At 62.9% G+C, this 50,253-nt stretch carries 48 protein-coding genes and 4 tRNA genes; 25 read left to right on the top strand and 27 right to left on the bottom strand.

The window, feature by feature from the left end; translation table 11 throughout:
- Positions 1–252: 252 nt before the first annotated feature.
- Positions 253–1,065 carry a DNA-formamidopyrimidine glycosylase family protein gene (locus tag VFZ66_14280; protein ID HEX6290353.1) on the top strand — a complete coding sequence of 271 codons (813 nt, stop codon included), beginning with the start codon at positions 253–255 and terminating at the stop codon, positions 1,063–1,065.
- Positions 1,066–1,090: 25 nt separating this feature from the next.
- Here VFZ66_14280 and VFZ66_14275 read toward each other — a convergent pair whose 3' ends face one another.
- Positions 1,091–2,164, bottom strand: a complete 1,074-nt coding sequence (locus VFZ66_14275) for an alpha/beta fold hydrolase (GenBank protein HEX6290352.1) — start codon at positions 2,162–2,164, stop codon at positions 1,091–1,093.
- A 208-nt stretch (positions 2,165–2,372) separates the two neighbouring features.
- Positions 2,373–3,239, bottom strand: a complete 867-nt coding sequence (locus tag VFZ66_14270; GenBank protein HEX6290351.1) for an SDR family oxidoreductase — start codon at positions 3,237–3,239, stop codon at positions 2,373–2,375.
- 250 nt (positions 3,240–3,489) lie between these two features.
- On the opposite strand from VFZ66_14270, the gene VFZ66_14265 reads away from it, so the two are divergent.
- A tRNA-Lys gene (locus tag VFZ66_14265) sits at positions 3,490–3,565 on the top strand.
- A gap of 37 nt (positions 3,566–3,602) precedes the next feature.
- A complete protein-coding gene (locus VFZ66_14260) occupies positions 3,603–4,049 on the top strand; it encodes a hypothetical protein (protein ID HEX6290350.1) in 447 nt (148 codons plus the stop codon).
- Positions 4,050–4,135: 86 nt separating this feature from the next.
- Here the strand turns inward: VFZ66_14260 and VFZ66_14255 are convergent, their stop codons facing one another.
- The gene (locus VFZ66_14255) at positions 4,136–4,798 is read right to left on the bottom strand and encodes a hypothetical protein (GenBank protein HEX6290349.1); all 663 of its coding nucleotides are present in this window, start codon (positions 4,796–4,798) and stop codon (positions 4,136–4,138) included.
- Positions 4,799–5,035: 237 nt separating this feature from the next.
- On the opposite strand from VFZ66_14255, the gene VFZ66_14250 reads away from it, so the two are divergent.
- The 4 genes from VFZ66_14250 (at position 5,036) to VFZ66_14235 (ending at position 6,573) form a co-directional block, all read left to right on the top strand.
- A tRNA-Glu gene (locus tag VFZ66_14250) sits at positions 5,036–5,112 on the top strand.
- A gap of 39 nt (positions 5,113–5,151) precedes the next feature.
- Positions 5,152–5,227 (top strand) — tRNA-Gly (locus VFZ66_14245).
- Positions 5,228–5,708: 481 nt separating this feature from the next.
- Positions 5,709–5,782, top strand: a tRNA-Gln gene (locus VFZ66_14240).
- A gap of 107 nt (positions 5,783–5,889) precedes the next feature.
- Positions 5,890–6,573, top strand: a complete 684-nt coding sequence (locus tag VFZ66_14235) for a hypothetical protein (GenBank protein ID HEX6290348.1) — start codon at positions 5,890–5,892, stop codon at positions 6,571–6,573.
- Positions 6,574–6,737: 164 nt separating this feature from the next.
- Here the strand turns inward: VFZ66_14235 and VFZ66_14230 are convergent, their stop codons facing one another.
- Positions 6,738–7,451: a pyrimidine 5'-nucleotidase gene (locus tag VFZ66_14230; protein ID HEX6290347.1), complete on the bottom strand. Its 714-nt coding sequence runs from the start codon at positions 7,449–7,451 to the stop codon at positions 6,738–6,740.
- Positions 7,452–7,727: 276 nt separating this feature from the next.
- On the opposite strand from VFZ66_14230, the gene VFZ66_14225 reads away from it, so the two are divergent.
- The 9 genes from VFZ66_14225 (at position 7,728) to VFZ66_14185 (ending at position 15,317) form a co-directional block, all read left to right on the top strand.
- Positions 7,728–8,309, top strand: a complete 582-nt coding sequence (locus VFZ66_14225; protein ID HEX6290346.1) for a sigma-70 family RNA polymerase sigma factor — start codon at positions 7,728–7,730, stop codon at positions 8,307–8,309.
- On the top strand, positions 8,282–9,634 hold the full coding sequence (locus VFZ66_14220; protein ID HEX6290345.1) for a hypothetical protein: 1,353 nt from the start codon (positions 8,282–8,284) through the stop codon (positions 9,632–9,634). The genes VFZ66_14225 and VFZ66_14220 overlap by 28 nt, the downstream gene beginning before the upstream one ends.
- A gap of 55 nt (positions 9,635–9,689) precedes the next feature.
- Positions 9,690–10,781: a DHH family phosphoesterase gene (locus VFZ66_14215; GenBank protein ID HEX6290344.1), complete on the top strand. Its 1,092-nt coding sequence runs from the start codon at positions 9,690–9,692 to the stop codon at positions 10,779–10,781.
- Positions 10,778–11,821, top strand: a complete 1,044-nt coding sequence (gene uvsE, locus VFZ66_14210) for a UV DNA damage repair endonuclease UvsE (protein HEX6290343.1) — start codon at positions 10,778–10,780, stop codon at positions 11,819–11,821. Before VFZ66_14215 ends, uvsE begins: the two co-directional genes overlap by 4 nt.
- A 19-nt stretch (positions 11,822–11,840) precedes the next feature.
- Positions 11,841–12,473: a UdgX family uracil-DNA binding protein gene (locus VFZ66_14205; GenBank protein ID HEX6290342.1), complete on the top strand. Its 633-nt coding sequence runs from the start codon at positions 11,841–11,843 to the stop codon at positions 12,471–12,473.
- A gap of 96 nt (positions 12,474–12,569) precedes the next feature.
- The gene (locus tag VFZ66_14200; protein HEX6290341.1) at positions 12,570–12,704 is read left to right on the top strand and encodes a hypothetical protein; all 135 of its coding nucleotides are present in this window, start codon (positions 12,570–12,572) and stop codon (positions 12,702–12,704) included.
- Positions 12,705–12,715: 11 nt separating this feature from the next.
- Positions 12,716–14,101 (top strand): PRC-barrel domain-containing protein, encoded by a 1,386-nt coding sequence (locus VFZ66_14195; protein HEX6290340.1) that lies wholly within the window; start codon positions 12,716–12,718, stop codon positions 14,099–14,101.
- 181 nt (positions 14,102–14,282) lie between these two features.
- A complete protein-coding gene (locus VFZ66_14190; GenBank protein HEX6290339.1) occupies positions 14,283–14,717 on the top strand; it encodes a response regulator in 435 nt (144 codons plus the stop codon).
- Between the two features lie 180 nt (positions 14,718–14,897).
- Complete coding sequence (locus VFZ66_14185) at positions 14,898–15,317, top strand: response regulator (protein HEX6290338.1); 420 nt, start codon at positions 14,898–14,900, stop codon at positions 15,315–15,317.
- Between the two features lie 199 nt (positions 15,318–15,516).
- Here VFZ66_14185 and VFZ66_14180 read toward each other — a convergent pair whose 3' ends face one another.
- Both VFZ66_14180 and mtnP read right to left on the bottom strand, forming a co-directional pair.
- Positions 15,517–17,109: a flippase gene (locus tag VFZ66_14180; protein ID HEX6290337.1), complete on the bottom strand. Its 1,593-nt coding sequence runs from the start codon at positions 17,107–17,109 to the stop codon at positions 15,517–15,519.
- A gap of 3 nt (positions 17,110–17,112) precedes the next feature.
- Positions 17,113–17,982, bottom strand: coding sequence for an S-methyl-5'-thioadenosine phosphorylase (gene mtnP, locus VFZ66_14175; GenBank protein HEX6290336.1), 870 nt, complete (start codon positions 17,980–17,982; stop codon positions 17,113–17,115).
- Positions 17,983–18,181: 199 nt separating this feature from the next.
- Here mtnP and VFZ66_14170 point away from each other — a divergent pair, with 199 nt between their 5' ends.
- From VFZ66_14170 to VFZ66_14160, 3 genes are all read left to right on the top strand, one after another.
- Positions 18,182–18,451, top strand: a complete 270-nt coding sequence (locus VFZ66_14170) for a GlsB/YeaQ/YmgE family stress response membrane protein (GenBank protein ID HEX6290335.1) — start codon at positions 18,182–18,184, stop codon at positions 18,449–18,451.
- 108 nt (positions 18,452–18,559) lie between these two features.
- Positions 18,560–18,829 (top strand): GlsB/YeaQ/YmgE family stress response membrane protein, encoded by a 270-nt coding sequence (locus VFZ66_14165; GenBank protein HEX6290334.1) that lies wholly within the window; start codon positions 18,560–18,562, stop codon positions 18,827–18,829.
- Positions 18,830–18,997: 168 nt separating this feature from the next.
- On the top strand, positions 18,998–21,025 hold the full coding sequence (locus VFZ66_14160; GenBank protein ID HEX6290333.1) for an ATP-binding protein: 2,028 nt from the start codon (positions 18,998–19,000) through the stop codon (positions 21,023–21,025).
- A 208-nt stretch (positions 21,026–21,233) separates the two neighbouring features.
- Here VFZ66_14160 and VFZ66_14155 read toward each other — a convergent pair whose 3' ends face one another.
- On the bottom strand, positions 21,234–22,022 hold the full coding sequence (locus VFZ66_14155; GenBank protein HEX6290332.1) for an alpha/beta fold hydrolase: 789 nt from the start codon (positions 22,020–22,022) through the stop codon (positions 21,234–21,236).
- Positions 22,023–22,212: 190 nt separating this feature from the next.
- Here VFZ66_14155 and VFZ66_14150 point away from each other — a divergent pair, with 190 nt between their 5' ends.
- Complete coding sequence (locus VFZ66_14150) at positions 22,213–24,222, top strand: ABC-F family ATP-binding cassette domain-containing protein (GenBank protein HEX6290331.1); 2,010 nt, start codon at positions 22,213–22,215, stop codon at positions 24,220–24,222.
- Positions 24,223–24,266: 44 nt separating this feature from the next.
- A complete protein-coding gene (gene coaE / locus VFZ66_14145; GenBank protein HEX6290330.1) occupies positions 24,267–24,935 on the top strand; it encodes a dephospho-CoA kinase in 669 nt (222 codons plus the stop codon).
- On the opposite strand, the gene VFZ66_14140 is transcribed toward coaE, so the two are convergent.
- The 17 genes from VFZ66_14140 to tsaE form a co-directional block, all read right to left on the bottom strand.
- Positions 24,932–25,444, bottom strand: coding sequence for a hypothetical protein (locus VFZ66_14140; GenBank protein HEX6290329.1), 513 nt, complete (start codon positions 25,442–25,444; stop codon positions 24,932–24,934). The two genes, coaE and VFZ66_14140, sit on opposite strands and share 4 nt — an antisense overlap.
- Positions 25,445–25,552: 108 nt before the next feature.
- Positions 25,553–27,208, bottom strand: coding sequence for an NADH-quinone oxidoreductase subunit N (locus VFZ66_14135; protein HEX6290328.1), 1,656 nt, complete (start codon positions 27,206–27,208; stop codon positions 25,553–25,555).
- Positions 27,208–28,791, bottom strand: coding sequence for an NADH-quinone oxidoreductase subunit M (locus tag VFZ66_14130; GenBank protein HEX6290327.1), 1,584 nt, complete (start codon positions 28,789–28,791; stop codon positions 27,208–27,210). The genes VFZ66_14135 and VFZ66_14130 overlap by 1 nt, the downstream gene beginning before the upstream one ends.
- A gap of 3 nt (positions 28,792–28,794) precedes the next feature.
- Positions 28,795–30,480 carry an NADH-quinone oxidoreductase subunit M gene (locus VFZ66_14125; protein HEX6290326.1) on the bottom strand — a complete coding sequence of 562 codons (1,686 nt, stop codon included), beginning with the start codon at positions 30,478–30,480 and terminating at the stop codon, positions 28,795–28,797.
- A 74-nt stretch (positions 30,481–30,554) separates the two neighbouring features.
- The gene (nuoL, locus tag VFZ66_14120; GenBank protein ID HEX6290325.1) at positions 30,555–32,873 is read right to left on the bottom strand and encodes an NADH-quinone oxidoreductase subunit L; all 2,319 of its coding nucleotides are present in this window, start codon (positions 32,871–32,873) and stop codon (positions 30,555–30,557) included.
- Between the two features lie 126 nt (positions 32,874–32,999).
- The gene (gene nuoK, locus VFZ66_14115; GenBank protein HEX6290324.1) at positions 33,000–33,329 is read right to left on the bottom strand and encodes an NADH-quinone oxidoreductase subunit NuoK; all 330 of its coding nucleotides are present in this window, start codon (positions 33,327–33,329) and stop codon (positions 33,000–33,002) included.
- Between the two features lie 12 nt (positions 33,330–33,341).
- Positions 33,342–34,070: an NADH-quinone oxidoreductase subunit J gene (locus tag VFZ66_14110; protein HEX6290323.1), complete on the bottom strand. Its 729-nt coding sequence runs from the start codon at positions 34,068–34,070 to the stop codon at positions 33,342–33,344.
- Between the two features lie 155 nt (positions 34,071–34,225).
- A complete protein-coding gene (gene nuoH / locus VFZ66_14105; GenBank protein HEX6290322.1) occupies positions 34,226–35,428 on the bottom strand; it encodes an NADH-quinone oxidoreductase subunit NuoH in 1,203 nt (400 codons plus the stop codon).
- Between the two features lie 7 nt (positions 35,429–35,435).
- Entirely contained in the window at positions 35,436–36,479 is a 1,044-nt protein-coding gene (locus VFZ66_14100; GenBank protein ID HEX6290321.1) for a 4Fe-4S binding protein, read from the bottom strand.
- Entirely contained in the window at positions 36,476–37,600 is a 1,125-nt protein-coding gene (locus VFZ66_14095) for an NADH-quinone oxidoreductase subunit D (protein HEX6290320.1), read from the bottom strand. The genes VFZ66_14100 and VFZ66_14095 overlap by 4 nt, the downstream gene beginning before the upstream one ends.
- A 45-nt stretch (positions 37,601–37,645) precedes the next feature.
- Positions 37,646–38,296 carry an NADH-quinone oxidoreductase subunit C gene (locus VFZ66_14090; GenBank protein HEX6290319.1) on the bottom strand — a complete coding sequence of 217 codons (651 nt, stop codon included), beginning with the start codon at positions 38,294–38,296 and terminating at the stop codon, positions 37,646–37,648.
- Positions 38,283–39,050, bottom strand: a complete 768-nt coding sequence (locus tag VFZ66_14085; GenBank protein ID HEX6290318.1) for an NADH-quinone oxidoreductase subunit B — start codon at positions 39,048–39,050, stop codon at positions 38,283–38,285. Before VFZ66_14085 ends, VFZ66_14090 begins: the two co-directional genes overlap by 14 nt.
- A 124-nt stretch (positions 39,051–39,174) precedes the next feature.
- Positions 39,175–39,531 carry an NADH-quinone oxidoreductase subunit A gene (gene ndhC, locus VFZ66_14080; protein HEX6290317.1) on the bottom strand — a complete coding sequence of 119 codons (357 nt, stop codon included), beginning with the start codon at positions 39,529–39,531 and terminating at the stop codon, positions 39,175–39,177.
- Between the two features lie 269 nt (positions 39,532–39,800).
- The gene (locus VFZ66_14075) at positions 39,801–40,247 is read right to left on the bottom strand and encodes an FHA domain-containing protein (protein HEX6290316.1); all 447 of its coding nucleotides are present in this window, start codon (positions 40,245–40,247) and stop codon (positions 39,801–39,803) included.
- A 72-nt stretch (positions 40,248–40,319) separates the two neighbouring features.
- Positions 40,320–41,066: a DUF3662 and FHA domain-containing protein gene (locus VFZ66_14070; GenBank protein ID HEX6290315.1), complete on the bottom strand. Its 747-nt coding sequence runs from the start codon at positions 41,064–41,066 to the stop codon at positions 40,320–40,322.
- Between the two features lie 125 nt (positions 41,067–41,191).
- Positions 41,192–41,899, bottom strand: coding sequence for a tRNA (adenosine(37)-N6)-threonylcarbamoyltransferase complex dimerization subunit type 1 TsaB (gene tsaB, locus VFZ66_14065; GenBank protein ID HEX6290314.1), 708 nt, complete (start codon positions 41,897–41,899; stop codon positions 41,192–41,194).
- Positions 41,890–42,411, bottom strand: coding sequence for a tRNA (adenosine(37)-N6)-threonylcarbamoyltransferase complex ATPase subunit type 1 TsaE (tsaE, locus tag VFZ66_14060; GenBank protein HEX6290313.1), 522 nt, complete (start codon positions 42,409–42,411; stop codon positions 41,890–41,892). Before tsaE ends, tsaB begins: the two co-directional genes overlap by 10 nt.
- A gap of 76 nt (positions 42,412–42,487) precedes the next feature.
- Between tsaE and VFZ66_14055 the strand changes: the two genes are divergently transcribed.
- The 4 genes from VFZ66_14055 to VFZ66_14040 all read left to right on the top strand — a co-directional run bounded on the left by VFZ66_14055 (position 42,488) and on the right by VFZ66_14040 (position 45,913).
- Positions 42,488–42,970, top strand: a complete 483-nt coding sequence (locus VFZ66_14055) for a CinA family protein (protein ID HEX6290312.1) — start codon at positions 42,488–42,490, stop codon at positions 42,968–42,970.
- 66 nt (positions 42,971–43,036) lie between these two features.
- Positions 43,037–44,305: a pitrilysin family protein gene (locus VFZ66_14050; GenBank protein HEX6290311.1), complete on the top strand. Its 1,269-nt coding sequence runs from the start codon at positions 43,037–43,039 to the stop codon at positions 44,303–44,305.
- A gap of 99 nt (positions 44,306–44,404) precedes the next feature.
- A complete protein-coding gene (locus tag VFZ66_14045; GenBank protein HEX6290310.1) occupies positions 44,405–44,881 on the top strand; it encodes a GNAT family N-acetyltransferase in 477 nt (158 codons plus the stop codon).
- 6 nt (positions 44,882–44,887) lie between these two features.
- The gene (locus VFZ66_14040) at positions 44,888–45,913 is read left to right on the top strand and encodes an FAD-dependent oxidoreductase (protein HEX6290309.1); all 1,026 of its coding nucleotides are present in this window, start codon (positions 44,888–44,890) and stop codon (positions 45,911–45,913) included.
- 86 nt (positions 45,914–45,999) lie between these two features.
- On the opposite strand, the gene VFZ66_14035 is transcribed toward VFZ66_14040, so the two are convergent.
- From VFZ66_14035 to VFZ66_14025, 3 genes are all read right to left on the bottom strand, one after another.
- Positions 46,000–47,679, bottom strand: a complete 1,680-nt coding sequence (locus VFZ66_14035) for a sigma-70 family RNA polymerase sigma factor (protein HEX6290308.1) — start codon at positions 47,677–47,679, stop codon at positions 46,000–46,002.
- A gap of 75 nt (positions 47,680–47,754) precedes the next feature.
- Positions 47,755–49,695 (bottom strand): DNA primase, encoded by a 1,941-nt coding sequence (dnaG, locus tag VFZ66_14030; protein ID HEX6290307.1) that lies wholly within the window; start codon positions 49,693–49,695, stop codon positions 47,755–47,757.
- A 102-nt stretch (positions 49,696–49,797) separates the two neighbouring features.
- Positions 49,798–50,253 (bottom strand): deoxyguanosinetriphosphate triphosphohydrolase (locus tag VFZ66_14025; GenBank protein ID HEX6290306.1); only part of this gene is annotated, 456 nt, incomplete at its 5' end.

The following is a 50,253-nucleotide window of genomic DNA, read 5'->3' as shown; positions in this document are numbered from 1 at the left end:
CGTTCCCGAAAGCTTCATTGCGTTCTCCGGCTGTATCTAAACGGGGAGTGATCGTCATTGCGGCGTGCGATCTACGCTCCAACCACCATGTATATCGTACTGCACATGCTCGTGCAACGTCAAATGGTCCTGATGGTCAGGAGGTGATCTAGTAGTACGGAGTAATCGTAGCTACAGTACGAGCGCGATTCAACCAAAAGCTGGCACGTCCCGTGCAAGATGGCGATCGCGGAGCACAACAGGAGGAGCAGTATGGCCGAAGTGCCGGAAGTGGAAACGATCGTGCGCGATCTGCGCCTGGCGGTGATCGGGCGTAGGATCATGGGGGCGGAGGTGATTCGGGCGGAGGCGGTGCGCTTCCCAGCGCCCGATGAGTTCGTCGCGCTGCTGGCCGGGCGGCATGTGCTGGCTGCGGAGCGCCGCGCGAAGTATATCCTGCTGCCGCTCTCCGGCGATCTGCTGCTGGCGATCCACTTTATGCTCTGGGGTACGCTGACGCTCACGCCCGCCGACGCGCCGCGTCCCGCCGATACGCTGATTGTCTGGACGCTGGATCGCGATGAGGAGCTGCGTCTGCTCGACACGCTGGGCTATGCTCGCGCGGCCCTGGCAGCGCCCGCAACGCTGGCCGAGCGACTCGATCTCCATGCGCTCGGCCCCGAAGCGCTCGATCCCGGCTTTAGCGTCGCGGTGCTGGCGCGCCAGCTTGCCGGGCGGCGCGGCGCGCTCAAGACGGTGCTGCTCAACCAGCGCGTGCTGGCCGGGCTGGGCAACCGCGATGCCGACGAGAGTATGTGGCTGGCGGGCATCGATCCCCGGCGTGTACCGGCCTCGCTGACGACGGATGAGCTACAGCGGCTCCACGGTGCGATCTGCGCGGTGCTCGAAGAAGGCATAGCTCTGCGCGGCACGCAGCGCGATCTGTTTGGACGCAAAGGCCGCGCCAAACATCGCCGCAACATCTTCGAGCGCACGGCAGAGCCTTGCCCGCGCTGCCAAACGCCGATCGAGCGCGTGCGGCTTGGCGGACGCAATACCCACTACTGCCCCGGATGCCAGCGCTAGAGCGCCGCGCTCGGATCGCGCCGATCTACCGTTCCACCTGCCGCGCCGCCTCGTCGGTTGTCGCCTCCGGCTCCTGCCACAAGCGCCAGAAACGATCGAGCGCGTGCGCCACGTCGGGCAGCTTCTCGAAGTGCGGCAGGCCCAGCGTCGGCGTGATGCGCGCGCCGTGCCAGTTCGGCAGCTCAAGCGCTCTGGGCAGCAGCTCGAAGCTGACATAGGAATCGTGATCGTAGATCACCAGCACCGGCAGCTCAAGCCGCTGGTACACGCTCTGCCAGATGTCGGGCGTGAACAGCTTGCCGCTCACAAAGTACAGCGGCGCGTAGCGCGCGCCCGGCTGGTGGGTCGTCGGGTAGGCGTACTCAAGCAAGCCCTGATCGACCGGCCCGACGAAGCTCCGGCTAAGAAAGTACCTGAGGCTCGGCGGCGAAACCAGCAGATCGTAGAATGCCTGGCTCCACAGCGGAAACGAGAAGATCCGCAGCAGCCGATCGCCGCTGCCCTGCCGCCCCGCGCTCTGTACCCGGTTCTCGGCGTTGCGCTCGCTCAGGCCCGACGGCGAGATCAGCGCCAGCGAGTGGAAGAGATCGGGCCGCTCGTAGGCCGCCCGCGCCACGAACTCGCTTCCTAGCGAGAGCGCGATCACATCGGCTTTGTCGCTCACCTGCGTCTCGATGAACTCATGGATCGCGCTGGCGTACAGCGCGGGCGAGTACACCCGATCCGAGCGCTCGGAGAAGCCAAAGCCCGGCAGATCGAGCGCGTAGACCGGACGCTGACCACGGTAGTGCTCGAAGATCGGACGCATCTCGTAGGCCGAAGCGCCCGCGTTGATGCTGTGGATCAGCACCAGCGATCGGCCCGCTCCACCTCGATCGGCGTAGTAGCTCAGCCCGCCTGCACTTGCACTCTCGAACGTCTGCCGCTCGGCATCCAGCGCCGGGGCCAGATCCATGTCATGGTTGATCGCCAGCGCGCTATAGCCGATCCAGCCCCCTATCGCGGTCGCCAGTGCTGCCAGCAGCCCGCCGATGCCTTTCGCCGTCGACAAGAGCGGATTCGCCCGTCGTCTGGCGCGCTTGTTTTTGATCATCGTCATCACCTCTTTTGCTAGTCTATTGTGGATGGGGAACACAGGCAGGATGCTCTGCTTTCAGTATAATCCGATTCGATCAGCCGGATCGAACACACGGCGGCGACTGATCGATGACAGATCAGCCGCCGCCGAAACCTGCCGGGCCTTTCCAAACTCCCGGCGCGCTACTCTTTGTTCGTTTGTTCCCCTGTTCCTTTGTCCCTTTGACGCCCTAGCCGTTCACAATCTCGCCGCCGTTCGGGTGCAAAATCTGCCCGCTGATGTACGACGAGTCATCGGAGGCCAGGAAGACGTAGCATTTCGCCACCTCTTCGGGCTGGCCCGCTCGCTTCATCGGCACGTCCGCGCCGAACTTGGCGACCTTGTCGGGCGGGAAGGTCGCCGGGATCAGCGGCGTCCAGATCGGGCCGGGCGCGACGCCGTTGACCCGAATGCCCTGCTCGACCAGCGACATCGACAGCGAGCGCGTAAACGCCACGATCGCGCCCTTGGTCGATGAGTAGTCGAGCAACTGCGGGCTGCCCTTGTAGGCCGTCACCGACGTGGTGTTGATGATCGCGCTGCCTTGGCCCAGATGCGGCAGCGCCGCCGTGGTCAGGTAGAACATGGCGAAAATATTAGTGCGGAACGTGCGCTCCAGCTGCTCGGCGCTGATCTTGTCGATGCTCTCCTGCGGATGCTGCTCGGCGGCGTTGTTGACCAGAATATCGAGGCGGCCAAGCTGATCGACGGTCTGCCGCACCGACTGACGGCAAAACTGCTCGTCTCCGACATCACCCGCGATCGTCAGGCAGCGACGGCCCTCCTGCTCGACCTGCCGCCGGGTTTCCTCGGCGTCTTGATGCTCGTCAAGATAGACGATCGCTACGTCCGCTCCTTCCTTGGCAAACACGATCGCCACCGCCCGCCCGATGCCGCTGTCGCCGCCCGTAATTAACGCCACTTTACCGCTCAGCTTGCCGCTGCCCCGGTACGACGCATCCTCTGCCTCCGGGCGCGGCGTCATCTCCGACTCAATGCCGGGCTGACGCTCCTGATGCTGCGGCGGCTGAAGCTGCTGATTCTCGTCTTCGGACATCGCTGCCTGCTCCTTTCTTCCTCTTAATGGGTCTGGTTTCGCGCTTGCAGCACCAAACCAGACCCCAAAAAGACGGTGTACCGCTCTGCCGCAGGTCCGGAATGCTCACCGCGTAACGCCTGTCAGTTATGGCTCGCGCGCTACGCGGTCCGGCTGGGCAAGGCATGTGCCAGCAACCACCGCCCAATCGCCGCGATGATTGTTTGCATCTTTCACAAGCCTCTGGTATAATCCTCGACGCAAACGGCGTGGGCCTCTAGCTCAATTGGCAGAGCATCTGACTCTTAATCAGCCGGTTCTGGGTTCGAGTCCCAGGGGGCCCACCACGCACCTCTCCACCAATAAAGGCATTAAAGCTACCCTATGGAAATTGAATTCGCTTTCCTCGCCGATGCAGCACAGGTTCCGCCCGATGGGAAGCTTTATGTGCTTGGCGGCAGCGTCGACCGTATTCACGCCCAGCAGTTTCCGACAACCCATCCCTCGATGACGCTGGTGATCAAGGTGCAATTACTCGCCAGCGAGTGCAACCGGCCTCATCAGATCCAGATCGATCTTTGGGACGAGCGCGGTAATCCGGTGCTCGATCCGGCGATCAGCGCGGAGTTCGGCGTCGGCCCCGACCCCGACGATCCGGGCGGCCCCAGCTCGGTGCTGATCCCCGTCAACATGATGGGCCTTCAGTTCCAGCGTCCTGGCGCGTACGAGTTCCATATCGTGATCGATGGGCGACACCTGAAGACCGTGCCGCTGCGCATGTTGCAGGTCGCCGGTGGCAACGGTCAGGCAATGCAGCCGCCCACCGCCTGACAACAAAGCTGAGAGCATAGCAGACGGGACTGGATACGCTCCAGTCCCGTTGTCGTATTGCGGCCCTTGAGGCCCGGCCAGCCGAATCAGGCGGAGGCTCTGCGGCCCCAGCCCAGGTACAGCCCCGCGCCGATCAAGATCAGCGGCAGCCAGATCAGGCTATTGGCGACGGCAAAGAGACGCGCCCCCTGCACGATCGCCACGATCAGCCCCGCGCCAAAGAGCGGCACCGCCGGGAAGATCGGCCAGGGACTACGGACGTTAAAGAGCCGCTGCCCAACCACGAAGATCCCGACAAAGCCCACCGCAAGGCCCCAGAGGATCGCCGTAGCGCCCGCAAGCGGCACGAACGTTAAGCCCATGCCCAGCCCAACCAGAAGCGCGCCGGGGATCAGCAGCCCGTACAGCCGCCGCCAGAACGCGAAGAACAGAATGCAACTCGCGATCGTCAGCAGCACCATACTCGCCGTGAAGGTCCCCGCTACGGCGCTGCCCGGCATCGGCGGCATCGGCGGCATCGGCGGCATCGGCGGCATTGGCGGACTAGCGATCCCTGAGGCGATGCGGCCCAGCAGCATCAGCAGACCGACAAACAGCAATATCAGCGCAACAGCGTTATTGCGTCGCTGCGTCGCCAGCGCCGCCTGCTCCTGCCCTGCCGTCGAGAAACGCTGCGTGGTCATGCCCGCCGACGAAAATCCTGAACGCTGCTCCTGCGCGGTATGCGATTCGACGAACTCGGTCCCCATAGCTGCTCCTTGTACGAATAGCGGCACGTCATGCCTGTCACGATCGCGGTATGATTTCGCTTAGACGAGCCAGCCGACGCGAGAGTTGCAGCCACAGGCCTGCGGAAATTCACGGCAAAAAGATTTGCATTCTTGACGGACTTAAGGTACACTACGTGAGCGCTAAGCAAACCCCTGACAACGTCGGGGGCGTTGTTTGCGGACCGGGCACATCGCTGTGAGCGGACATCAACATACGGCCCCATCGTCTAGCGGCCTAGGACGTCACCCTCTCAAGGTGAAGATCGCGGGTTCGAATCCCGCTGGGGTCACCAAACGAAGGTATTAGCGCTTGCTCTAATACCTTTTCGTTTGCGGGAGTGGCTCAGTTGGTAGAGCATCTCCTTGCCAAGGAGAAGGTCGCGGGTTCGAATCCCGTCTCCCGCTCCATTAACAAATCAAAAAGGCGTTCCGTCGCTGGCATATATTGCTAGAGGAACTTCCCGACTCTCCGCTCTTGATTCAAGAGCAAGCCACCCTGCGAAACAGCAAGCAGGGGCAGCCGCCGAGTAACTGGCGGCTGACGCAAGGCGGCAACAGCAAACACACCCGCCGATGGCTCCGGGCATCGCTCCGGAGCACAGGTGAGGGCTGAAACCGGTGGCTTAAGCGACCACCAGCGTCGTCGGCAACGGCGGCGGCTAGGCGACAGCGCTGGCCCAGGGAGAGCAAGGTGTGTGGGGCCGGCTTATTGGTGGCAGCGGTCATGCCCAGCGCATGATCGCGCGACGACCACCTCGCAGGCTCACATCGCCGCGGCGCGGGCGAGGTTGAGTAACGCTCAACAGACCACAAGCCGCCTCCTGCACCGCAGGAGAGAGAGATGACGGACACGAACAGAATCGGGGGTACGGCCTTTTTGATCATCTATTGGGGTATCGTCTAATGGTAGGACGCCTGACTCTGGATCAGGTAGTTGGGGTTCGAATCCCTGTACCCCAGCCACGCACACAGCGTCGCTCTTGATTGGAGCGGCGCTGTGACGTTTAAGCAGCCGTCGACGTCCGTGGACAGCAGAACAGGTGGCCCGCAGGTTGCAGTAGCCTGGCAGCATGAACACACAACGGCTTAGGAGATATGCAAGCGCTGGCCTCGTGCTGCTTGGCCTCGTCGCGTGCTCGCTGGCGGATGAGCGCGTGGCGGTGCCGACCGCTGAGCGACGACCGACGAGCGCTCCCAGCGCCGTCGCGGCAGCGCCGACGCCCAAGGTGCCGACGCCAACCTTTGTTCCGGTCGGCGGCGACGTGCCTCCGGCAAGTCCACCCGCATCCAGCCCACCCGCAGCAGGCGGAGACGCGGCCGCGCCGCTGCTGCTCGAAGATACCGCCTGGCAGGGCGGCTATCGACGTGCCAGCGGCAACAGCGTGTACGGGGGCCGAACGGCGACGTGGATCTATGGCAGCAGCACGCAGTACAACACTATGCAAGCCATCTTCGAGCTGACCGTGCAGCCGGGTGGCATGGCCGAGCTCAGTATCGAGGGTATGGACTCCGAGGGCGCGGCCAAAACGCCGATTCGCATAAGCGTCAACAACACAGAGATTTTTAACGGTCCCAACCCGCTGCCCGACGACGATTTGCCGCTCGACACAGGAACCTGGGCAACCTACACCTGGCGCTTCGACGCGGTGCTTTTGCGTCCTGGGCGCAACGTGATCGGCATCAGCAATCTCGCGCCAGGCGCGTTTAGCCGCCCGCCGTTCTTTATGCTCGATTATGCGCACCTACGATTTTAACAGGACACGATCTTCGGGCTGCATGGCTCAGGACGAAAGAACAAAGACCAAAGGGGCGAAGAACCAGGAGCCAGGAACCAAGCGAACGAACGAAGCATAAAGCAAAATCTTCAACCTGGAACTCGAAACTCGGCGTGGAATGAAGCGACCGAGATTGGAAGCGATCAGGCGGAACGTCGCAGCCGCACCCGCTGCTTCGGCGCTGGTACGGCCTGGGGCAGCAGCGACAGGCGTGGCTCGGCCAGGGATTGAGCGATCGAGAGCGCAGCCATCACATTTTGGACCTGATAATCGGCGGCATCACACGGGCACGGCGCATCGACGATCAGGATTGTAGTCATGCCCAGCGCTTTGGCCGGAGCCAGATTATGCGGCGTATCTTCGAGCAGCACCGCCTCATGACCCGCAAGACCCATCTCATCCAAAACATGCTGGTAGCACGCCGGATCGGGCTTGGCGACGAAATTGAAGTAGCGCAGATCGAAGATGCGCTCGAAATGATGTGCCAGGCGCATCGCGCCAAGCACACGCTCGGCATGTTCGCGCGGCGAGTTGGTAAAGATCACCTTGGGCAGCGGCAGCCGCGCCAGTGCCAGATCTAGCTCGGCATCGAACCGCAGCAACCTGTCGACTTCGATGTCGTGGACAAATCTGAGGTACTCCTCCGTCTCCACGTCGGCATAGTACTGCTGCAAGCCGCGCAGCGTCGTGCCGTAGGTGGTATAAAAGTGATGGCGCAGCCTCGACGCTTCATCTTCAGGCAGGCCAAGCCGCTGCTGCACATACTCGCCGATGCGGCGGTCAATGCTCTGCATCACCCCTGAGGATGCTGGATACAGCGTATTGTCAAGATCGAATAAAATCGCGCGGATGGTCATAGGTAGCTCCTTTGCGCGCGTGGCGTCGATTCCAGAAGAGACAGAAACGGCCCTCCACACTGCGAAGGGCCTGTGGCAGACGACGCCGAGAAAAACAGTGTTGGTAGTATAGCAATTGGTATTCCACAATGTCAATACATAATGTGTTAAAAATGATTTAAAGATCGCTTAACTCCTGGGACCACGCAGCCGCAGAACAGGCACAAACAGAGCCGTGGTAAAATCGGCTGAAACTTCTCGCAGCCAACAACGTACACTACAGAATAAGGAGCACCGATGGAGCCGCAGACCGACGAATTGCGCTGGATCGACGCGGCATTGCTGGGCAGCCACGAGGCGTTTGCACATCTGGTAGATGCATACAAAGCGCCGGTGTACAACATTGCGTATCGGATGCTACGCAACGGGCCGGAGGCCGAGGATGCCGCCCAGGAGATCTTTCTGCGGGCCTACATCAAGCTGGCAACCTACGATCGTAAGCGTAAGTTTTCAACCTGGCTGCTCTCCATCGCCTCCAATTATTGTATCGATGTACTGCGCCGACGGCGTGCCACGCTGGTGGATCTCGATGAAGTTGCGTTCGCGCTGCCGAGTGAAGCCCCCGGCCCGGAGCGCAGTGTAATCAATCGTGAGCAGCGCGAAGCCGTTGCCCGCGCGATCAACCAGCTTCCCGATACCTACCGGTCGATCACGGTGCTGCGCTACTACCACGATCTTTCCTACGAGGAGATCGAGCAGATCACGGGATTGACCGAAGCGACGGTGAAAACACGGTTGTTCCGTGCGCGGCGCCAGCTTGAAGAGCTGCTCGACGCAGAAGGAGCTTTGCCGTGGACTGTCGAAACGCGCACGCGCTGATCGCCCGTGAGCCGCAGCTTCAGCCAGAGGAGCAGCGCGCGCTCACCGAGCATCTGGCGCATTGTCCAGCCTGCCGCGACGACATGGCCGATCCGATGGGGCGTGCCCTGTCCCAAACCACGATCGAGCTAGCGCTGCCGCCGCCCGATTTCACCGCCAAACTGCTCCAGCGCCTACCGCAGGAGTCGCCGCTAGAGATAGCTCGCCGTGAGGCACGCCAGCGTCAGCGCCGCCAGTACATCGCCGGTAGCAGCCTTGCCGCGCTGATCGTCGCCAGCCTGCTGCTTGGCGTCAGCACACAATCGGCATGGGTCGGAACCTCGCTCGGCCTTGCCGCTCAGAGCATCCTCGACATCACCGCCGCGTTCGTGTGGCCGATGATCGTCATCCTCGCCGGTGCCGCGATCGTCGCGTTTTTACTCCAGCGCTCGTTACGTCAACCCAACACCGGCTTCACTCTTGGCGCGGCAGCGCTCGCCTGCGTGCTGGTGCTCGGCACGGGGGCACTGCTCGGCTGGACCGAACAAGCCGATTCCTCATCCGCGCCACAAGCGGCTACCATCGCGACGATCGCGCAGCCGATCCGCGCGACCGGCTCGATCGGCGGCGATGTCGTCTCGCTGTGGGGCGACATCGTCGTCGATGGGCAGGTCGGCGGCAACGTCGTCAGCCTGCTGGGCGATGTCACGCTCACGAGCGGCGCGCGGGTCCAGGGCGATGTCCTGGCCGGCAGCGGGTGGATCATGTCCCAATCAGACCAGATTGCTGGGGTAGAGCGACGTGGCGTGCTTGGGACGAGCATTGCGCTCAGCGGCGCGATCGGCAGCGGCGCCGATCGGCTATCGCCGGGTGTTGTCCGAGGGCTGACCGGGCTGCTGGGTGCGCTGATCACCCTGGCGCTCGCGGGAATCGTCGTGCTGCTGTGGCCGCAGCGCACCCTTCAGACCAGCCGCGTGCTGCCCGATCGGCCCTGGCTGGCGCTTGGGACGGGCCTGCTGATCACCGTGCTGCTGGCGCTGCTGACACTGCCGCTGCTGGCGCTGCTGGCGGTGACAGTTGTTGGCCTCCTGCTGGTGCCGCTGATCTTGCTACTGCTGCATCTGCCCTACATCCAGGGACTGGCAGCGGTCGGGCAGGCGCTCGGCCAGCGGCTAACCGGCGCTGTCACAATCGGCAGCGCGCTGTGGGGCGTCGCGGCGCAGCTTGTAGTCGTGATCGGCATTGGGCTGATCGCGCCCACGGCGGGGCTGATCGTCTTCTACCTGCTGGCGAGCCTGGGCCTCGGCGCGCAGTTGATCGAGCGACGCGGCGGGCTGGCGCTGTAGCGCAGGGGCCTCGCGGCACGCAGGCTGCCGGGCACAGATCGATCAGGAGCATCCGATGCGGGCAGCCGATATAGACGATCTACAACAGCAATTTCGGGCATTCGTCGGTCGGCTCGTCCACGGGCCGACCATCGCCGTGTTATGTCATAGCGACGCGGATGGGATCGCGGCAGGGGCGATCCTCGTCCGCGCGCTGCGCCAGCTTGGGCATACGGTCGCGGTGGAAGTGACGCGCAAGGGTGAGCATGGCTGGTCGGCAAGCGTCCGCGACCGCCTTGACCGCGTGAAGCCGCAGGCGCTGATCGTCGCCGACCTGGGCAGCCGCGACCAGCCGATCCTTGCGGACGTACCCACGCTGCTGATCGACCACCACCGTCCGGCGGGCGTCGCGCCGAACGCAGCGCTGCTGACGGGTTACGGCCACGATCCGACGCCGACAGCGGGCCTGCTGGCCTACTGGTGCGCCTCGGCGGTGACGGACACTGACGCCTGGTGCTGGATCGCCGCGATCAGCATCCTGAGCGACATCGGCGAGCGCGCGCCGTTCGCGCTGCTGGACGATGCCAGGCGGCGCTACAAGGCCACACCGCTGCGCGAGGCAACTACCCTGCTGAACGCGCCCCGCCGCTCCGCCAGCGGCGACACAACTCCGGCGCTCCACCTGCTGCTGACTAGCGACGAGCCGCGCGCGATCATCAGCGGAGCCGCTCCCGAAGTCGAGCGGCTCAAACAGGCTAAGACCGAGGTCAATCGCGCCTTTGCCGAGGCGAAAAAGGCCGCGCCCAGATTCAGCGGCAACGTCGCGGCGATCCGCATCCACACACCATGCCAGGTCCATCCGCTGATCGCGCAGATCTGGCGCACGCGGCTGCCGACGTATATCGTCCTGGGCGTTAATACCGGCTACCTGCCGGGCTACGTCAACTTTAGCGCCCGCGCTCCCAGGGAACTAAACCTGCTAGATTTTCTGCGGCAGCACGCGCCAGCCGATGCGGGCGCTGCCTATGGGCACGGCCACGATCAGGCCAGCGGCGGCATGCTGCGCTACAGCGCGTGGAATGAGTTTATCGACGGCCTGGGGTTCGGGCCGGAAATGCACGTACAATCGCAGGAGAACGGTAGAGATCGAAGGAGCGTCCAAGATTGAACACACAGGCGCGACGCTTTGGATTTGCGGTCAAAGTGCTGGGACAGCCCGGACTTAAAAGCAACGACGCGCGCCGCTGGCAAAACGAGCCGCATCTCAGCGTATCGCTGGACTATCTGCGGCAGATCTTCGCGTATCTCGACAGTCGTAGCATCACGATGTACCGGATGTCGTCGGATATTGCGCCATACGTGACGCATCCCGACATGCCGCAGTTTCACGGCCAGATCAAGCAATGCCGCCGTGAGCTGCGCGAGCTTGGAGCGCTGGCGCGGGCGCAAGGGCTGCGGCTATCGTTTCATCCGTCGCAGTTTGTGGTGCTCAACAGCCCCGACCGGGCGCTGGTGGACAAAAGCATCTGGGATCTGGAAGCGCAGGCCGAAATGCTGGATTGTATGGAACTGGGGCCGGAGGCCGTGCTGGTGATCCATGTCGGCGGCACCTACGGCGATCGTGGGAGCGGCTGCCAGCGGTGGATCGAAACCTACCAGCGCTTGCCGGAGCCGGTGCGTCGACGGCTGGTGCTCGAAAACGACGATATTCGCTACAGCGCCGCCGACGTGCTCTCGATCCACGAGCAGACCGGCGTGCGTCTGGTCTTCGACTACCAGCACCACTGGTGCAACAATCCTGAGAGCCTGGAGCTGCGCCCGACGCTGGAGCGGTTTATCCGATCGTGGCCGGAGGGCGTGCGGCCTAAAATCCACTACTCGTCGCCGCGCACCGAGATGCGCGAGATCAAGCGCAAGAATCGCAAGACCGGCAAAACGGAAACCGTGCTGCAAGAGCCGATCTGGACCGGCCATGCCGATTTTTTGAATCCGTTCGAGCTGATCTCCTTCATGCGCATGGCGGACGATCTGGAGTTCGACGTGATGCTTGAGGCAAAGTCCAAAGATCTGGCGCTGCTGCGGATTCGCCGCGATCTACCGCGCTACGCGCCCGATGTCGCGGCCCGATTCGGACTGGAAGCGCGGCCCAGCGCCGAAGACGAAGAGCGGACAGAGGAGCTGTTGGAGGCGGAGGCGGGCGACGACTAATCGACAAAGGAACAGCAGCATGGCGGACGAACGTACGACGACGATGGCGCAGCTACGCGCTCAGGGCATGGCCTGCACCCGCTGTGACCTGCATCTGACCGGCACGCAGGTGGTGTGGGGCGAGGGCGATCCCTACGCGCAGGTGATGCTGATCGGCCAGGGGCCTGGCGAGCAGGAGGCCAAAGCGGGACGGCCTTTCGTCGGGCCTTCGGGCGAGGTGCTCAACGAGGCGCTGGCGGCGGCGGGCATCGACCGGGCGAAGCTGTGGATTACCAACACGATCAAACACTGGGCTACCTCGCTCAACGAGCGGGGGCGCAAAGTGAACCGCGCGCCCAAAGCGGGCGAAGTCCAGGCATGCCGCATCTGGCTGGACGGCGAGCTGACGATCGTGCAGCCCAAGATCTTAGTCTGCATCGGCGCTCCCTCGGCGCAGGCGGTCATTGACAAAAAATTCAAAATCACCGAGTCGCGGGGCCAATGGTTCACAGGGCCGAACGGCGAAGACGTGATCGCCACGTTCCATCCCTCGTACCTGATTCGGCTGCGGGCCGCCGATCCCGCCGCCTACGATGCCGCCTGGGCGCTGGTGCTGAGCGATTTTCGGGCCGTCGCCGCGCGGGCCAACGAGCACAATATGACGCTGGATTGAGCGCGCTCGATCCTCTCGAATCCGGCGGATATTGGCACACAAATTGCGTGCGAACCACAGATATATCCATTGCTGGGCGCGTAGGAGGAGAGGGAAATGCCGAGGCTAGAGGGACAGCGCTCCAATACGGGTCTGTATGTTGTGTTGCTGCTTGTATTACTACTGGTTGTCTTCGTGCTGATCGAGTACGCCGGTCTGATCAACCTGATCCCGAATTTCGGTGCAGCGTAAGGAGAGCCGGGATGCGCAAAGGAACAGAGCTAGTGGGCAAGCCAGTTGTTGCGTTCGACAGCGGCGAGCAATGTGAAAGCATCAAGGATCTGCTCTTCGATCAAAACAATAATCAACTGCTTGGCTTCCTGGTCGATGAGGGCGGCTGGTTCAGCAGCGCTCGCGTGCTACCGCTGCAAAGTATCCAATCGATCGGGCCGGACGCGGTGATCGTACCCGCGAAGAACGCGGTGGTGAATGCGGTGCAGGTGCCGGAGATTCACCGGATTCTTGAGCGCAACAACGTGCTGCGAGGCACGAGAATCATGACGACCGACGGACGCGATCTCGGCACGATGGTCGATCTCTACTTCGACGAGCAGACCGGCGCGGTCGAGGGCTACGAGGTATCGGGCGGACTCTTCGCCGATGCGTACTCCGGGCGGTCGTTCGTGCCCGCGCCACAGACGCTCAAGATCGGCGAGGATGTGGCGTTCGTGCCGCCTGAAACCGCCGACCTGATGGAGGAGCAGGTGGGAGGCATTCGCGCCGCCGCGCAGAGCGCGGGCGAAACCCTGGAAGACACAACAGCACGTGCCTCAGCCTCGCTGACGAACACCGTGGTCGATCCGGCGGAGCAAAAAGCGTTCGTCGTCGGCAAGAGCGTCGCTCAGGATGTGGCGACACCCGACGGCACACTGCTCGTCGCGCAGGGTCAGTCCGTCACGCCGCTGGCGGCAGAAGAGGCTGAGCGCCAGGGCGTGCTGGATCGGCTGTACCGGGCGGCGGGCGGTCGCCTTACCGCTGGAATCAGCCAGATCGTCCAAGGAGCGGTCGCGAGCACCACGATCGAGCAGGCGCGGGGGCGGCGCGCCCAGCGCGCGGTGCGCACGAATGAGGGGGTGATTATCGCCGCGCCGAGCCAGATCGTCACCGAGGTCGTGATCGATCGGGCGCGCACGTATCACAAAGAGCAGGAGCTATTGGACGCGGTCGGACTCTCCACAGGCGATGCCGCGCAAGCCAGCGCCAGCACCACCGCCACATCAGTCGGCGAGCGCGTCCAGGCGACAGCCCAGCAGACCAGGGCCGAGGCCGGGAATCTGTGGGATCGCGTCAAAGCCTCGGTCAACGACTTCCAGACGCGCACCGAGCAGCAGACGCTCGACCACCGCATCAAAGACGCGCTTGGCCGTCCGGTATCGCGGGTGATCCTCGACCCGCAGGACCGGGTCATCCTCAACGTCGGCGAGCTGATCACGCACCAGGCCATCGACACGGCCCGCCAGGCAGGAGTACTCGACATCTTGCTAAGCTCGGTGTATGATAAAGATCCCGACATCTCGACGGACGAACTGCGAGCGTCAGAGCGGGGTAGCGCCTCGCTGGAAGAACGCGAGCACAACGCTGGGTTGTAACAACACCATCGTATGGTCGACCCTTCCTCTAGGGTCGACCAGATTTCTAACGCAGTAGCCCAAGGATCAAAGGGTGTACCGGCACATCGACGATGCTGTGCCTGTATTCGATCACAGTATTGCTGTCCAACCGGTGGCGTAGCCTACGTCGCGGTCGGCAGCTCTTCGGAGACAACCAACCATGCCCATTCGCAAAGTCCAATCGGAGCAGGTCCAACCACCACGCACGCGCATCTTGATCGTCGACGATCAGCGCGAACTCGCCGATATGTTGTCGAACGTATTGATTGATGAGGGCTACGATGTAACGGTGTGCAGCGATGGCCGCGAGGCGATCCGCTGCATCAAGGATGTGCAGCCCGCAGCGCTGATCCTCGATATTATGATGCCGGAGACGGACGGCTTTGAAGTTTTACGCCAGTTGAGGAGCGATCCCTCAGGACGCCGCCTGCCGGTGGTGCTGATGAGTGCCGCCTGGCGATCCAACGAGAAGCAGCGGCAGATTGGCACGACGATGGACATCGCGCCGACCGTTGTGCTCCCCAAGCCTTTCGAGCTTGCCGAGCTTGACCGTTGCCTGCGTCAGCTTGGCGTCTCGGCGCAACAAGCTGTCTAAGCAAACTTGGCATTCTCCCCCACTCTGAGATATACAGCCCCAGTATCCGCTGCTGTAAAGGGCGCGGGTTGGCGTACCGCTTTACATGCAGCATACATTCTGTTATAGTTGGTCGCAACGACCCCTACATTCTCCCCACGTCCCACCCGACTATCTGGAGCCTGGCGAAGGAGAACGGCCATGAGTATCACAATTCTAGTCTTAGATGATGATGAGGTTATCCGTGGCTTGCTATGCGAAGTGTTGCAAGATGAAGGCTTCCGGGTCGTCGCGGCAGAAACCCTGCCTGAGCTTTTGAAGATTGCGCCCAAGCACGCCGATGCGCTGATCACCGACCTACTCCTGGATTTCGAGGCGGTTGGCATCATCGCCATTGAGCAGGTCCGTAAGATCACGAGGCCCGATCTACCGGCGATTATCTGCACCGCCGCGCTCAAGCAGAGCGAAGATCACAGGGCCGACATTCTGCGGCTGGGCGCTCAACTGCTGCTGAAGCCGTTTACCATCGACGAACTGCTCGATATGGTGGGCCGCGCGATCAAGCCAGCGGTTTCCAAGCAGCCGCTATTGCCACTGCACCTGCAAACGGTCTGTGCCTAGGCCGAGGGAGCACCAAGAACCAAAAACAAGGGAGCCGGGTGCCAGGCGGGTGCCATGCCCAGAGGGCACCCGTCTGGCACCCGCCTGGCACCTGGCATGGGCGCCCAGCGCACAACGGAACCAAGAGCAGAGAACAACAGACGTGTTGAACTTGAAACTCCTGATTCCTGACCCTGATCCCTGGTCTTGGAACTCGCAACTAGGCCCGGCGCAGCACCCGTCTTGCCAAACGCCGATCTTCTTCTTGCACCGCACCGACGATCAGCAGTAGGCCCCACAAGATCAGCGGGCCAAGCAGGATGCTCAGCAGAACATGCATCTGCCCCGCCACCAGCATACCGACCGCCATCCCAACGGCGGCTAGCGCGGGACGCCAGGCCAGACGCCAGACCGCTGGCGGCTCGATCTCGGTGCGGAGCACCCACCACAGCGGAACAAACAGCACAATCTCCGAGAGCATCGTCGCGAGCGCTGCCGCCTGCACCCCGTAGCCTGGAACAAAGGCCAGATTGAAGCCGAGGTTGAACACGGCGGCAGCGCCGAACGACACGGTGATGGTGCGGGGACGATCCAGCGCGATCAGCACGTACTGCGTCACGCCGTTGACATAGCTCAGGGGCAGATACCAGATCAAGATCGCCAGCGCTGGCGCGCCCAGCGCCACGTACTCCGCGCCATAGATCGCGATCAGCCAGGGCGCCAGCACCGTCACGCCAGTCGCGATCGGCAGCGCCAGCAGCAGCAGCAGGCGCACCAGATAGGTGTAGGCGCGCTGGAGCGCCGCCCGATCGGTGGCGGCCTGCCGCGCAAACAGCGGAAAGACCGCGTTGATCACGATCGGCGGCAAGATCTGCGTCAGCGTGATGTACTTGTAGGCGGCATCGTAGGCCGCCAGCTCCACCGCCCGCGACGCCTTGATGATCGCCACGTCGAAGCGGAAGAAGACCGCCAGCAGCAGGCTATTCAGCATCAGCGGCCAGCCAGCGCGCAGCATCGTGCCAGCCAGCGCGCGGTCGAAGCGCACCCGGGGCACGCCCCAGTTGCGCAGCAGCAGCACCCCGAACAGCACAGCGCTGGCAATCGTCGCCGCGAGCGCCGCCCAGGCCACACCAAGCACGCCCCAGCCCAGCACCAGCGCCCCGATCTTGAGCAGCGTGCTCACGATATTGGTCAGCAGATTCACTACGGCGGACACGATCGGTCGCTCCGTCGCCATGAACAGCGCCGAAACCGCCGCGCTGAACGCGCCCGGCAGCACGGTGCAGGCCAGGATCAGCATCAGCAACAGGCCCTCGCGATCGAAGCCGTACTCGATCAGCCCCGCCGCCTGCAAGCCGTTGTAGCTCAGCACGATCAGCACGCTGGCGGGAATGACCACCGCCGCCAGCACGAATCGGATCAGCAGCGCCGTGCCAAAGGTCTGCTCGATCGCCGTGGAGCTGCGCGCCACCTCGCGGGTCAGGTAGATATTTAGGCCCCACTCAGCGATCGTCGCCAGCAGCATCGTCGTCACGAAGGCGGCAAACACAAAATCGGCGATTGCCGTCGGCAGCAGCATACGGTAGAGCACCAGGCCAAAGCCAAAGTTGATCGCCTGGTTGATCAACTGGATCGCAAACGGCACGGCGCTATTGCGCAGCAGCCGCACGGCATAATCCTGGCTTGGCGTCTGCCGCCTTCGCCTCGAAAGCAGCACAGCCAGCGGCACGGCCAGCGCCAGCAGCACCAGCCCGGCGACAAAAACTGCGATTGCCACGGCCAGCTTCGGCGAGATCGGGCCGGTCGCGGTCACAGGCTACGCTCCAAGGTATTGTCCAATCAACAATTGCAGGCGCTCGCGAGTCTCCGCCGGGATCAGATGCGCGGGAGTCATGATCGCGTTTTGCAGCGCGCTGCCGCACTTGCAGCCGGGCGCGTCGGCCAGCAGCGGAATCAGCGCGGCAACTACTGCCTGAGCGTTTCTGACATTCTGCTGCAACACCTGCACGACCGCATCGACGGTGACGCTGTCGTGGTGCGGATGCCAGCAATCATAGTCGGTGACGAGCGCCAGCGTGGCGTAGCACAGCTCGGCCTCGCGGGCCAGCTTGGCCTCCGGCAGCGCCGTCATGCCGATCAGATCGAAGCCGTTGCGCCGGTGCAGCTCTGACTCTGCCAGCGTCGAGAACTGCGGACCCTCCATCACACACAGCGTGGCGCGCTCCTCGACCGCCTGCTGCGTCTCGCGGATCGCCTCACACAGCGCCTCGCGCAGCTCAGGACAGAACGGCTGGTCGAAGGTGACATGCGCGACGACGCCCGCGCCAAAAAAGGTGAATGGGCGCACGCCTTTGGTGCGATCGACGAGCTGATCGGGGACGACCATGCGGCCCGGCGGCAGCTTTTCGCGCAGGCTGCCTACGGCGCTGACCGAGATCAGCCGCTGCACGCCCAGCTCCTTGAAGGCATAGATATTCGCACGGCTCGGCACCTCGGTGGGCAGCAGGCGATGGCCGCGCCCATGCCGGGGCAAGAACGCCAGGCGCTGACCGGCCAGCGTGCCCAGCACAAACCGGTCGCTGGGCGAGCCGAAGGGCGTCGTCAGCTCAAGCTCTTCGCGGTCGGTCAGGCCCGGCATATCGTACAGCCCGCTCCCGCCGATCACGCCAATCGTCGCGTGTGCCATGTACTCCTCCTGTAACATCTGCCTGCTCTGGTAGGCGATCAGAGCGCAGTATAGCATGGCTCAGGGAGTACTCACACGCCCACAAAAAAAGATACTCATAGCATCGTACTGCGGTCCTGGCACGCTTTATGCCATATATCCTGGCAGCGATACGTCGCAACAACGATGTCAGTCAATCTCACACTAAGGGAGGCGTTACATGGGCGGGATTATCTTCTGGCTGATCTTCGGTGGTCTGGTTGGATGGATTGCCAGCAAGATCATGGGCACCGATGCACAACAGGGCGTCTTACTGAACATCATCGTCGGCATCGTCGGCGCGTTTATCGGCGGCTTCCTCTGGGGAATGATTTCAGGCGATCCCGAACCCTATGGCTTCTGGGACATCGGTAGCTGGATCACGGCGATCATCGGCGCATGTATCCTGCTCTTCCTGGTTGGCATGGTGACAGGTCGACGGCGAGTCTAGTTTCGCACCCCCTTGGCAGAAAGCGTGGCACGCTCTCTGCTTTAGACGATAGCAACCTGTGAGTGGGATGTTCCCACTCCTAGCGCAGAACCTAAGGGAGGAATTATCATGGGACTCATTATTTGGCTTATCATCGGCGGTATCGTCGGCTGGCTGGCTAGCATCATTATGCGCACGGACGCCCAGCAGGGCATTATCCTGAACATCATCGTCGGCATCATCGGCGCGCTCCTGGGCGGGTGGCTGTTTAGCGCACTGCTCGGTCAGCCATCCATTAACCAGGACCCGCTCGATCTCGGCGCAATCCTGGTTTCGCTGCTCGGCGCGATCGTGCTACTCGGCATCGTCAACCTGTTCCGACGCGGCACCGTGCGCTAAGAACGACACACATCGATTACGCTTCAAGGCAGCGCTCCTCATCTGAGGGGCGCTGCTTTGTTTTGTCTGCGCGCAGTATGCTACAATTTCCAGTTGCAACAGGGGCCTGCGATCGTTGATCAGCGCCAAGCTGGAAGCAGCGCCCGACGTGATCGCGACTGAGCGCCGATGGACAACAAACGCCAACTCGATCTTCTGCAATCTCTGGGGCAATCGCTCTTAGCGCCGCTGCCCCTGCCGCAACGGCTGACACAGGTGTTGGAGCAGCTTCAGGCGGCGCTGCCCTTCGAGGTGGCGCGCGTGATCGTGCTGGACGCTGCCACGCCCTGGAGCCTGGTGTTTCCGCCTCATGTTCAGGCCGCGGCGCAGAGCGGCGCTGATCGCTGGTCGAAGGCGCTTACCGCCGAGCTGATCCATACGCGCCAGCCGCTCCAGCGGCAGATCGATCGGCAGCGGCACTACCTGGGCTGGCCGATCGAGTGGCAGGGCTGCCTGTATGGCGCGCTGGAACTACACCTGACGCCACAGTACACGCTCTCGCTGGACGTGCTGCATATCGTCCAGGCGCTGCTGCCGCTGTTTGCCGTGGCGCTGAGCCAGTCGCAGGCGGCGAACGGTCAGGCTGTGCTCTCAACCGCCGACCAGCAGCGGCTCGACGGCATCGCAGCGCAGATCCAGGCTCCGATTCTGCTCCAGCCGCTGCTGGCGGAGCTGCTGCAATGGGCGGTCGAGCAGACGACCGCGACGAACGGCTCGATCCATCTGGCCGAGGCCAACGGTCATGGGCTGCATCTGCTGACCTTCGAGCTACCCCAGGCGGGTGCGTCCCTCTCGACGGCGCTGGTGCCGAGCACACGCGCGCACGATCTGGCAAAAATCGCGCTGGCGAATGGTCGCGCGATGATCCGGCAGATCGATGGGCTGACCCATTTTGCCGCGCCGATCGTCTATGACGGGCAACTGCTGGGAGCGATCACGCTTGAGGGAGCGCTGCTGCAACCGCAAGCGCTGCTGTTCGTGCAGCGTCTAGCGGAGCTGGCCGCTCCTGCGGTGCTCCGCGCGCAGGTTTATCAGCAGCTCGCCGACGCCCGCACGCATCTGCAACAGGTCTTCGACGAGCTGCCGACCGGCCTCGCACTGACCGACGGCAGCGGCACACTGCTGCGCGCCAATCCATCCTGGTGGCGCTTGTGGGCGATCGACGCGGCGATCGTCGACGAGATCAAGCTGATCCCGTGGGATATTCTGCCGCGAATCCTGGCGCGGCTGCCCGATCCGCTGGCGTTTTCCGATCTGTTCACCAAGCCGATCACGACGCCCAGCGAGGCGTTTGTGGTGCTGCAAAATCCCTGGCAAGAGCTGCGGCTGCTGCTGATGCCCGTGCGCGACACGATGGGCGTGCAGGCCGGGTTCCTGCTGGCGGTCAACGATGTCACCCGCGAGCGCGAGGTCGATCGGCTGAAATCGGAGTTTGTCTCGGTGGTGTCGCACGAGCTGCGCACGCCGCTGACCTCGATCCTGGGCTATACCGAGCTGCTGCTGGCGCGGGAGTTTGGGGCCGCCGAGCGCCGCGAGTTTATTCAGACCGTCCATAAAGAGGCCGATCATCTGGCGAATCTGGTCGAGGATCTGCTCAACGTGTCGCGGCTGGACGCGGGCAAGATCAAGCTTGAGCGCTGGGTGATGGCGCTGCCGAAGCTGGTGCGCGAGCTGGTGGCGCAGCTCAACGCCGAGCTGGATGTCGAGCGGCATCGCCTGCTGCTGGACGTGCCGGAGAGTCTGCCGCCGATCTACGCCGACCGCGACCGGGTGCGTCAGATTCTCAGCAACCTGCTGTCGAACGCGATCAAGTACTCGCCTGAGGGCGGCGAGGTCGTGCTGCACGCCGAGGTATTGCACCGGCCACCGGCCTCAGCGCCGCCGCTGTCGCCTGAGCCGGCCATGCTGATCAGTGTGCGCGACCAGGGCATCGGTATTCCTGAGCACGAGCTGTCGCGGATCTTCGAGCGCTTCTACCGTGTGGATAACTCGAACACGCGGCGGATCGGCGGCACCGGTCTTGGCCTCGCCATTACCCGCGCGCTGGTCGAGCTTCACGGCGGGCGGATCTGGGTCGAGAGCACGCCCGGCCAGGGCAGCACGTTTTATGTCACGCTGCCGCTGGCGACCGAGATGCTCCGCACGCGCCAGCGATAGCGGAGCTAGGGGAACAAGGGAACAAGAGAGCAAGGGAGCAAGGGAACAGCGGGGCGGGGGCGATGCCCGGAGGACACCCGGCGCGGGTATTCCCCACGCTTTCCTTCCCCTCTCCGATCGGAATGGGAGCGGGGTGCTGAGCGCAGCGAAGCGGGGTGAGGGCCTTGGAACGTGAAACTTGAAACTTGGAACCTGAAACTCCCCGCCCCTAAAGACCCTGCCCGTCGAGCCATGCCAGAATCGTATCGGCGACCGGCTGCCAGCCGGGATCGAGCATCATGTCGTGGGCCGTGTTGGGAAAGATCGTAGCGCTCGTGCCATACGCTCGCGCCGTCGCCTCTACCTCGTAGGGATAGAAGATCGTGTCTTCAGCGCCGCCCAGCACCAGCATCGGGACCGGCACCCGATCGGGCTTCGGCAGATTGAACACGACCATATCCAGAAACGCGCGATACGACTCGTCTTGCAAACGCTGCCAGTACCACGTGACCTGATCTCTGGGCATCGTCGCAGAGAAAAAGTGCTCGTGCGCCAGCTCCGGCGTCTCGACCAGCGGGTACAGTCTGAGCGTCAGGTTGGCTTTGAGAAACTGCCTTGGATGCCGCCGCGCGATCCGCAGCGTCGTCGCGAGCGCACCTGAGGCCGGGACCGAGGCGAGCAGGACGCCTGCCGCCGCCGGGTAGCGCTCCAGATACTTCTGGACCACCAGCCCGCCCATCGAGTGGCCGATCAGTACCGGCGCGGGCGTGAGCGCGGCTGCCACGCTGACAACATCCTCCACGTAATCATCGATTCGCGTCCAGCGCAGCCGCTCGCGGCCATCGCTAGGCCCGTGCCCGCGCAGACTCAGGGCGTACACCGGAAAGCCCGCGCGCGTGAAGTAGGGGATGAAATGCTCCTGCCAGCACCAGGCGGCATGCCACGCGCCATGCACGAAGACGAGCGGCGTCGAGCGGGTGATAGCGGATAGCTCCGGGTTGATCACTTCAAGCTGCATATGTGTGCCTGTCGTTTATGTATCGACGTTTGTTTGACCATGATCTCGCTCCGCTCGTAGTGCTGCTAGTATAACCCAGGCGGTACGATACTGTACAACCCCACACCCGCGCAACTCGTCTTAAGCCGCGTGCGCTGCCCCGACCTTTTTGTTATCATTAGGCATCTTTGCACATCCTATGGAGCCGGATATGGCAGTTGTTTCGGGGAGCCAGCTTAGCAAATACTACGGCGCTGATCAGATCTTCAGCGGCGTTAACTTTTCGGTCAATCGCGGCGATAAGATCGCGCTCGTCGGCACCAACGGCGCGGGCAAGACCACGCTGCTCAAAATCATCGCCGGGATCGAAGAATCGACCGCCGGATCGATCAGCCTGGCGCGCGGCACGCTCGTAAGCTACCTGGCGCAGGAGGCGCACTTCAGCGGCGATCGGACGCTGATGCAGGAGGCGCACCAGGCGTTCGCGCATCTGCACCAGATGGAGGCCGAGATCCGCCAGCTTGAGACGCTGATCGCCGATACCGAGCATCCCGAATGGGAGTCGCGCATGGAGCGCTACGGCGACCTGATGGCACGCTTCGAGCATGGCGGCGGCTACGATACCGAGCGGATGATCGAGCGCACGCTGGAGGGCCTGAGCTTCACCAGAGCGCAGTACGATCAGCCGATCCGCGAGTTCAGCGGCGGTCAGAAAACCCGCGCGGCGCTGGCGATCACGCTGCTGCAAGACCCGGACCTGCTGCTGCTCGACGAGCCGACCAACCATCTCGATCTGCACGCCCTGCAATGGCTGGAAGAGTTTTTGCGCACCTGGCCGGGCACACTGATCGTGATCTCGCACGATCGCTACTTCCTCGACAAAGTGACCACGCGCACCTTCGAGATGGCCTGGCGCAAGCTCACCGACTGGCCCGGCAACTACAGCAAGTACCTGCTGCTCAAAGCCGAGCGCGACGAGCGCATGCAGAAAGAGTACGATGCGCAGCAGGCGTTCATCGCCAAGGAAGAGGAGTTTATCCGTCGCCATATCGCCGGGCAGCGCACCAAAGAGGCGCAGGGCCGTCGCAAGCGGCTTGAGCGCTTCAAGCACGGCTACCAGGGCGCGGGCGGCCAATGGATCGACGAGCGCATCGACGCGCCCAAGAGCCAGAAGCAGCTCAAGCTGAACCTGAGCACCGACATGCGCTCAGGTCTGATCGTGCTCAACACCAGCGACGGCCTGACCGTGGGCTACAAAACGCCGCAGGGCGACAAGCCGCTGGTACGCACGCCCGCACTTGAGCTGTATCGCGGCCAGTGCGTCGCGCTGATGGGCGCGAACGGATCGGGCAAGACCACGCTGCTGCGGACGATCGTCGGGGAGCTGCCGCCGCTGAGCGGGCGCGTCTCGTCTGGCGTGGGCGTGTCGGTGGGCTACTACGCGCAGACGCACGACGAGCTTAACCTAGACAACACCGTGCTCGAAGAAGTGCATCGGGTCAAGCCGCTGGAAAAAACCGAGCGCATTCGGACGCTGCTTGGACGCTTCTTGTTCTCCGCCGACGATGTCTTCAAGCGCGTCGGCGATCTGTCGGGCGGCGAGCGCAGCCGTGTGGCGCTGGCGCAACTGACGCTCAAAGAGCCGAACCTGCTGATCCTCGACGAGCCGACCAACCACCTCGACATCGCAGCGCGCGAGGCGCTGGAAGGCGTGCTGCTGGATTTTCCAGGCACGATCCTGTTCGTCTCCCACGATCGCTACTTCATCGACGCCCTGGCGGACACGATCTGGATGGTCGAGAGCGGCACGGTCACGACGTTCGAGGGCGACTACACCGACTACGCCGCGCACGTGACGCAGCTAGAGCTAGAGCGCAAGAAGGCGATCGATCCGAAGGCCGATAGCGTCCCTGCCAGCGCGCCGCCCGCGCGCAGCGCCGCCTCGGATGGGCAGAGCGGCAAGGACAAGCCGACGACGGGCCTCTCAGGCCGCGATCATCGCGAGCAGGAGCGGCAGCAGCGCGAGCGCCAGAAGCGGATCAACGCGGTCGAGCGGCATGTCGCCGATCTCGAACGCAAGCTGCATGTGCTGCAATCGGCGATCGAGAGCGCCACCGCCGAGCGCAAGCTCGACGACATCGCCCGCCTGGGCGAGGAGTACGTCGCGCTTGAGCAGGAGCTACAGGCGCAGTACGATCTGTGGGCGGAGCTGGCGGGGTGAGGCCTGAACTCGAAACTCGAAACCTTGAACTCGAACCTACGATTATGACTCGACAATTCCTACATCTCTACCTGATCGGCCTGACCGGCAACATCGGCTGCGGGAAAAGCACAGTCGTCGGGATGCTCGCGGCGCGCGGCGCGCAGATCATCGACGCGGATGCCGTCACGCGACAGGTGATGGAGGTCGGGCAGCCAGCCTACCGGCAGATCGTCGAGGTCTTCGGGCCGGGTATCCTCCAGATGCCGGGCGGCCCGATCGACCGGCCTGCGCTGGGCCGCGTGGTCTTCGGCGATCCGGCGGCGCTCACCACCCTTGAGCGCATCGTCCATCCCGCCACGCGCGCGGCAATTCTGGCCTGGCTCCACCAGCGCGATGCCGCCGCGCAGCAGCGCCAGCGCCGCGAGATCGCGGTCGTGGATGCGATCAAGCTGATCGAGGCGGGCTATCCCGCGTTCTGCGATGCCGTGTGGGTGGTCATCTGCGACGAGCAGGAGCAGATCCGGCGGCTGGTAGCACTGCGCGGCATGAGCGAGGCCGACGCGCGACAGCGGATCGCGGCGCAGCCGCCGCAGCATGAGAAAGTTGCCGTCGCCGATGTCGTGATTGACAACAGCGGCGCGCTTGCGCAGACCGAGCGGCAGGTCGATGCGGCCTTGAGCGCAATTCAAGGGGCGGGCTTCGGGGGTGAAGATCGGCCGTTTACCGGCTAGCTCGTCAGCGCGTGCTGCCACAGATCGTTGAGCTGGCGCAGCACATCATCGAGCAGCGGCGGATTTTGCGCGCCGTCATACGTCGTGATCGTCTTGGAGTTCGCGCTGATCGTGTAGGCATAGGCATCGGGCGTCTGCGCGCCGTACGTCTCCTGCAACTGCTGCCAGCCCTCGGCCTGCACCGCCGCTTTCAGCGTATCGATCTGCGCCGCTGTCGCCCGCGCCTCTTTGAGCGGCTGTCCGCCGATGTCGCCGTCGATCAGCCGCAGCAGGCCATCGCTCTGCACCACCAGCGTCTCGGTGCTGCCCTGGATGCCACCTGAGCGGGTCAGCACCGCGAGCGGCAAGGCCCCTTCGTCGGCAGTGCCCGGCGTAGCGGGAGCGCCTGGCTGACTCCCACCCTGCGCCTGCTGATCGGCTGGGGCCGGGGTAGCGGACTGGCCGCCATTGGACGCCGCGCCGCTGCCGCAGGCCGCCAGCAGCAGGAGCAGCCCCGCCAGCATACTCATCCTTAATCCTCGAACCATCGTTAGCCATTCCACGATCCGTAGGGGCGTATTGCAACACGCCCCTACGGAATCAATACATCGACAAATTGCCGTGCGAGCAGCGACAGCCTATCCGCCAGCCACCTGCGTCACGCTGTTGATCGCGGGCAGGAAGAAGTTGGGGATCAGGCCCATCACAAAGACGATGATCGCCGAAAGCACCAGCGAGAAGTTGATCCCAGCCGGAACACTGATCCGCCGGTCGTCGGTCGGCTCGTTGATGAAGATCGCCTTGAGCATGCGCAGGTAGTAGTACAGGCTGATAATCGTGTTGAGCACCGCGACCACTACCAGCCAGATCGCGCCGCTTTCCCAGCCCGCCTGGAAGACCAGGAACTTGGCCCAGAAGCCGCTCAGCGGCGGAATACCGGCCAGCGACAGCACAAAGATCACCAGCAGCACCGCCAGGCCCAGATTGCGCTTGTACAGCCCGTTCAGATCGCTCATCTGATCGCCGCCGACCACGCGGCTGACCGCCGCCAGCGCGCCGAACGCGCCCAGGTTGGTGAAGGTGTAGGCCACCAGATAGAAGATCAGCGACGGCACGCCAAACTGCGAGAACTGGCCCGTGGTGCCACCGGGCGCATACGCCGCGATCAGGCCGAGCAGCAGGAAGCCCGCGTGTGCGATCGACGAGTAGGCCAGCAGGCGCTTTGCATTGGTCTGCGTGATCGCCGCCAGATTGCCGTAGGTCATCGTCAGGAAGGCGATGAACGCCAGGATGCTGGCCCAGCCGCCAAAGCCGCTTGTCACCGCCGCCGTGCCCGCCAGCGGACCAAAGCCGTTGACCAGCACGCGATACAGCAGCACAAAGCCCGCCGCCTTCGATGCCGTCGACAGGAAGGCCGTGACCGGCGTCGGCGCGCCCTGGTACACGTCGGGCGACCACGAGTGGAACGGCACCACCGCGACCTTATAGCCCAGGCCGGCGATGATAAAGATCAGCGCCAGATAGAGCAGATTCGAGTTGCTGCCCGCCTGCGCGATCACCTGCGTGATCGCGCTGAAGGTCGTCGGACTCTCGATCTTATTGTAGGCCGCGTAGCCGTACCACAGCGACAGGCCGTACAGCAGAATACCCGACGATAGCGCGCCGAAGATGTAATACTTGATCCCGGCCTCTGACGAGCGCAGATCGCCTTTGAAGTAGCCCGCCATGATATACAGCGACACCGAGGCCAGCTCCAGCGCCAGATACGCGCTGATCATCTCGCCCGCGCCCGCCATCAGGTTCATGCCGATCGTCGAGAAGAGCAGCAGGCCATAGAACTCTGCGGGATTGGCGCTTGAGGCATAATCCCTGGTCAGCAGCGCCGTGATCAGCGCCGCCGAGATAAAGAGCAGCCGCGACAGCATCGTCAGGTTATCGACCACGAACGCGCCGTTGAGCAGCACATTGCCCGGCTGACCGCCGGGACCCGCCGTGGACTCGGTGACGCTCTGCAAGTTGCGGAAGACATTGGCGAAGAAACCGGCGATACCGCCCGCTCCTGTATCGACCGCCGACGGATCGATGAAGCGGTTGACGATATAGCCACCCTGCAACACCACTAGCACCAGCACCAGGCCCAGGCCCATCGCCGTCGTCGAGGCGGCATCGGCAAAGCGCTGCTCCTCGGAAGCATCGCCGCTGAAGAGATCGCCGACGACGACCATGATCGCCAGCAGCGCCAGCATCAGCTCCGGCAGGATCTTCAGCACATCTGGAAAAAAGCTAAACTGCATTATCGTTGACCTTCCTGTGCTTCCAAGCTAGGATTATCGCCCAGGAGCGGATTACCGACGACGCTCAGCGTTTGGCGCGCTGTTTCCAGCCGCTGCACCACCGGCGTCACGCTGCTGTTGACGATCGGATGCATCAGATCCGGGAACAGGCCCAGCACGAGCACCAGCGTCGCCAGGATCGCCCCGCTGGTATACTCCTGCCAGGTCAGCTTGGGCAGGCGGCGGAATTCGGGATTGCGGATCTCGCCGAAGAAGACCTGACGCACGACGCGCAGGATATACGCCGCCGTGATCGGGATCGCGATCCCGGCCAGCACCGCCACCAGCGGGAAGCGCGCCCACACGCCCAGGAAGATATTGAACTCGGCGAAGAAGCCCGCCGTGCCCGGCATGCCCATCGAGCTAAAGCCGCCGATGATGAACATCAGCGCGGCGAACGGGAAGACCTGCGCCAGGCCGCCCAGCTCCGGCAACTGCCGCGTGTGCGTGCGGTCGTAGACCATCCGCCCCACAACCGCGAAGAAAAGCGCGGTCATCACGCCGTGCGCGAACATCTGCAAGACCGCGCCGTTGATGCTGATCTGGTTCAGCGCCGCGAGGCCCATCACCACCAGGCCCATGTGCGACACCGACGAGTAGCCGATCACATACTTGAAGTCGCGCTGCGCCATCGCGATATACGCGCCATAGACCACGTTCAGCAGCGTCAGCGTGATGATCACCGGCGCCCAGATCTGCGCGCCTTCGGGCATCAGCCAGATCGCCGCGCGCAGACAGCCGTACGCGCCCAGCTTCATCAGCACGCCCGCGTGCAGCATCGACACGGCGGTCGGGGCGGCAACGTGGCCTGTGGGCGACCACGTGTGGAACGGGAACATACCCGCCAGCACCGCGAAGCCCACGAACATCGGCATAAAGAACGCGAACTGGAAGCCCGTCGAGAAGCCCGGACGGATATTCGCCAGCTCGACCATATTGAACGTGCGCAGCCCTGAGCCGAAGTAGATCGCCAGCATGCCGATGATACAAAACGCCGATCCGATCATCAGATAGAGCGTCAGCTTCATCGCGCCGTACTCTTTGCGCGTCGAGCCCCACACGCCGATCAGCAGGTACATCGGCAGCACGGCCAGCTCGTAGAACACAAAGAACAGGAACAGATCGAGCGACATGAAGACGCCATAGACACCGACGACCAGCAGCAGCAGCAGGACGAAATATTCTTTGACCCGGTTCTCGATATTCCACGAGATCAGCGAGCCGGTGAAGATCACAAAGCCGTTGAGGATCAGCATCGCCAGGCTGATGCCGTCCGCACCGACGAAGTAGGCTATGCCCAGGCTCGGCACCCAGTTCAGATACTCAACGAACTGGAACGTCGGACCGGCAGGATCGTAGGCGAAATAGACCAGCAGCGAAACGACCAGCGAGAGAAACGAGCAGATTGCCGCAGTCCAGCGGATCGCGTTCTTGGCGCTACCCGGCAGCACCGCGATAATCACCGCGCCGACCAGCATCACCAGCCAGATGAAGCTGAGGTACGGCACTCCTTGCGGCAGCGGAAACAAGGGAAAGATATTCATGCGTTAGGCTCCAGCAAAGAAGCGCACGACAGCCAGCGCCGTCTGATTGGCGATGCTCATCAGCGGCAGCGGGTACACGCCAAAGACGATCAGCAGGGCCAGCAGCGGCAGCAGGACGCTCCACTCACGCAGATTGATGTCGGGCAGCGCGCGCAGCCGCTCGTTGACCGGCCCCGAAAAGATACGCTGGTACATCAGCAGCAGCGCCAGCGCCGAGATCACCAGGCCGATCATCGAGACGATCGTCAGCGCGGGCAGCGTCGGCCACGTGCCACGGAAGATAAAGAACTCGCCCACAAAACCGGCCATACCGGGCAGCCCCAGGTTGGCGAACATCGCGATGCCCATCAGACCCGCGAAGAGCGGCACGACCATCCGCAGGCCGCCGAACGCGGTCAGCTCATACGTGCCGGTGCGCTCGGCCAGGATGCCCGCCAGGAAGAATAGCGCGCCCGTCGAGAGGCCATGCGCGAACATCTGCATCACCGCGCCGTTGAGCGCAATCGCGCGGCTATTGAGATCGCCGGCAGCGCCCGCAGCGCCCGCAGCGGCAATCGCCAGCATGACGTAGCCCATGTGGTTGATCGACAGATACGAGATCACGCGCTTCAGATCGTTGAGCTTGCGCTCGCGGCGCTCTGGATTGCGCGCGATGTTGTAGGCGACCCACGCGCCGACGATAATGCTCATGAAGGCGAAGAAGCCCAGCACCGGCGCGGCCTGCTGCATCTGCGTCGGGAAGATCGGCAGCATCAGCCGCAGCATCGCGAACGCGCCCATCTTGGTCAGCACGCCCGCGATCAGCATCGACGCGGAGGTCGGAGCCTCGCTATAGGCGTCGGGCAGCCACGTATGGAACGGCCAGACCGCCAGCTTGACCGCCAGCGCGACGAAGACGCCCAGGAAGAGCGCGCCCATGTAGAAGCCGGGCGAGCCACCCAGGATATTGACCACGCCCAGGCGCTGCATGAAGCCGAAGACCAGATCCGAGAGGTTGCCCTGCACGCCCTGCACCGGCAAGCCCTGCGACAGGCGCGTCAACTGCACGATGTCGAACGTTCCGGCGGCCAGATAGAAGAACTCGAAGGCCAGCAGCATCGTCACCGAGCCCGCCATCGTATAGACAAAGAACTTGAACGCGGCATAGCGCCGGTTCTCGCGGCCCCACGTGCTGATCAAGAAGAAGCCGGGGATCAGCGAGACTTCCCAGAAGATGAAGAACAGGAAGAAGTTGAGCGACAGAAAAACGCCCAGCATCGCCGTCTCCATCAGCAGGATCAGCGCGAAGAAATAGGCCGGACGCTCCCGCAGATTGAACGAGGCCAGAATACCCAGCGGCGTCATCAGCGTTGTCAGCAGCACCAGCGGCAGCGAAATACCGTCGAGGCCGAGCGTGTAGGTCACGCCGAGCACGCTGATCCACGGCAGGCTTTCGGCATAGTCGTAGACCTGCTGGAGTCCGTTATCCACGGTGCGGCCCTGGTAGGTCGCCGCCAGATAGATCGCGATGCCGAGCGGAGCCAGGCTAAGCAAGAAGGTGCCCCACTTCGCCCAGGGGGCACCCGCCCGCCCATCGCGTCCCTCAGGCGTGATCGCCGCCAGCACCGCGCCGAGCAGCGGCAGGAAGATCAGCAGGCTCAGCCAGGGAACGCCACCGCGAAAATTGAGATAGTTAATGGACTGTTCCATGTTGCTCCATTAGCGAGAACCGAGAACTGAGAACCAGCGTAGCAAACAACTTTTTGGTTCTGGGTTCTTGGTTCTTAGAATGCATACAAATAGATCACCGCCAGCATCACCACGCCGGCGAAGATCAGCACGCCGTAATCCTGAATCTTGCCGGTGATCGTCTGGCGCAGCCCATCGCCGGTGTACGTCGTCGCGTCCGCCAGCGTATCAGCGCCCTGGTTCAGCACAAAGTCATCGAGGATGAAGTTGATCTTCGCCAGCAGCAGCGAGCCGAAGCCAACGCCGTTGACCGTGCCGTCGACCACGTTCTGGTCGAAGAAGCCGAGGCCGCGACCGAGCCAGTTGGTAAAGCGGCCAATCGTCGCTCCATACAGCTCGTCGAAGTAGAACTTGCGGTTGAGCAGACGGAACAGGCCCGGCGCTCGCGCCTCAAGCGGATCGAGATCGGTCGAGCGGGCGAACGCGCCCCGGTAGAGCGCCCAGCCCAGGAAGATCCCAAGGAACGCAAGGCCAGTCGCAATGGCGGCAGTGGTGATGTTGAACGCGGCAGCCTCCTGCCCCAGGTAGTGCGAGAGCCAGTGCCCACCGCCGGTAACTTCGGCAAACGGCCAGTTGGCGTAGCCCGCGCCAAAGGCGAAGATCGCCAGGATCAGCAGCGGCAGCGTCATCGACCAGGGCGACTCGTGTGGCTCGTGTGCCTCGTGGTGTCCGTGCGCGCCGTGCTCGTGCGTGTCGTAGGTCTTGGCGGTGACGCCATGCGCCGCGCCTGCCACCTCCGGCGACCGCGACGGATGATGCGCCGGACTCTCGACCGGCACCGGCTCGCTGTGCTCCTGCGCATCGACGGGACGCGGCTGGAAGCCACGGAACGGGCCATAGAAGACCACCATGATCTGCCGCGTCATGTAGAACGCCGTCAGGAACGCCGCTACCGTCAGCAGCGCGTACACTGTTGTGCCGACCGTGCCGCCAGCATTGAACGCATCCGCCAGGATCTCATCCTTCGAGAAGAAGCCGGAGAAGAGCGGCACGCCCGACAGTGCCAGATAGCCGATCATGTACGTAATCCAGGTGACACGCATAAAGCGCGACAGGCCGCCCATGTTGCGAATGTCCTGCGCCTTGTCGGGATCATGCCCGACCGCCGCCTCCATGCCGTGAATCACCGAGCCGGAGCCGAGAAAGAGCAGCGCCTTGAAGAAGGCGTGCGTCAGCAGGTGGAACAGGCCCGCCACCCAGCCGCCGACGCCGAGCGCCGCGACCATGAAGCCAAGCTGCGAGAGCGTCGAGTACGCCAGAATACGCTTGATGTCGAACTGGCCGACCGCGATCAGCGCCGCGAAGATCGCGGTAAACGCGCCGACCAGCGCGACCACCGCCAGCGCTGTCTCGCTCGCAAGAAAGATTGGATAGGTGCGCGCAACCAGGAACACGCCCGCCGCCACCATCGTCGCCGCGTGAATCAGCGCCGATACCGGCGTCGGACCTTCCATCGCGTCGGGCAGCCAGACGTGCAGCGGGAACTGCGCCGACTTGCCGATCGTGCCCATGAACAGCAGCAGCGCAATCGCCGTCGCCACGCTCATCCCCAGGAACGTCGTCTGCCCGTGGATGCGCTCAAGAAACTCAGGGTTGAAGACCTGCCCCTCGCCCGTGCCGAAGGTCAGCGATCCCGACTGGGTGTAGAGGTAGAACAGGCCGAGCATCATGCCGACATCGCCGATGCGCGTGGTGATAAACGCCTTGCGCGCGGCGCGATAGGCCGACGGCTTGAAGTACCAGAAGCCGATCAGCAGATACGAGCACAGTCCCATCAGCTCCCAGCAGATGAAGAAGAGCAACAGATTATCGGCAAGCACCATTCCGAGCATCGACGCCGTAAAGAGCGCGATGAACGAGAAGAAGCGTGACTGTCGCTCGTGACCCGCCGGATACTCGTCGTGAGCCATGTAGCCCAGCGAGAAGAGATGAATACAGAACGATGCCAGCGTCACCATCGCCAGCATCAGCGCCACGGGCGCATCGATGTAATAGCCGACGTTGAAAGTCGTCTCGCCGGTCGCGGCCCACGGCATACTGCGGGTGTACGCGCCGCCAAAGCCCGCGAAGTGATGGCCCTCGCCCTCTTCTTCAGCCGCCAGCGCGCCGGGCGCGGCGCTCGCCAGATAGCCCGCCGCTTTAGAGTGCGGCGCGGCCTCGCCGCCACCGGGAAAGCCCGCAGCCGCGCTCTGGAACAGAATGCCCCAGGCCAGGCCAGTTGCCGCCAGCATCGCCAGGATCGCCACCCAGCCGCTGATCACACGGCTGCGGTAGAACGGCGAGAGCAGCGTGATAAACACAAACGCCGCCAGCGGCAGAAGAGGAATTAACCAGGCTAGCTCAAAAAAATTCATGTTGCTTCCTTAGATTTAAGAACCGAGAACAAGCGAGGCGGGTGCCATGCCCAAAGGGCGCCGGGCGCACAAGCGAACAATGCTTGGATCTTTTGTTCCGTTGTTCCGCTGCGCCGTTGTTCTCATCTAGCCTTTCATCGTATCTACTTCATCCGCATTGATCGTCATGCGCGTGCGGTACATCGCGATCACCATCGCCAGGCCGACCGCCGCCTCCGCCGCCGCGACCGTGATCGCGATGATCGCGAAGATCAGGCCGCTGGTGTTGGCAGGCTCCAGGTAGCGCCAGAACGCGATCAGGTTGATATTGACGGCGTTCAGCATCAGCTCGACGCCCATCAAAATCCCAACAGTGTTGCGGCGAGAGAGCGCTCCAAACAAGCCGATACAGAAGAGGCCACCCGCGACGGTCAGGATCGCTTCGAGCGGCATTGCTGTCACAATCGAATGATTCATCAGTATAGGCTCCTATCTTCGCTCCGCCGTCCCCGCGTCGGACGTACCCTGCGGCACGTTGCCGGTCGCCTGGACGGGACGCTCCAGGCCCAGGCCGGTGAGCGAGCGCCGCAGCTCGGCCTCTTCGGCCAGTGTCAGGATGCGGCGGCGGCGCGTACGCTCCTCATAGGCGATCACGATCGCGCCGATCAGCGCGACCAGCAGCAGGATCGACGAAACCTCGAACGGGATCAGGTACTCGGCCATGAACGACCGCCCGATCTCGAACGCTCCCGCGATCGATGGGGGGCTTGCGAGCGGCTGCGCGTCCGGCGCGGGGCTGGCGGCTGGCTGCTGCGCGATCAGATCCGTCTGCGGCCAGTACGTCGGCTGGTTGGGCTGCTGCACCGGCAGCTCCGGCGACCAAAGCCCCGGCACGATCACCGCGCCGAAGAGCGCAACGGCGACCAGCGCGGCGACCCACCAGCGCTCGAAGAGCTGGCGCGTTCCCTCGCCGGTGACTTGCCGCGTCAACATGATGGCGAACAAAACCAGGATCGAGATCGCCCCGGTGTAGACCAAGATCTGCACCACCCCGATGAACGGCGCTTCCAGCAAGAAATAGAACGCTGCGACGCCGGCAAACGAGGCGATCAGCCACAGGGCTGCGTGGATGATGTTTTTAACCGTGACCACCATCAGGCCGGAGAATAAGATCAGCCCCGCCAGAATCCAGAAAATCAGACCAATAATGAAATCCATGCACACTCCTCGGTTTGCGGCGAACGCACCAGGGGCGCTGCACAAACGTTGTGTATTTCCTTTTGTTTGCGGCGCGATTGTACCACGGAACGATGCTGTCTCTAGCAGACACGCCGAAGCCAGGAGCGCGCCGCCCCTGGCTCTCTGCGAACCCGCTACACACCCGACGGACTGGTCTGATAGCTCATCGCGCCCCGGCTGGTATTCATGCGCACCAGCAGCAAGAACGACACGACGTTGATCACGCCGGTGACAGCGAAGGCAATCGCCAGCCGCACCGGATAATCCATGCCATCCACAACGCCCATGCCCTGCTCGACACCCCAGCGCGTGATCGCGATCCATAGGCTCGTGCTGAAGATGTTGATCAGCGCCAGCGGCAGCAGAAACTTCCAGGCGAAGGCCATCAGTTGATCGATGCGCAGCCGTGGAAACGTGCCGCGAATCCAGACCATCAAAAAGAACAAACCGATGGTCTTGATCAAGAAGTAGATCACCGACAGGAACGTGCCCAGGCCGCCCTGAATCGACGAGCCGGGTCCCGCGCCGCCGCCGAGGAAGACCGCCGCCGCCACCGCGCAGATCGCCAGGTTGGTCATGTACTGCGCCAGATAGAAGACCGCGAACTTCATGCCTGAATACTCGGTCATATACCCCGCGACGATCTCCGAGTCGGCCTCAGGAATATCGAAGGGCGTGCGCTCGCCCTCCGCCAGCGACGAGATCCAGAAGATGATGAACGCCAGCAGGCCGATCGGCGTGAAGACGTACCAGCCGAAGCCGAACCAGTCGCGCTGATTCTCGACGATCGTTCGGACGCTCATCGTGCCCACCAGCATCACGATCGACACCAGCGACATGACCTGCGGAATCTCGTACGAGATCATCTGCGCCGCCGCGCGCATGCCGCCGAGCAGCGCAAACTTGTTGTTGGATCCCCAGCCCGCCATGAGCATGCCGAGCGTGTGCATCGCGCCGATTGCCACGATGAAGAGCACGCCGATGTTGATGTCGACCGGCACCAGATTACCCCACGGGATCACCGCGAACGTCATGATCGTCGCGAACATGACTACGACCGGCGCGAGGAAATGCACCCAGCGGTCAGCGCCCGCCGGCGTGATGTCCTCTTTGGTCATGGTTTTGATCGCCTCGGCAATCGGCTGGAACAGGCCGAACGGGCCAACGCGGTTCGGCCCTTTGCGATCCTGCATATAGGCGATGCCGCGCCGCTCGATCCAGGTGAAGAGCATCATCATCACCGGCCCTACGATCAGGATCGCGGTCGAGATCGTGATGTAGGTCGCGAGATTTGCGAGCCAGCCTTCGCCAAAGATAGCATTCCACAATGCCTGCATGGTGTATCTATTCTCCTTGCTGTGCTCGCTTCGCCGCGCGAATCGCTTCCAACCGCGCCAGTTTTTCGGCAGACATATTCTTGCCCGGCGCTGCGACCGGCCCGCTTGCGGCGGGCGCGCCGCCCTGCGACTCGGCCATGTGCGTGCCCTGCTCTGCGGCTGTCTGCCCGTCCAGCGCCTCAGCCGACGGCACCGGAGCCGTGTCGACGGCGGCGACCGGCGCGCTGGCTCCGCCGCGCTTGGCGGCGCGGATCGCCTCCAGCCGAGCCACCTTCTCCGGCGGCATATTCTTGCCGATCGCGGCGACCGGCGCGGCTGGCTTGGCAACTGCCGCTCTGGCAGCGCCACCGGCTGCGGCGGGCGCAGCCTGCTGAGCCCTGCCGATCATGTGCGGCGCGACGCCGATCGTGCCGGGGCGACGCTTGATGTTGTTTTGCAGCTTCTTCATCGCGCTGGCCTCGACCTCGGCCCAGAAGTTCGGCGCGATCGTCTGGTAGTACGAGATCGGGCGATTCAAGTCCGCCTTAGCCACGTCCATGCTCAGGTGATCGGGCGTGGACAGCTCGTAGTGGTGGTCCATCTTGATCGCGTCGAAGGGGCAGACCTCGGCGCAGTAGCCGCAGCTCATGCACGAGTCGTACTCGATCACGAACTCCGACGCCGCTGGCACCGCCTTGCCGGTGCTCGGATCGGTCGCCTGGGTGATATGGATCACCTTGGGCGGGCAGATCCGCTCGCACTGAAAGCACGAGGTACACAGCTCGTGGCCGGTCTTATCGTCGTAGAGCAGGATCGGCATGTTGCGGAATGCTTCGGGCAGCGCCATGCGCTCTTCGGGATACTGCACTGTAAACATGCCGGTGTTATCGTTCTTGTCGTCGCCGTATGAGGTGAACGACTTGCCGAAGTGCCGGATCACGGTCAGCATGCCCTTGAGCATACCCTGACCGACCCGGACCTGATCGTCGTTGCGCCGGACCACGACGACCCCGCCGCCGTTCGCAAGCGCAGCCGTCTGTGTCGGCGTATGTGTTTGGGGCGTCACGGTCATCGATCGACTTCTCCCATCACAATATCGATACTACCCAGGATCACGACCACGTCGGCGACTTTATGGCCGCGACACATGTCGTTCAGACCCGACAGGTTAATAAAGCTTGGGGCACGAATCTTATAGCGGTAGGCCGAGCTGCCGCCGTTGCTGACGAGGTAGTAGCCGAGCTCGCCCTTGGGCGACTCGACCCGCGCGTATGCCTCGCCGACCGCCGGTTTCAGGCTTTGCTGCTTCGAGGCGGCCTTCATCGCCTGGTTGATGTACGAGCCCTCGGCATTGGGCAGATCCTTGATCGCCTGCTGCAAGATGCGGTAGCTCTGGCGCATCTCCTCGATCCGCACCAGGTAGCGATCATAGACATCGCCGACGGTGCCGATCGGAATATCGAAGGTGAAGCGATCGTAGATCGAGTACGGCTCGGCCTTGCGCACATCGTAGGCAATACCTGAGGCGCGCAGCACCGGCCCGGTGACGCTGTACGAAACCGCCAGCTCCTTGGGCAGGATGCCGACGCCACGGGCGCGCGTCAGCAGGATCTCGTTGCCGCTCAGCAGCCGCTCGAACTCCTCGAAGAAGCTCGGCAACTGCTCCATCAGCAGGTTGATCTGCTCCAGCACCGCAGGCGTGAGATCGCGCACCAGGCCGCCGAAGCGGAAGTAGTTACACATCATGCGCGAGCCGCCCAGCGACTCGAAGATGTCCATGATCATCTCGCGCTGGCGCATACCGTAGAGCAGCGGCGTCTGCCACGCGCCCATGTCGTTGAGCAAGAAGCCCAGCGCCGTCGCGTGGTTCAGAATCCGCGACAGCTCATCCATGATCACCCGGATGTACTCGGCGCGCTCCGGCACCTCAATGCCCGCCAGCTTCTCGACCGCCATGCAGAAGCCGTGCTCGTTGATCATCGAGTTGAAGTAGTCGAGTCGATCGGTGAACGGGACGATCTGGAGATAGGTAAAGACCTCGCCGAGCTGCTCGTGGTTGCGGTGCAGGTAGCCAAAGACCGGCTCCAGATGCACCACAGTCTCGCCGTCGATCGTCGCGACCATGCGGAACACGCCGTGCGTCGACGGGTGCTGCGGGCCGATATTTATCTGTAGTTCTTCTGTTTTCAGCATAGCTTTTCGTTCCGAGAAGATAAGAAGCGGCTGCATACGTCGCAGCTACTCTTCTTCCTCTTCCCCCTTCCACTTGAAGTGGTAGTAGGCATCGCCGATCTTCTCGAAGTCCTTGCGCATCGGGTGGCCCTCGAACTCTTCCCACATATAGACGCGCTTGTGATACGGATGGCCGGGGAACTGCACGCCGTACAGGTCCCACGCCTCGCGCTCTTGCAGGTTCGCGCCCGGCCAGATCGGCGTGATCGACGGGATCACCGGGTTCTCACGCGGCGCCCGCACCCGCACCATCTGCCCTGGGCCGCCCTCGATGCGGAAGAGATGATAGATCACCTCGATCACGCCGTACTCCAGATAGTCGACCGCCGTGATGTGCGATAGATACTGGTAGCCCAGCCGCTCGCGCATAAACGATAGCACCTCCGGCAGACGCTCGGCAACTACTACCGCGTCGTCGTCGTTCAACTGCGGCAGCGGCCTGTGCGACTCCTGGGACTTCGCGCCCTTGGCAGCGGCAGAGTCGCTGTCGCGCGGCGCTGGCGTCGTATCGCCCGTCGTCTCGGCGGCATCTTCTTGCACGTCCTGCTGGTGCGAGCCGTGCCCGTTGGTGCGTGTCGGCCTGAGCGGCGGAGCAATCACGCCCGGAAGATCGCGCTCAAGGATCGCGCGCAGCTCGCCTTTGCTAAGCAACGACATCGCGGTCCTCCTCCGGCAATCCTGGCGTCTGCCGCTTGCCGATGATCTCGCCGATCAAGCCCTTGGGCAGGTTGCCCTCAAGCACGCGCGGATCGGTGTGGCGCTCGCCCTTGCCGCCCAGCGCCGGGCTGACGAACGGCATCATCTGGGGCGTGCCGCCGACCGGATCGGCCACGCCGTCGATCCCCGCGACCATCAGGCCGTGCGCGCCGAACTGCGGCACCGGATAGTCGGTGCTGCCGCTCTTGAGCTTGTCGTACCAGCGCACTTTGCTGATCTTCTCCTCGTCGATCTGCTCCTGAAGCGTGATCAGCGCATGCAGCAGCGCCTCAGGGCGCGGCGGGCAGCCCGGAATGTACACGTCTACCGGCACATACAGATCGACGCCGCGCACCACGTTGTAGCCGTCGCGGAAGGGGCCGCCCGACGTGGCGCACGCGCCCATCGAGATTACCCATTTCGGCTCCGGCATCTGGTTGTAGAGCCGGACGATCTGCGGCACCATCTTCTTCGTCACCGTTCCCGACACGATCATCACGTCGGCCTGACGCGGCGAGGCGCGAAACAGCTCCGAGCCGAAGCGCGCAATGTCGTAGCGTGAGGTCGCCGACGCGATCATCTCGATCGCGCAGCAGGCCAGGCCGAAGAGCATCGGCCAGACCGACGAGCGCCGACCCCAGTTGTACAGCCAGTTGACGCTGGTCAGCAGCACACCCTGCTGCTCAAGCTCTAGCTGCACCTCTTCGTCTGTCATCGCATCATAATCTTTTGGGGCAGAAGTCATAATGTTTGTTCACCTAGCAGAGAACAAAGAGCAGAGCACAAAGAACAAAATCGAAAACCCTCTGTTCTTTGTTGTGTTGTTCTTTGTTCTGTCGTTATAGCCACTCCAACGCGCCCTTGCGCCACGCATACACCAGCCCGGCTACCAGGATCAGCAAGAATACTGCCATCTCGATCAGAGCAAAGAGGCCAAGCTGGTTGTAGGCCACCGCCCAGGGATACAAATAGACTGTTTCAATGTCGAAGACGACGAATGCCAGCGCGTACAGATAGTACTGCACTTTGAACTGCACCCAGATGTCGCCGATCGCTTCCAGGCCGCACTCGTACGTGCTCTGCTTGATCGGGGTAGGGCGCTTGGGCCGGACGAGCCATGAAATAATGAGCGGCAACAGGGGGAATGTTATCGCCGCGATGGTGAAGATGCCGATGAACGCATAATTGGACAGCAAAATGGCAACTCCTTTAGGACTCCTCGACAAGCAAAAAGAGCGTATGGATATTGGGCCACATCGCTCTATCAGGACTCTATAAGGACTATGTGCATTGTATCACATACTACTTTTTGCTTGCAAACAGATGATAATCAATTTCACAAGTGCCGCTGCTATTGCAAAAGCGGCTCGTCGTCAGGCCGGGGTTTGGGAAACGCTCCCAAACAGTCCTTGTTCCTGGCCTGGATCAGCACATGCTATCTCCGCACAGGTTCCTTGATCACCCATCAGCGCGACAGCTTCAGCTCGACATGGCCGACCTGAATCACGTCGCCATAGCTCAGCGCCATTGGCTGATCAAGCTCACGACCGTTGAGCCACGAGCCGTTGGTGCTGCCCAGATCCTCGACGATCCAGGTATTGCCGTCCCACTCCAGCAGCGCGTGCTCGCCCGATAGAAACGAGTCGTTGAGCGGAATGTCGTTGGTCATCGCCCGCCCGATCGTGTTGACCTGATTGAGCGGAAACTTCTTGCCCGGCGGCAGGCCGCTCTGCCCTGGATTGATCACCGTCAGGTAGCCATACTGCGAGGCGGGCGTCGTCTCCGCTCCTGCCGTCCGCAGCTCACGAGTAATCGTCCGCAGCACCTGATACAGAAACAGGTACAACAAAAAGACCACTGCGATCCGCAGTGCCAGGATGATAAATTCGATCGAAAGGTTGCCGATGTCCATACACTCCCAAAGGCTTCAACGCAGCGCTCCACGAGAGCGCCAGGATCGACGCATCCCCTACGACTCACCGCGCTAACGCTGCTGAAAGATCAACTCCAGGCCGCCCAGCGAGACAATATCGCCGTCGCGCAGCACATGCTCGGTTGTCACCGCCGTTCCATTGACGTACGTGCCATTGGTTGATCCTTGATCGGCGATCAAGAAGCGCCGCGATTTATAGCGCAACTGCGCGTGCTGCCGCGAGATACGCGGATCTTCCAAGATAATATCATTATTTAAGCCGCGTCCAATCGTCACCAGGCTGCTTTCGAGCGGAAACGTATGCATGCCCGCGGCGGTCTGCATGACCAGATCCGCGCGCGGCCCCGCCTGCTGCTGCCCGGCCTGCCCCTTGGACTGGATCACCTGGGTGCTCTCCAGCCCCTCGGCAAGGCTGTTGCTGCGCGCCTGCGCTGCGGCCATCTCGGCAACCACCTGGATGCTGCGGCGACCGACCGCCGGATCGGGCGCGACGTCGACGCCCGGATGCTGCAAGAGCGTAAAGCCGCGCTCACGAGCGAGATCGCGCAGGTAGTTCGCCATCTCGCGCTCCAGCTCTTCCTGGATCGGCTCGAACGCGCGGAAATCTTCGGGGTTCAAAAACGCCCGGTAGAAGCTCGGCACAATCACCCGATCGACGGTAATCGTTTGTTGGCTTTCCATGGCCCGTTCGAGCCGCCGCGTGATCTCCGCCGCCGTAATCGGCGAGCGGAACAGCCGCTTGGCCGATCCCTCGACGACGCTTTCCATAAAGCCTTCAAATCGGGATAGTGCGCTCACCCCAACCTCCACCTTTCGAGTTCAAAGTTTCAAGTTCAAAGTTTCAAGTTCAAAGTTTCCCTTTGTGCGCCGGGCGCCCAGACCGGGTGCCATGCCCAAAGGGCACCCGGTCTGGCACCCGGTTCTTAGCGCTTGGCCCTTGGTTCTTCCCCTTTGCTTTTTGTTCTTTGTGCTTTGTTCTCTTTCACCGGACTCCCCAGATAGATCGGCTCAAGCATTGTCACATCGTCCACCCTGCCAGCCTGCAAGCGCTGCCAGGCTAGCTCAGCCAGCGCCGCTGGCCGTCTCACGTTATCCGTGCCAGTCGCAAACGACGCCGCATCGCCCAGATGTTCCACCAGCAACGCGCGTGCCGCCTGATCGACATCGCCGCAGAACAGACCGACATCGACAATGCCGGGCAGCTCCTCAAGCGCTAGATTATACAATGGCCCGATCTGCTCCCAGGCTGTCGTATGCCGGAACACCGCCGCGCCGTAGCGGTCGCGACCCAGCCGCACAATCGGCACCACGGGCAGCGCGCCGTGACGATGCGGAAAGGCCAGCACATCCAGCGTCGGCACGCCGATCAGCGGCAGGCTGCGCGCGAACACCAGCGATTTTGCCAGGCTCACGCCCACCCGCAGGCCACTCCAACTGCCGGGACCAAGCGCGACCGCCACCGCCGTCAGATCGGCGGGCGTCGCGTCGAGGTTGCGCAGCAGCACATCGATCATCGGCAGCACTTGCTCTGCATGCCGCCGCTCCGAGTGCCACGCACACTCGGCCAGCACGCGCTCGTCGTAGAGCGCGATGCCGCTATCGTTTGTCGATGTGTCGATCGCTAATAGCATAGGCTTGATGCGGGCCGCAGTTGCTCGACCAGCGCGGCGTAGCGCGCGCCGCGAGGCCGCACGCTGATCCGGCGTTCGGTTTCGCCCTGATGCGTGATCTCGATCGCCAGGTGCTCGTGCGGAAACCAGCCTGCCGCGCGCTCGGCCCACTCGATCACCGCGATGCCATGACCGGCGATCACATCGTCCAGCCCGATCGTCGCCAGCTCGTCGGGCGTTTCGATGCGGTACAGATCGACATGGTAGATCGGCGTGCGACCGTGGGCACGATCCGCCTGGTACTCGTTGATCAGAACAAAAGAGGGACTATTCACGTCGGCCTCGTCAACGCCGAGCGCCCCGGCAATCCCTTTCGTCAGGTGGGTCTTGCCTGCGCCGAACGGCGCGAAGAGCAGCACGAGATCGCCGGGCTGGAGCAGCGCGCCGAGCCGCCGTCCGAACGCGATCGTGTCTGCTTCGCTGTGACTGATCAGGTCCAGCGTCGCCGGTGACGCGGTGTTTGCGTGCGACATGCAGCGCATTGTAGCACATCCGATCGGCTAGCTTCAAACAGCCACAGATCCTATGATCAGATGGTATACTGCCTGCATGACAGCATCCGCTATCGAGCAGGCGCAACAGGCCGGCGCGGCCCTGACACAGCGCCGCTGGACCATCGCCACCGCCGAGTCGTGTACCGGCGGGCTGATCGGGCATCTGCTGACCGAGATCGCGGGAAGCTCGGCCTACTACCTGGGCGGGATCGTCGCCTACAGCAACGCCGTCAAGCAGCGCCATCTGGGCGTGCCCCAGACGATCCTGGAAACCGAGGGCGCGGTCAGCGAGGCGACGGCGCGCGCGATGGCGCAGGGCGTGCGCGAGCGCCTGCAAGCCTCGGTGGGCGTCGCGACGACCGGCATCGCCGGTCCTGGCGGCGGCACAGCCGAGAAGCCGGTCGGGCTGGTACATATCTGCGTGGTCACACCTGAGACAACGCTGAGCCGCCACTACGTGTTCGAGGGCGATCGTCATGCCAACAAACAGCAGACCGCGCTGCGCGCTTTAGCGCTGATCATAGAAGCACTGGGCTAAATCTGGCACGACAACGATCGTCCAGACGTGGTATCGTTGTAACTTGACAATATGAGAAAGGTGTCTATGTCGCCGTACACCAAAATCGATCTTCCAAACGGACTACGGATCATTGCCGAGGAGATGCCGCATACGCACTCCGTGTCGATGGGCGTTTTTACGAAAGTCGGCTCGCGCTACGAGCCAGCGCCGCTGAGCGGCGTGTCGCATTTCTTGGAGCACATGTTCTTCAAGGGCACGTCCAGGCGTAACGCCAAGCAGATCAGCGAGGCGATCGAAGGCATCGGCGGCATGCTCAACGCCTACACCTCATACGACTCGACCTGCTACTACGCGAAAGTCGCCGACATCCACTTCGATCGCGCCGTCGACACGCTGAGCGATATGCTGCTCAACTCGCTCTTCGACGAGAAGGAGATCGAGAAAGAGCGGCGGGTCATCATCGAAGAGATCAACATGAGCCTGGACTCGCCCGGCGATTGGGTTCACCAGCTCCTGGATGAGACGATGTGGGGCGATCAGGCGCTCGGACGCGACATCGCGGGCACGGCGGAAACCGTGAGCGGCATCACGCGCGACAATCTGATCGGCTACAAAGACCAGCACTACACCTATCCCAACACGGTCGTATCGATCGCGGGCAACATCTCGACCGATGAGATGGTCGATACCTGGACCAAGGCGCTGCACAGCTACCGCAGCGGCCAGCGCTTCGAGCCGGAGCCATCGCGCGGCCCGCAGCGGCAGAGCCGGGTGCGGCTGCTGACCAAGAGCACCGAGCAGGCGAACTTCTGCCTGGGCCTGCCAGCGCTGCCTTACACCGATCCCGATCGCCGTCCGCTCCAGGTGCTCAACTCGATCCTCGGCAGCGGCATGGCCTCGCGGCTCTTTCAGGAGATTCGCGAAGAGCGCGGGCTGGCCTACTCGGTCTACTCCTACACCGCCGAGTTCAACGACGCCGGTAAGTGGGTCATCAGCGGCGGCGTGGAGCTGGGCAAAGTGCAGGACGCGATCGTCGCGTGCCTGACGGAGCTGCGCAAGGTGCGCGAAGACGGCATCACCGAGCAGGAGCTTCAGCGCGTCAAAGAGCAGGTCAAGGGCGGCATGCTGATCGGCCTTGAGGATACGTGGTCGGTCGCCTCGCGCAACGGCTCGCACATCCTGCGCTACGACACGGTGATTCCGGTCGAGCAGGTCGTCGCCGAGATCGAGGCGGTGACGCGCGAGGACGTGCTGCGTGTGGCGCAGCGGCTGATCACGCCCGCCGCGCTCTATCTGGCGGTGATCGGCCCGTACGACGACGAGGCGCTGTTTGCCAGCCTGCTCGACATCTAAACGCGGCGTACGTAGAGCAGCATGCAAACCGGGGACGTGGGGAAGATCCCCACGTCATTTTTCTAGGACGAGGCTGGGTTGGAGAAACAAAGGGCGGATATGGCGATCGTCATTCGCGAAGTGCAAGGGGATCAGATCGAGGCCGTGATCCCGGTGCTGCTGCTGGCGGAAGAGTCCGAGCGGGCGCTGCGCTGGGGCCTGGCGCATCTGGTCGATACCGTCTATCGCATGGACGACGACGGGCAGCTTGTGGGCGCGGCCACGATGCGCTGGAACGACGAGCCGTGCGAGCTGCAAGAGCTGGCGATCGTCGAGGGGCGGCAGGGCCAGGGCCTGGGCAAGCACCTGCTTGCCTGGCTGCTCGCCGAGGCCAGACGCCGCCGCAAAAAGCGTATGCTGGTCGGGACCGCTAACAGCAGCATCTCGAACATCGCGTTTTACCAAAAAGTCGGCTTTCGGATGGACCACATCCGCCACGACTACTTTCGGTACTACCGCGAGCCGCGCTACGAGAACGGCATCCAGATCCGCGATATGCTGGTCTTCTCCTACGACCTGACCGATCATGCGAGGTAGCGAGCGATGAAGCTGGCGATCATTGGAGCAGGCGTCGCGGGACTGGCCGCCGCGCACAGGCTGCGCAGCCTTGGTTCGGGGCTTGAGATCGTCGTATTCGAGAAAAGCCGGGGCGTCGGTGGGCGAGCCGCGACACGACGGGCACACGGCGCGACCTTCGACCACGGCGCGCAGTACGTCAAAGCGCCGACGCCGGAGCTCGAAGCGCTGCTGCGGCACACGCTGCCCACCGCGCCCGTTGATATTGCGCTGCCGGTCTGGACCTTCGACCGGCACAATCGCATCGCCGAGGGCGATCACGCCCAAAACCGCGATCCCAAGTGGACCTACGTCGACGGCATTACCCGGCTTGCCAAAGAGCTGGCGCATGGCCTCGATCTGCGCCTCACGACGCGCATCAGCCGCATCGCGCAGGCCAACGGCTCGTATATCCTCTTCGACGAGCAGGATACGATTGTCGGCGCGACGGATGCCGTTCTGCTCACGCCGCCAGCGCCGCAGACGCGCGACCTGATCGCCGCGAGCGCGCTCTCTCGCACGGCGCAGACGACGATCCTGGCCGAGCTGGACAAGGTGACGTATCGCGCCTGTCTCTCGGTGACGCTGGGCTATCCGCCACGGCTGCGCTCGCGTCCGTTCTACGCGCTGGTCAACACCGATCGGCAGCACCCGATCTCGTGGCTGGCCTACGAGCACCTCAAGCCCGGCCGGAGCAGTGCCGATCAGCACGTGCTGATCGCGCAGATGGCCCCTGAGTGGAGCGTCGCGCACTGGAACGACCCGCCCCCGCTGCTGGCAGAGCAGGTCGCGGAGCTGGTCGGCAGCCTGCTCGAAGAAAGCCTGCGCGCGCCGCTGTGGTCGGATCGGCAGGGCTGGCGCTACGCCCTGCCCGACGGTCGCGCCGACTTCGAGACGCTCAACAGCGCGATCGGCGGGCTATTCTTCGCTGGCGACTACACGGCGGGCCAGGGCCGCGTTCACCTCGCGATCGAGCAGGGCTGGAAAGTGGCAGAGCGGATCGCGGCGCGATGAGCACGGACCAGGATTAGACACGACTAAGGACGGGAATTTCCCGTCCTTGTCTGATTCCGCACGTGCGCTCGATCGAGGAGTCGTTTCTATTCAAGATAATCGCGGAGCTTCTTGCCGAGCTTGGGATGCCTGAGCTTGCGCAGCGCTTTGACCTCGATCTGCCTGATCCGCTCGCGCGTGACATCGAAGATCTTGCCGACATCTTCCAGCGTATTATGCCGCCCGCCCTCGATCTGGAAATCGTACTTTTTGCGCGAGGGCAGATCGAGCAGCATGCGCCGCTCCTCATCGGTCAGATGCAGCCCATAGCGCAGCTTGATGACCAGCCGCTCGCGCTCGTTGAGCTGATCGAGCACCTGCTCGACCGCCTCCTTGCGCATCTGGTTGGCCGCCGCGTCCGACGGCGCTTCGACCTTCGAGTCCTCGATGAAGTCGCCCAGGCTGCTATCTTCTTCCTGCCCCACGGGCGTTTCCAGCGATACAGGCTCCTGCGCCGCCTTGTGAATATCGCGGACCTTGTTGGCGGCCCGCTCAAGCAACTGGCGCATGCTCACATCGTAGTGCTTGGACTGTGGATTGATGATCGCCGGGCTGGTCTGCAACCGGATGCGAATCTGCTCCGGCAAAATATCGGGCTGATGGCACTCCAGCGCGATCTCCTCCGGCCTCGGCACGCGGCGCAGCACCCGCTGGAGATACGTCTGTGTCTCCTTCAGCCGCACGTAGGTCGGATTGTTGACATCGCCGGTCGCCATGACATTCTGGACGCGATCGGCGGCGCGCTTGAGGCTCTGGATCATCTGGGGATCGTACGCCCCGACACAATCCTCGTCCAACTGCGAGGGCATCAACTGGTACATCAGGCGCTGCTGCTCGGTCAGAATGCTGGGAATACGGCATTCCAGCGCCAGCTCCATCATCGTCGGCTCGCGGTCAAGCTCCTGTACCAGATGGCGGCTGATCTTCATCAGCCGGTTGATCGTCTCGACCATGTGAACCGGAATGCGGATCGTGCGGGCCTGGTCCGCGATGGCGCGAGTGATCGCCTGGCGAATCCACCACGTCGCGTAGGTTGAGAACTTGTAGCCTTTGCGGTAGTCGAACTTCTCGACGGCGCGCAGCAGGCCCATGTTGCCCTCCTGGACAAGATCCATCAGCGACAGGCCGCGATTCATATACTTCTTGGCGACGCTGACCACCAGCCGCAGGTTCGCGTTGGTCAGCGCGGCGCGCGCCTCCTGCGCCACCTCGATCGCCCGGCGCAGGTCGGCGGCCTCAGCCGAGTGCGGGTCGGTCAGACGCTTGAGCTTGGCCTCGGCTTTCTCGCCCTGCTCGATCTGCCGCGCCAGCCGCGCCTCCTGATCGCCGGTCAGCAGCGCGACGCGCCCGATCTCGTACAGATACATGCGCACGCTATCGCCGACGCCGGGATCGGAGTGATCGAGCACGTCGCCGACGATCACGATCGGGTCGAGATCGATATCCAGCGTGAAATCTTCCTCCTCGACCAGCTCGTCGATGATCGTGATCCCGGCCTTGGTCAGCGCCTCGTAGATCTCCTCAAGCTGATCCAGGTTTTCTTCCGGCTGGGCGACAAGCTGCATGATCTCTTCTTGCGTGACCTTGCCGCGCTCCTTACCGCGCTGGATCAACTGCTCGAGCGAATGAACCGCCTCAGCCGCAGCAACTTCCTCCAATGCAGTCTCGGCTGTCTGGGACGGGGTATATCCTAAGTCTTCAGTTAAATCAAGATCGTGGTCAGCCATACGATGATGTCTCCTCAGCCAAGATGCATAGGGCGAAAGATCAAGAACAAACGATGTCCAAAGCTGGTGAACATGCTACTTCAACTGATCAAGACGATTGCCGAGGTCGATGTAAAACGTGCTCCGGCGGGGCGCTGTCACCAGATTTTGATACTTGTTGAGCGCCACAAGACGGCTTTCAAGGGTCCGCTGGTCTTCGGGATCGTCCACTGACTCATACATGGCCTTGAGCTGATTCTTACGAGTGATCACGACGGTTTTGCGAAGTTCTTGGGCGATGCGTGTAGCAAGCTCGGCAGCGTGATACTGGCGGTTGACCACGGGCAGCTCAGGTGTGTCCTGATATGTTAACAAGCGCTGCGCGTGTGTCTTAAGATACGGGTCGAGAGCATCCAGCCAGGCGGTTAGATCGGGTGTGGACGGTTGGGCGTGGCGCAGCCAGGTTTGCCAGATCTGCTGGTTCTCGATGTGGACCAATGGTTCCTCCACCGAGCCCTGGATGTCGCCGACGATCTCCGGAAATTGTGAAATGTCCTTTGACAATTCCGATTCTACCGCAGAACGGACGCCAGGGAAACGGAGCAAGAGAGACAATAGTTGGTCTTCGCGACTCAATGAGGTACTAGCTGCGGTCGGGCCGATCTCAAGATTCGAGCGATTCACCCCACGACCGCGCCGCACACGCTCGACCTGATCGCGGATCAGCCGCTCCTCAAGACCAAGCTTCTGCGCCAACTGTTGCACGTAGTGCGCGCGCTCCACCGGATTTACCAGCGCCCCGATCAGCGGCGCGAGACGCTCCACCGCATCGGCGCGGCCTTTGGCGCTGCGCAGGTCCAGATCGTCGGTTAGCTGATCGAGGTAGTACACCATCAGCGGCTGCGCGGCGGCGACCAGCGCTCGCCAGTCGTCGGGATTGGCGCGGATCACCTCGTCGGGATCGCGCCCTGGCGGCAGCGCGATAATTTTAATCACGCCGTCAAGCTCGCGCTCCCAGCGGATATAGCCCTGCGGCGTCGGCACCGGCACCACGGTGGAGTCCATGTTCTCACGCAGCGTTTGCAGGCCCTTGAGCGTCGCGTTGGTCCCGGCGGCGTCGGCGTCCAGCGCCAGATAGACGCTGCGCGTCAGCTTTTTGACGATCCCGACCTGCTCGGCGGTCAGCGCGGTGCCCATCGGCGCGACGACGTTGGCAAAGCCGGCCTGATGCGCCATCAGCACATCGACGTAGCCCTCGACAACCACCACGGCATCTTCGCGGCGGATCGCCTCGCGGGCCATATCGATGCCGTAGAGCACGCTCGATTTGTGAAAGAGCGGCGTTTCGGGCGTGTTCATGTACTTGGCGTGATCATCGCCGAGCGCCCGCCCTCCGAAGCCGATGATCTCGCCCTTGAGGCTGCGGATCGGAAACATCAGCCGGTTGCGGAAGCGATCGTAGTAGCCGCCCTGCTCGCGCTTGATCACCAATCCGGCGGCCTCCAGCTCGTCGGGCTGGTAGCCCTTGCGATCGGTCAGATAGCGCAGCAGATCGCTCCAGTCGTCGGGAGCGTAGCCAAGCTGCCAGGCCTCGACCGTCGCCTGCGTGAGGCCACGCCGCTCGATGTAGGCCCGCCCGATCTGGCCCTTCTGGGTGCTCACCAGCACATGCTGCCAGTAGATCGCCGCGTCCTCGTTGATCTGACGCAGCCGAACCCGCGTGGCGTCCTCTTGCTCGCGCTCCGGGGTGCGCTGCTCAAGGTGAACACCCGCGCGCCCAGCAAGCTGCCGCAGCGCATCGCCGAAGTCCAGCCCTTGCCGCCCCATCACAAAGTTAAAGACATCGCCAGCCGCGTGGCAACTGAAGCAGTAGTAGCTCTGCGTGTCGGGAAAGACATAGAACGCCGGTGTGCGGGCGTTGGGGTGGAACGGGCAGAAGCCGGTGAAGTTGCGGCCCGCCTTACGCAGTTGAACACCGCTCTCGTTGATCAGAGCAACGATGTCGAGGCGCTGCTTGATGTCATCCGTTACCGTCATAGCGCAGACACTCGCCGTTTCGGGACGGCCTACCTGCTCCAGCCGCATGCGCGCCCAGGCGACGCGACGAGTACAGCCGAGCGGGTAGCCGATCGATAAAGGTTACATACTCCATGTGCGCGGCACATAGATCTGATTAAATACCTTGAGCGCATAGCGATCGGTCATGCCTGCAATATAATCAACGACCGCGCATTCGACATTATCACCATGCCGATCACAGATCGCCAGGAGTTCGGCGGGCAGCGCTTCGGGATGCTGCATGAAGTGCGTGAAAAGCTGGCCGAGCACAAAATAGACCTTGTGGTCGTCTTCTTTCGCCGGTCCCGTCACATACACGTTCGCAAACATAAACTCGCGCAGCGTGTTCGTCGCCTCCAGGATCGCCGGGCTCATCGTGATCGTGCGTGATTCGGGCGGCGTACCCTCGCCGGTCGCCCACCAGTTGTTGTCGATCAGATCGCAGACCATGGTGTTGATGCGCTGCGAGTGGGTGACGCCTAGCACGTCGATGCAGGAGCGCGGCAGATCGGATTCCTGCAAGATCCCTGCCCGCAG

This window comes from Herpetosiphonaceae bacterium (assembly GCA_036374795.1).
In the GTDB taxonomy this organism is placed as follows: domain Bacteria; phylum Chloroflexota; class Chloroflexia; order Chloroflexales; family Kallotenuaceae; genus LB3-1.
The sequence above is the reverse complement of the archived record's forward strand: the minus strand, read 5'-3'. Positions and strand labels throughout refer to the sequence as shown.

What these genes read in the sequence shown, in the direction of transcription:
- VFZ66_14095 (HEX6290320.1), bottom strand. Translation starts at nt 37,600, where the DNA reads ATGCTGAAAACAGAAGAACTACAGATAAATATCGGCCCGCAGCACCCG.
- VFZ66_14275 (HEX6290352.1), bottom strand. Translation starts at nt 2,164, where the DNA reads ATGACGATGATCAAAAACAAGCGCGCCAGACGACGGGCGAATCCGCTC.
- VFZ66_14160 (HEX6290333.1), top strand. Translation starts at nt 18,998, where the DNA reads ATGGACAACAAACGCCAACTCGATCTTCTGCAATCTCTGGGGCAATCG.
- nuoK (HEX6290324.1), bottom strand. Translation starts at nt 33,329, where the DNA reads ATGAATCATTCGATTGTGACAGCAATGCCGCTCGAAGCGATCCTGACC.
- VFZ66_14255 (HEX6290349.1), bottom strand. Translation starts at nt 4,798, where the DNA reads ATGGGGACCGAGTTCGTCGAATCGCATACCGCGCAGGAGCAGCGTTCA.
- VFZ66_14200 (HEX6290341.1), top strand. Translation starts at nt 12,570, where the DNA reads ATGCCGAGGCTAGAGGGACAGCGCTCCAATACGGGTCTGTATGTTGTG.
- nuoL (HEX6290325.1), bottom strand. Translation starts at nt 32,873, where the DNA reads ATGAATTTTTTTGAGCTAGCCTGGTTAATTCCTCTTCTGCCGCTGGCG.
- VFZ66_14110 (HEX6290323.1), bottom strand. Translation starts at nt 34,070, where the DNA reads ATGGATTTCATTATTGGTCTGATTTTCTGGATTCTGGCGGGGCTGATC.
- VFZ66_14190 (HEX6290339.1), top strand. Translation starts at nt 14,283, where the DNA reads ATGCCCATTCGCAAAGTCCAATCGGAGCAGGTCCAACCACCACGCACG.
- VFZ66_14050 (HEX6290311.1), top strand. Translation starts at nt 43,037, where the DNA reads ATGTCGCCGTACACCAAAATCGATCTTCCAAACGGACTACGGATCATT.
- VFZ66_14130 (HEX6290327.1), bottom strand. Translation starts at nt 28,791, where the DNA reads ATGAATATCTTTCCCTTGTTTCCGCTGCCGCAAGGAGTGCCGTACCTC.
- VFZ66_14135 (HEX6290328.1), bottom strand. Translation starts at nt 27,208, where the DNA reads ATGCAGTTTAGCTTTTTTCCAGATGTGCTGAAGATCCTGCCGGAGCTG.
- VFZ66_14260 (HEX6290350.1), top strand. Translation starts at nt 3,603, where the DNA reads ATGGAAATTGAATTCGCTTTCCTCGCCGATGCAGCACAGGTTCCGCCC.
- dnaG (HEX6290307.1), bottom strand. Translation starts at nt 49,695, where the DNA reads ATGACGGTAACGGATGACATCAAGCAGCGCCTCGACATCGTTGCTCTG.
- VFZ66_14125 (HEX6290326.1), bottom strand. Translation starts at nt 30,480, where the DNA reads ATGGAACAGTCCATTAACTATCTCAATTTTCGCGGTGGCGTTCCCTGG.
- VFZ66_14195 (HEX6290340.1), top strand. Translation starts at nt 12,716, where the DNA reads ATGCGCAAAGGAACAGAGCTAGTGGGCAAGCCAGTTGTTGCGTTCGAC.
- VFZ66_14100 (HEX6290321.1), bottom strand. Translation starts at nt 36,479, where the DNA reads ATGACCGTGACGCCCCAAACACATACGCCGACACAGACGGCTGCGCTT.
- VFZ66_14165 (HEX6290334.1), top strand. Translation starts at nt 18,560, where the DNA reads ATGGGACTCATTATTTGGCTTATCATCGGCGGTATCGTCGGCTGGCTG.
- mtnP (HEX6290336.1), bottom strand. Translation starts at nt 17,982, where the DNA reads ATGGCACACGCGACGATTGGCGTGATCGGCGGGAGCGGGCTGTACGAT.
- VFZ66_14225 (HEX6290346.1), top strand. Translation starts at nt 7,728, where the DNA reads ATGGAGCCGCAGACCGACGAATTGCGCTGGATCGACGCGGCATTGCTG.
- VFZ66_14205 (HEX6290342.1), top strand. Translation starts at nt 11,841, where the DNA reads ATGGCGGACGAACGTACGACGACGATGGCGCAGCTACGCGCTCAGGGC.
- VFZ66_14035 (HEX6290308.1), bottom strand. Translation starts at nt 47,679, where the DNA reads ATGGCTGACCACGATCTTGATTTAACTGAAGACTTAGGATATACCCCG.
- tsaB (HEX6290314.1), bottom strand. Translation starts at nt 41,899, where the DNA reads ATGCTATTAGCGATCGACACATCGACAAACGATAGCGGCATCGCGCTC.
- VFZ66_14270 (HEX6290351.1), bottom strand. Translation starts at nt 3,239, where the DNA reads ATGTCCGAAGACGAGAATCAGCAGCTTCAGCCGCCGCAGCATCAGGAG.
- tsaE (HEX6290313.1), bottom strand. Translation starts at nt 42,411, where the DNA reads ATGTCGCACGCAAACACCGCGTCACCGGCGACGCTGGACCTGATCAGT.
- VFZ66_14055 (HEX6290312.1), top strand. Translation starts at nt 42,488, where the DNA reads ATGACAGCATCCGCTATCGAGCAGGCGCAACAGGCCGGCGCGGCCCTG.
- VFZ66_14150 (HEX6290331.1), top strand. Translation starts at nt 22,213, where the DNA reads ATGGCAGTTGTTTCGGGGAGCCAGCTTAGCAAATACTACGGCGCTGAT.
- VFZ66_14230 (HEX6290347.1), bottom strand. Translation starts at nt 7,451, where the DNA reads ATGACCATCCGCGCGATTTTATTCGATCTTGACAATACGCTGTATCCA.
- VFZ66_14085 (HEX6290318.1), bottom strand. Translation starts at nt 39,050, where the DNA reads ATGACAGACGAAGAGGTGCAGCTAGAGCTTGAGCAGCAGGGTGTGCTG.
- VFZ66_14215 (HEX6290344.1), top strand. Translation starts at nt 9,690, where the DNA reads ATGCGGGCAGCCGATATAGACGATCTACAACAGCAATTTCGGGCATTC.
- VFZ66_14280 (HEX6290353.1), top strand. Translation starts at nt 253, where the DNA reads ATGGCCGAAGTGCCGGAAGTGGAAACGATCGTGCGCGATCTGCGCCTG.
- VFZ66_14185 (HEX6290338.1), top strand. Translation starts at nt 14,898, where the DNA reads ATGAGTATCACAATTCTAGTCTTAGATGATGATGAGGTTATCCGTGGC.
- coaE (HEX6290330.1), top strand. Translation starts at nt 24,267, where the DNA reads ATGACTCGACAATTCCTACATCTCTACCTGATCGGCCTGACCGGCAAC.
- VFZ66_14170 (HEX6290335.1), top strand. Translation starts at nt 18,182, where the DNA reads ATGGGCGGGATTATCTTCTGGCTGATCTTCGGTGGTCTGGTTGGATGG.
- VFZ66_14140 (HEX6290329.1), bottom strand. Translation starts at nt 25,444, where the DNA reads ATGAGTATGCTGGCGGGGCTGCTCCTGCTGCTGGCGGCCTGCGGCAGC.
- VFZ66_14075 (HEX6290316.1), bottom strand. Translation starts at nt 40,247, where the DNA reads ATGGACATCGGCAACCTTTCGATCGAATTTATCATCCTGGCACTGCGG.
- VFZ66_14045 (HEX6290310.1), top strand. Translation starts at nt 44,405, where the DNA reads ATGGCGATCGTCATTCGCGAAGTGCAAGGGGATCAGATCGAGGCCGTG.
- VFZ66_14090 (HEX6290319.1), bottom strand. Translation starts at nt 38,296, where the DNA reads ATGTCGTTGCTTAGCAAAGGCGAGCTGCGCGCGATCCTTGAGCGCGAT.
- nuoH (HEX6290322.1), bottom strand. Translation starts at nt 35,428, where the DNA reads ATGCAGGCATTGTGGAATGCTATCTTTGGCGAAGGCTGGCTCGCAAAT.
- VFZ66_14040 (HEX6290309.1), top strand. Translation starts at nt 44,888, where the DNA reads ATGAAGCTGGCGATCATTGGAGCAGGCGTCGCGGGACTGGCCGCCGCG.
- VFZ66_14235 (HEX6290348.1), top strand. Translation starts at nt 5,890, where the DNA reads ATGAACACACAACGGCTTAGGAGATATGCAAGCGCTGGCCTCGTGCTG.
- VFZ66_14155 (HEX6290332.1), bottom strand. Translation starts at nt 22,022, where the DNA reads ATGCAGCTTGAAGTGATCAACCCGGAGCTATCCGCTATCACCCGCTCG.